The sequence below is a fragment of the Citrobacter sp. UYEF32 genome, assembly GCF_040546205.1.
GTDB classification, from domain to species: Bacteria; Pseudomonadota; Gammaproteobacteria; order Enterobacterales; family Enterobacteriaceae; genus Phytobacter; species Phytobacter diazotrophicus.
Genome location: NZ_JBEPNI010000004.1, coordinates 573244 through 629188, shown reverse-complemented (window position 1 = coordinate 629188; position 55945 = coordinate 573244). Strand labels below are relative to the sequence as shown.

At 53.6% G+C, this 55945-nt stretch carries 59 protein-coding genes (1 of these 59 cut by a window edge); 36 read left to right on the top strand and 23 right to left on the bottom strand.

The annotated features are described in order from the left end of the window. Positions 1 to 247, top strand: the end of a protein-coding gene (tldD, locus tag ABIB59_RS14375; protein ID WP_039077413.1) for a metalloprotease TldD. The gene continues 1199 nt to the left of window position 1, outside the view; 247 of the gene's 1446 nt are visible here — the last part of the coding sequence; its start codon lies off the left edge, out of view; its stop codon occupies positions 245 to 247. 48 nt (positions 248 to 295) lie between these two features. Here the strand turns inward: tldD and aaeR are convergent, their stop codons facing one another. Next, complete coding sequence (aaeR, locus tag ABIB59_RS14370; protein WP_079497039.1) at positions 296 to 1219, bottom strand: HTH-type transcriptional activator AaeR; 924 nt, start codon at positions 1217 to 1219, stop codon at positions 296 to 298. Between the two features lie 173 nt (positions 1220 to 1392). Between aaeR and aaeX the strand changes: the two genes are divergently transcribed. The 5 genes from aaeX to ABIB59_RS14345 all read left to right on the top strand — a co-directional run bounded on the left by aaeX (position 1393) and on the right by ABIB59_RS14345 (position 6359). Further along, entirely contained in the window at positions 1393 to 1596 is a 204-nt protein-coding gene (gene aaeX, locus ABIB59_RS14365) for a p-hydroxybenzoic acid efflux pump operon protein AaeX (RefSeq protein ID WP_039077415.1), read from the top strand. A 7-nt stretch (positions 1597 to 1603) separates the two neighbouring features. Next, on the top strand, positions 1604 to 2536 hold the full coding sequence (aaeA, locus tag ABIB59_RS14360; protein ID WP_039077416.1) for a p-hydroxybenzoic acid efflux pump subunit AaeA: 933 nt from the start codon (positions 1604 to 1606) through the stop codon (positions 2534 to 2536). A gap of 5 nt (positions 2537 to 2541) precedes the next feature. Further along, the gene (gene aaeB, locus ABIB59_RS14355; RefSeq protein WP_039077417.1) at positions 2542 to 4509 is read left to right on the top strand and encodes a p-hydroxybenzoic acid efflux pump subunit AaeB; all 1968 of its coding nucleotides are present in this window, start codon (positions 2542 to 2544) and stop codon (positions 4507 to 4509) included. An 83-nt stretch (positions 4510 to 4592) separates the two neighbouring features. Then, positions 4593 to 6047: an NAD-dependent succinate-semialdehyde dehydrogenase gene (locus ABIB59_RS14350; RefSeq protein ID WP_079497040.1), complete on the top strand. Its 1455-nt coding sequence runs from the start codon at positions 4593 to 4595 to the stop codon at positions 6045 to 6047. A 45-nt stretch (positions 6048 to 6092) separates the two neighbouring features. Next, positions 6093 to 6359, top strand: a complete 267-nt coding sequence (locus tag ABIB59_RS14345) for a barstar family protein (protein WP_079497041.1) — start codon at positions 6093 to 6095, stop codon at positions 6357 to 6359. Between the two features lie 60 nt (positions 6360 to 6419). On the opposite strand, the gene yhcN (ABIB59_RS14340) is transcribed toward ABIB59_RS14345, so the two are convergent. From yhcN (ABIB59_RS14340) to argR, 3 genes are all read right to left on the bottom strand, one after another. Then, positions 6420 to 6683 carry a peroxide/acid stress response protein YhcN gene (gene yhcN, locus ABIB59_RS14340; RefSeq protein ID WP_039077420.1) on the bottom strand — a complete coding sequence of 88 codons (264 nt, stop codon included), beginning with the start codon at positions 6681 to 6683 and terminating at the stop codon, positions 6420 to 6422. A 95-nt stretch (positions 6684 to 6778) separates the two neighbouring features. After that, positions 6779 to 7042: a peroxide/acid stress response protein YhcN gene (gene yhcN, locus ABIB59_RS14335; RefSeq protein WP_039077421.1), complete on the bottom strand. Its 264-nt coding sequence runs from the start codon at positions 7040 to 7042 to the stop codon at positions 6779 to 6781. A 361-nt stretch (positions 7043 to 7403) separates the two neighbouring features. Continuing rightward, the gene (gene argR, locus ABIB59_RS14330; protein ID WP_039077422.1) at positions 7404 to 7874 is read right to left on the bottom strand and encodes a transcriptional regulator ArgR; all 471 of its coding nucleotides are present in this window, start codon (positions 7872 to 7874) and stop codon (positions 7404 to 7406) included. Between the two features lie 404 nt (positions 7875 to 8278). Here argR and mdh point away from each other — a divergent pair, with 404 nt between their 5' ends. Beyond that, complete coding sequence (mdh, locus tag ABIB59_RS14325; RefSeq protein ID WP_039077423.1) at positions 8279 to 9217, top strand: malate dehydrogenase; 939 nt, start codon at positions 8279 to 8281, stop codon at positions 9215 to 9217. Between the two features lie 86 nt (positions 9218 to 9303). On the opposite strand, the gene degS is transcribed toward mdh, so the two are convergent. The 3 genes from degS to zapG form a co-directional block, all read right to left on the bottom strand. After that, the gene (degS, locus tag ABIB59_RS14320) at positions 9304 to 10371 is read right to left on the bottom strand and encodes an outer membrane-stress sensor serine endopeptidase DegS (RefSeq protein ID WP_107223896.1); all 1068 of its coding nucleotides are present in this window, start codon (positions 10369 to 10371) and stop codon (positions 9304 to 9306) included. A gap of 90 nt (positions 10372 to 10461) precedes the next feature. Next, positions 10462 to 11832: a serine endoprotease DegQ gene (gene degQ / locus ABIB59_RS14315; RefSeq protein ID WP_039077424.1), complete on the bottom strand. Its 1371-nt coding sequence runs from the start codon at positions 11830 to 11832 to the stop codon at positions 10462 to 10464. Between the two features lie 170 nt (positions 11833 to 12002). Further along, complete coding sequence (gene zapG / locus ABIB59_RS14310; RefSeq protein ID WP_039077425.1) at positions 12003 to 12401, bottom strand: Z-ring associated protein ZapG; 399 nt, start codon at positions 12399 to 12401, stop codon at positions 12003 to 12005. Between the two features lie 189 nt (positions 12402 to 12590). On the opposite strand from zapG, the gene zapE reads away from it, so the two are divergent. The 5 genes from zapE (at position 12591) to sspB (ending at position 16292) form a co-directional block, all read left to right on the top strand. After that, positions 12591 to 13715 (top strand): cell division protein ZapE, encoded by a 1125-nt coding sequence (gene zapE, locus ABIB59_RS14305; RefSeq protein WP_354035856.1) that lies wholly within the window; start codon positions 12591 to 12593, stop codon positions 13713 to 13715. A gap of 285 nt (positions 13716 to 14000) precedes the next feature. Continuing rightward, positions 14001 to 14429, top strand: coding sequence for a 50S ribosomal protein L13 (gene rplM, locus ABIB59_RS14300; protein ID WP_013364512.1), 429 nt, complete (start codon positions 14001 to 14003; stop codon positions 14427 to 14429). A 15-nt stretch (positions 14430 to 14444) separates the two neighbouring features. Beyond that, positions 14445 to 14837 carry a 30S ribosomal protein S9 gene (rpsI, locus tag ABIB59_RS14295; RefSeq protein ID WP_002437466.1) on the top strand — a complete coding sequence of 131 codons (393 nt, stop codon included), beginning with the start codon at positions 14445 to 14447 and terminating at the stop codon, positions 14835 to 14837. Positions 14838 to 15151: 314 nt separating this feature from the next. After that, positions 15152 to 15790 (top strand): stringent starvation protein SspA, encoded by a 639-nt coding sequence (gene sspA, locus ABIB59_RS14290; protein ID WP_039077427.1) that lies wholly within the window; start codon positions 15152 to 15154, stop codon positions 15788 to 15790. 4 nt (positions 15791 to 15794) lie between these two features. Next, positions 15795 to 16292: a ClpXP protease specificity-enhancing factor gene (gene sspB / locus ABIB59_RS14285; RefSeq protein WP_039077428.1), complete on the top strand. Its 498-nt coding sequence runs from the start codon at positions 15795 to 15797 to the stop codon at positions 16290 to 16292. A gap of 32 nt (positions 16293 to 16324) precedes the next feature. Here sspB and ABIB59_RS14280 read toward each other — a convergent pair whose 3' ends face one another. Next, complete coding sequence (locus ABIB59_RS14280) at positions 16325 to 16975, bottom strand: TetR/AcrR family transcriptional regulator (RefSeq protein WP_079497045.1); 651 nt, start codon at positions 16973 to 16975, stop codon at positions 16325 to 16327. A gap of 165 nt (positions 16976 to 17140) precedes the next feature. On the opposite strand from ABIB59_RS14280, the gene ABIB59_RS14275 reads away from it, so the two are divergent. From ABIB59_RS14275 to nanQ, 11 genes are all read left to right on the top strand, one after another. Then, positions 17141 to 17929 (top strand): 3-ketoacyl-ACP reductase, encoded by a 789-nt coding sequence (locus ABIB59_RS14275; protein WP_335254656.1) that lies wholly within the window; start codon positions 17141 to 17143, stop codon positions 17927 to 17929. Between the two features lie 15 nt (positions 17930 to 17944). Then, positions 17945 to 19096 carry a Gfo/Idh/MocA family protein gene (locus ABIB59_RS14270; RefSeq protein ID WP_039077430.1) on the top strand — a complete coding sequence of 384 codons (1152 nt, stop codon included), beginning with the start codon at positions 17945 to 17947 and terminating at the stop codon, positions 19094 to 19096. A gap of 9 nt (positions 19097 to 19105) precedes the next feature. Next, positions 19106 to 19939, top strand: a complete 834-nt coding sequence (locus tag ABIB59_RS14265; RefSeq protein WP_039077431.1) for a sugar phosphate isomerase/epimerase family protein — start codon at positions 19106 to 19108, stop codon at positions 19937 to 19939. A gap of 57 nt (positions 19940 to 19996) precedes the next feature. Further along, positions 19997 to 21220 carry an MFS transporter gene (locus tag ABIB59_RS14260; RefSeq protein ID WP_354035854.1) on the top strand — a complete coding sequence of 408 codons (1224 nt, stop codon included), beginning with the start codon at positions 19997 to 19999 and terminating at the stop codon, positions 21218 to 21220. Positions 21221 to 21231: 11 nt separating this feature from the next. Next, entirely contained in the window at positions 21232 to 23298 is a 2067-nt protein-coding gene (locus ABIB59_RS14255) for an FAD-binding protein (protein WP_354035852.1), read from the top strand. A 175-nt stretch (positions 23299 to 23473) separates the two neighbouring features. Further along, the gene (nanR, locus tag ABIB59_RS14250) at positions 23474 to 24256 is read left to right on the top strand and encodes a transcriptional regulator NanR (RefSeq protein WP_369944395.1); all 783 of its coding nucleotides are present in this window, start codon (positions 23474 to 23476) and stop codon (positions 24254 to 24256) included. 145 nt (positions 24257 to 24401) lie between these two features. Next, positions 24402 to 25304, top strand: coding sequence for an N-acetylneuraminate lyase (gene nanA, locus ABIB59_RS14245; RefSeq protein ID WP_354035920.1), 903 nt, complete (start codon positions 24402 to 24404; stop codon positions 25302 to 25304). A gap of 107 nt (positions 25305 to 25411) precedes the next feature. Then, complete coding sequence (locus ABIB59_RS14240; protein ID WP_039077436.1) at positions 25412 to 26902, top strand: MFS transporter; 1491 nt, start codon at positions 25412 to 25414, stop codon at positions 26900 to 26902. Positions 26903 to 26908: 6 nt separating this feature from the next. Next, positions 26909 to 27598, top strand: a complete 690-nt coding sequence (locus tag ABIB59_RS14235) for an N-acetylmannosamine-6-phosphate 2-epimerase (protein ID WP_039077437.1) — start codon at positions 26909 to 26911, stop codon at positions 27596 to 27598. Further along, entirely contained in the window at positions 27595 to 28470 is an 876-nt protein-coding gene (gene nanK / locus ABIB59_RS14230) for an N-acetylmannosamine kinase (protein ID WP_354035849.1), read from the top strand. Before ABIB59_RS14235 ends, nanK begins: the two co-directional genes overlap by 4 nt. Continuing rightward, positions 28467 to 28934, top strand: coding sequence for an N-acetylneuraminate anomerase (gene nanQ / locus ABIB59_RS14225; RefSeq protein WP_039077439.1), 468 nt, complete (start codon positions 28467 to 28469; stop codon positions 28932 to 28934). Before nanK ends, nanQ begins: the two co-directional genes overlap by 4 nt. 62 nt (positions 28935 to 28996) lie before the next feature. On the opposite strand, the gene gltD is transcribed toward nanQ, so the two are convergent. After that, positions 28997 to 30415: a glutamate synthase subunit GltD gene (gltD, locus tag ABIB59_RS14220; protein WP_079497052.1), complete on the bottom strand. Its 1419-nt coding sequence runs from the start codon at positions 30413 to 30415 to the stop codon at positions 28997 to 28999. A 9-nt stretch (positions 30416 to 30424) separates the two neighbouring features. After that, positions 30425 to 34885, bottom strand: a complete 4461-nt coding sequence (gene gltB / locus ABIB59_RS14215; RefSeq protein WP_354035847.1) for a glutamate synthase large subunit — start codon at positions 34883 to 34885, stop codon at positions 30425 to 30427. 679 nt (positions 34886 to 35564) lie between these two features. Between gltB and mnmL the strand changes: the two genes are divergently transcribed. From mnmL to mtgA, 4 genes are all read left to right on the top strand, one after another. Further along, a complete protein-coding gene (gene mnmL / locus ABIB59_RS14210; protein WP_039077442.1) occupies positions 35565 to 36488 on the top strand; it encodes a tRNA modification radical SAM protein MnmL/YtqA in 924 nt (307 codons plus the stop codon). Between the two features lie 89 nt (positions 36489 to 36577). Next, positions 36578 to 38917 (top strand): aerobic respiration two-component sensor histidine kinase ArcB, encoded by a 2340-nt coding sequence (gene arcB, locus ABIB59_RS14205; protein WP_039077443.1) that lies wholly within the window; start codon positions 36578 to 36580, stop codon positions 38915 to 38917. A gap of 231 nt (positions 38918 to 39148) precedes the next feature. Next, on the top strand, positions 39149 to 39802 hold the full coding sequence (gene elbB / locus ABIB59_RS14200) for an isoprenoid biosynthesis glyoxalase ElbB (RefSeq protein WP_039077444.1): 654 nt from the start codon (positions 39149 to 39151) through the stop codon (positions 39800 to 39802). Between the two features lie 20 nt (positions 39803 to 39822). Further along, on the top strand, positions 39823 to 40527 hold the full coding sequence (gene mtgA, locus ABIB59_RS14195; protein ID WP_354035844.1) for a monofunctional biosynthetic peptidoglycan transglycosylase: 705 nt from the start codon (positions 39823 to 39825) through the stop codon (positions 40525 to 40527). A 38-nt stretch (positions 40528 to 40565) separates the two neighbouring features. Here the strand turns inward: mtgA and npr are convergent, their stop codons facing one another. The 11 genes from npr to ABIB59_RS14140 form a co-directional block, all read right to left on the bottom strand. Continuing rightward, the gene (gene npr, locus ABIB59_RS14190; RefSeq protein WP_039077446.1) at positions 40566 to 40838 is read right to left on the bottom strand and encodes a PTS phosphocarrier protein NPr; all 273 of its coding nucleotides are present in this window, start codon (positions 40836 to 40838) and stop codon (positions 40566 to 40568) included. Next, positions 40835 to 41689: an RNase adapter RapZ gene (rapZ, locus tag ABIB59_RS14185; protein WP_039077447.1), complete on the bottom strand. Its 855-nt coding sequence runs from the start codon at positions 41687 to 41689 to the stop codon at positions 40835 to 40837. The genes npr and rapZ overlap by 4 nt, the downstream gene beginning before the upstream one ends. A gap of 45 nt (positions 41690 to 41734) precedes the next feature. Further along, positions 41735 to 42226, bottom strand: coding sequence for a PTS IIA-like nitrogen regulatory protein PtsN (gene ptsN / locus ABIB59_RS14180; protein WP_039077448.1), 492 nt, complete (start codon positions 42224 to 42226; stop codon positions 41735 to 41737). 80 nt (positions 42227 to 42306) lie between these two features. Continuing rightward, entirely contained in the window at positions 42307 to 42594 is a 288-nt protein-coding gene (hpf, locus tag ABIB59_RS14175) for a ribosome hibernation promoting factor (RefSeq protein ID WP_039077449.1), read from the bottom strand. A gap of 22 nt (positions 42595 to 42616) precedes the next feature. Further along, positions 42617 to 44050, bottom strand: a complete 1434-nt coding sequence (rpoN, locus tag ABIB59_RS14170) for an RNA polymerase factor sigma-54 (RefSeq protein WP_071194438.1) — start codon at positions 44048 to 44050, stop codon at positions 42617 to 42619. Positions 44051 to 44098: 48 nt separating this feature from the next. Beyond that, positions 44099 to 44824, bottom strand: a complete 726-nt coding sequence (lptB, locus tag ABIB59_RS14165; RefSeq protein ID WP_039077451.1) for an LPS export ABC transporter ATP-binding protein — start codon at positions 44822 to 44824, stop codon at positions 44099 to 44101. 6 nt (positions 44825 to 44830) lie between these two features. Then, positions 44831 to 45397 carry a lipopolysaccharide ABC transporter substrate-binding protein LptA gene (lptA, locus tag ABIB59_RS14160; RefSeq protein ID WP_071194439.1) on the bottom strand — a complete coding sequence of 189 codons (567 nt, stop codon included), beginning with the start codon at positions 45395 to 45397 and terminating at the stop codon, positions 44831 to 44833. Continuing rightward, positions 45366 to 45941 carry an LPS export ABC transporter periplasmic protein LptC gene (gene lptC, locus ABIB59_RS14155; RefSeq protein ID WP_039077453.1) on the bottom strand — a complete coding sequence of 192 codons (576 nt, stop codon included), beginning with the start codon at positions 45939 to 45941 and terminating at the stop codon, positions 45366 to 45368. Before lptC ends, lptA begins: the two co-directional genes overlap by 32 nt. Continuing rightward, positions 45938 to 46504 carry a 3-deoxy-manno-octulosonate-8-phosphatase KdsC gene (gene kdsC / locus ABIB59_RS14150; protein WP_039077454.1) on the bottom strand — a complete coding sequence of 189 codons (567 nt, stop codon included), beginning with the start codon at positions 46502 to 46504 and terminating at the stop codon, positions 45938 to 45940. The genes lptC and kdsC overlap by 4 nt, the downstream gene beginning before the upstream one ends. 14 nt (positions 46505 to 46518) lie before the next feature. Beyond that, complete coding sequence (gene kdsD / locus ABIB59_RS14145) at positions 46519 to 47505, bottom strand: arabinose-5-phosphate isomerase KdsD (protein WP_039077455.1); 987 nt, start codon at positions 47503 to 47505, stop codon at positions 46519 to 46521. Between the two features lie 14 nt (positions 47506 to 47519). Next, positions 47520 to 48497: a calcium/sodium antiporter gene (locus ABIB59_RS14140; protein ID WP_125123812.1), complete on the bottom strand. Its 978-nt coding sequence runs from the start codon at positions 48495 to 48497 to the stop codon at positions 47520 to 47522. 232 nt (positions 48498 to 48729) lie between these two features. Between ABIB59_RS14140 and mlaF the strand changes: the two genes are divergently transcribed. The 7 genes from mlaF (at position 48730) to murA (ending at position 53527) form a co-directional block, all read left to right on the top strand. Beyond that, positions 48730 to 49542, top strand: a complete 813-nt coding sequence (gene mlaF / locus ABIB59_RS14135; protein WP_335256953.1) for a phospholipid ABC transporter ATP-binding protein MlaF — start codon at positions 48730 to 48732, stop codon at positions 49540 to 49542. 7 nt (positions 49543 to 49549) lie between these two features. Further along, positions 49550 to 50332, top strand: a complete 783-nt coding sequence (gene mlaE, locus ABIB59_RS14130; protein WP_039077458.1) for a lipid asymmetry maintenance ABC transporter permease subunit MlaE — start codon at positions 49550 to 49552, stop codon at positions 50330 to 50332. 4 nt (positions 50333 to 50336) lie between these two features. Beyond that, positions 50337 to 50888: an outer membrane lipid asymmetry maintenance protein MlaD gene (gene mlaD / locus ABIB59_RS14125; protein WP_039077459.1), complete on the top strand. Its 552-nt coding sequence runs from the start codon at positions 50337 to 50339 to the stop codon at positions 50886 to 50888. 16 nt (positions 50889 to 50904) lie between these two features. After that, the gene (gene mlaC / locus ABIB59_RS14120; protein WP_039077460.1) at positions 50905 to 51540 is read left to right on the top strand and encodes a phospholipid-binding protein MlaC; all 636 of its coding nucleotides are present in this window, start codon (positions 50905 to 50907) and stop codon (positions 51538 to 51540) included. Beyond that, on the top strand, positions 51540 to 51833 hold the full coding sequence (gene mlaB, locus ABIB59_RS14115) for a lipid asymmetry maintenance protein MlaB (RefSeq protein WP_354035838.1): 294 nt from the start codon (positions 51540 to 51542) through the stop codon (positions 51831 to 51833). Before mlaC ends, mlaB begins: the two co-directional genes overlap by 1 nt. A 126-nt stretch (positions 51834 to 51959) precedes the next feature. Next, entirely contained in the window at positions 51960 to 52214 is a 255-nt protein-coding gene (gene ibaG / locus ABIB59_RS14110) for a BolA family iron metabolism protein IbaG (RefSeq protein WP_039077462.1), read from the top strand. A gap of 53 nt (positions 52215 to 52267) precedes the next feature. Continuing rightward, positions 52268 to 53527: a UDP-N-acetylglucosamine 1-carboxyvinyltransferase gene (gene murA / locus ABIB59_RS14105; RefSeq protein WP_039077463.1), complete on the top strand. Its 1260-nt coding sequence runs from the start codon at positions 52268 to 52270 to the stop codon at positions 53525 to 53527. Between the two features lie 52 nt (positions 53528 to 53579). Here the strand turns inward: murA and sfsB are convergent, their stop codons facing one another. Together sfsB and ispB are read right to left on the bottom strand one after the other, a co-directional pair. Beyond that, positions 53580 to 53852, bottom strand: coding sequence for a DNA-binding transcriptional regulator SfsB (sfsB, locus tag ABIB59_RS14100; RefSeq protein WP_039077464.1), 273 nt, complete (start codon positions 53850 to 53852; stop codon positions 53580 to 53582). 208 nt (positions 53853 to 54060) lie between these two features. Then, positions 54061 to 55032 carry an octaprenyl diphosphate synthase gene (gene ispB / locus ABIB59_RS14095; protein WP_039077465.1) on the bottom strand — a complete coding sequence of 324 codons (972 nt, stop codon included), beginning with the start codon at positions 55030 to 55032 and terminating at the stop codon, positions 54061 to 54063. 258 nt (positions 55033 to 55290) lie between these two features. Here ispB and rplU point away from each other — a divergent pair, with 258 nt between their 5' ends. Both rplU and rpmA read left to right on the top strand, forming a co-directional pair. Next, complete coding sequence (gene rplU / locus ABIB59_RS14090) at positions 55291 to 55602, top strand: 50S ribosomal protein L21 (RefSeq protein ID WP_003025032.1); 312 nt, start codon at positions 55291 to 55293, stop codon at positions 55600 to 55602. 20 nt (positions 55603 to 55622) lie between these two features. Then, positions 55623 to 55880, top strand: a complete 258-nt coding sequence (gene rpmA / locus ABIB59_RS14085) for a 50S ribosomal protein L27 (protein WP_003861831.1) — start codon at positions 55623 to 55625, stop codon at positions 55878 to 55880. The last annotated feature ends 65 nt before the right edge of the window (positions 55881 to 55945 follow it).

Below are 55945 nucleotides of genomic sequence, written 5' to 3'. Positions count from 1 at the left end.
CGGTAAGTTCGTGTTCTCTACCTCAGAGGCCTATCTGATTGAAAAAGGCAAGGTGACGAAGCCGGTGAAAGGGGCAACCCTGATTGGCTCGGGCATTGAAGCCATGCAGCAGATCTCCATGGTGGGTAATGACCTGAAATTGGATAACGGCGTCGGTGTCTGCGGCAAAGAAGGCCAGAGCCTGCCGGTGGGTGTCGGTCAGCCGACGCTGAAAGTGGACAACCTGACCGTCGGTGGGACGGCGTAAGTTCAGTTTATTCCCGGATGGCGCAGTGCCGTCATCCGGGATCGCATCCTACAATCTCCGCCCCTGTACGCCCTGATACAGCTTCGCGACCTCGTTAAAATAATCCGTCAAATAGTTAATACACACCTGCACCTTTAGCGGCAGTTTGTCTTTTTCCGTATACAGAGCCCATACCGGACGCGGATCGGACTGATAGCGGCTGAACAAGATCTCCAGCGTCCCGTTATTGATCTCGTTGATCGCCCACATCAACGGTACATAGGCGATCCCGGCCCCGGCGGTAAGCCAGCGTGTCATGGTCATCGGATCGTTGGTGACAAAGCGGCCCTGGGGGATCAGGCGAGTGGAAATGCCCTCTGGTGCGATCAGCTCAAATTCATTATCTGGTCTGACGCTGTATTCCAGCCATGAATGATTAACAAGATCCGTGGGTTTTTCCGGAACACCGTACTGGGTCAGATAACTTTTAGCCGCGCAGACGACCATCGGCATCGCGCCCAGACGACGTGAAAACAGGCTGGAATCCTGCAACGCGCCCACCCGGATGACGACATCCAACCCGTCGGCAATCAGATCCGGTGCGGGAATGCCCGTCACCAGATTCACCGATAAACCGGGGTACTCTTTCAGCATCGCGGCGGTCATCTGCGCCAGAACATTGTGCGCCATGGTTGAAGAACAACCAATGCGCAGCGTACCGATGGGCGTGTTATTGAAGGCGTAAAGCTGTTCATGGACATCCTGCACTTCATGCAGCATGCGTCGGCAACCCTGATAATAAATTTTCCCGGCTTCGGTGAGCCCAAGGCTGCGTGTACTGCGGTTTAACAGCTTAACCTGTAGCTCATCTTCCAGCTTCGCCACCGTTTGACTGATGGAAGATACGCTCATTTGCAACTGCCGGGCCGCGGCAGTAAACGAGCCTTGTTCCACCACTTTGGCGAATACCGACATGCGTTTAAGTCGTTCCATTATTCACTCTGGCTTAAAAGTGATTTAGATCACATAATATAGATAACAGCATAACAGTTACGTTAATATACTATTCGCTGAATAATTAACGTGCCGATCTCGCCTTGCTTCCTGCTCCGCTGCGGTGCGTATAAGAAATATTGTCGCCTGCATTCTCTCTAATCAAGGTCAACATGAGTCTGTTTCCCGTTATCGTGGTGTTCGGTCTGTCGTTCCCACCGATTTTTTTTGAATTGCTTTTGTCACTGGCGATCTTCTGGCTGGTGCGCCGCATGCTGATCCCAACCGGGATCTATGATTTTGTCTGGCATCCGGCGTTGTTCAATACTGCGCTCTACTGCTGCTTGTTTTACCTGCTGTCGCGTCTGTTTGTTTGAGGTAGAAGTGAAAACACTAACAAGAAATTTCTTTCGTACCGCCATCACCCTGGCGCTGGTTATCCTCGCTTTCATCGCTATTTTCCGCGCATGGGTGTACTACACAGAATCCCCCTGGACCCGCGATGCGCGCTTTAGCGCCGACGTGGTCGCTATCGCGCCTGACGTCGCCGGATTAATTACCGACGTCAGCGTTCACGATAACCAACTGGTTAAAAAAGACCAGGTGCTGTTCACCATCGATCAGCCGCGTTATCAGAAAGCGCTGGAAGAGGCAGAAGCGGATGTCGCTTACTACCAGGCGCTGGAAAGTGAAAAGCGCCGTGAAGCAGGCCGCCGTAACCAGCTTGGCGTTCAGGCGATGTCCCGTGAAGAAATCGATCAGGCCAACAACGTCCTGCAGACAGTATTACATCAACTGGCGAAAGCGCAGGCCACACGCGACCTGGCAAAACTGGATCTGGAACGCACGGTGATTCGCGCACCGGCAGACGGCTGGGTTACCAACCTCAATGTCTACGCCGGGGAGTTTATTACCCGTGGTTCAACGGCCGTCGCGCTGGTCAAGCAGAACTCCTTCTATGTTCAGGCTTATATGGAAGAGACCAAACTGGAGGGCGTTCATCCTGGCTTCCGGGCCGAAATCACCCCGCTGGGCAGTAACCGGGTTCTGAAAGGCACGGTAGAGAGCGTGGCCGCCGGGGTGACCAATGCCAGCAGCAGCAATGACAGCAAAGGGATGGCGACCATTGATTCGAATCTTGAGTGGGTACGTCTGGCGCAACGCGTGCCGGTACGTATTCGCCTGGATGAGCAGCAGGGGAATCTCTGGCCAGCAGGCACGACGGCAACGGTTGTGGTAACGGGGCAAACCGATCGCGATGAGAGCCACGACTCCTTTTTCCGTAAACTGGCTCATCGCCTGCGTGAATTTGGTTAATCCCTATGGCTATGTTTTCCATCGCCAGCTACCACGTTCGCTTCGCCCTCAAACTCGCATGCGCTATCGTACTGGCGCTGTTTGTCGGTTTTCATTTCCAACTGGAAACACCTCGCTGGGCAGTATTGACGGCGGCGATTGTGGCGGCAGGTCCGGCTTTTGCTGCCGGGGGGGAACCCTGGTCGGGTGCGATTCGTTATCGCGGTATGCTGCGTATTGTCGGTACTTTTATTGGCTCTATCGCCGGTCTGACCATCATCATCGCCATGATCCGCGCTCCATTCCTGATGCTGACGGTCTGCTGTATCTGGGCGGGGTTTTGTACCTGGGTTTCTTCGCTCGTCCGGGTGGAGAACTCTTATGCCTGGGGACTGGCAGGCTATACGGCGCTGATTATTGTTGTGACGATCCAGAGCGAACCGCTGCTGGCCCCTCAGTTTGCCGTTGAGCGTTGCAGTGAAATCGTTATCGGTATTGTCTGCGCCATTGCGGCAGATTTGCTGTTTTCTCCCCGTTCGATTAAACGCGAGATTGACCGCGAGCTGGACAGTTTGCTGGTGGCCCAATACCAGCTAATGCAGTTGTGCATTAAACATGGCGACCCTGAAGACGTGGATAAAGCCTGGGGAGCGCTGGTGCGGCGCACGACTGCCCTGGAAGGGATGCGCAGCAACCTGAAAATTGAATCTTCCCGCTGGGGGCGCGCCAACCGCCGTCTGACAGCGATCAATACGTTGTCGCTTACCCTGATTACCCAGGCCTGTGAAACGTATCTGATCCAAAATACGCGACCCGAATTGATTACCGACACGTTCCGCGAACTGTTCGATGAGCCCGTAGAAACCGTTCAGGATGTGCATAGACAAATGAAGCGGATGCGCCGGGTGATTGCCTGGACCGGTGAACGTGAAACACCAGTCACCATCTATAGCTGGGTGGGGGCGGCAACACGGTATTTGCTGCTCAAACGCGGCGTGGTGAGCAACACCAAAATCAGTGCGACGGAAGAAGAAGTCCTGCGCGGCGAAGTGGTTATCAAACCGGCATCGGCGGAACGCCATCATGCGATGGTCAACTTCTGGCGTACCACTCTATCTTGCGGATTAGGAACCTTATTCTGGTTGTGGAGCGGCTGGACTTCCGGCAGTGGAACCATGGTGATGATCGCGGTGGTGACGTCGTTGGCAATGCGTCTGCCAAATCCGAAAATGGTAGCCATTGATTTTCTGATAGGGACGTTGGTCGCCCTGCCGGTCGGTGCGCTCTATTTTCTGTTTATCATCCCTTCGACGCAGCAGAGCATGCTATTGCTCTGCATCAGCCTGGCTGTACTGGCTTTTTTTGCCGGTGTCGAGGTGCAGAAACGGCGGCTGGGTTCGCTGGGGGCGCTGGCAAGTACCATCAACATTATCGTGCTTGATAACCCGATGACGTTTAAGTTCAGCCAATTTCTTGATAGCGCGCTCGGGCAAATTATCGGCTGCGGGCTGGCGCTGATCGTTATTTTGCTGGTGCGGGATAATTCGCAGGCACGTACCGGACGGATGTTGCTCAATCAGTTTGTCTCGGCGGCCGTTTCGGCGATGACAACCAACAGCGCGCGACGTAAAGAGAACCATCTTCCTGCGCTCTATCAGCAGCTTTTTTTACTGTTGAATAAATTCCCTGGCGATGTGGCGAAATTCCGCCTGGCGCTGACATTGATCATTGCTCATCAGCGTTTACGTGATGCGCCTGTACCGGTGAATGATGAGCTTTCGGCGTTCCATCGACAGCTTCGCCGTACGGCTGACAGCGTCATCTCCGCCCGATCTGACAGCAGACGACGGCACTATTTCTCGCAGTTGCTGGAGGAGCTGGAAGTCTATCAGGCGAAATTGCAGCACTGGGATGCGCCGCCGCAGGTGACCGAGCCGGTAAAACGACTTACCGGAATGTTACACAAATATCAGCATGCGCTCACCAGCAGCTAGACCCAAAACCGACGCCAGAAGCGTCGGTTTTTTTATGGCTATACTTTACGGGAGCTTTTGTAAATCACAGATCAGGAGGACAAATGACAACGCAGGCATTGCAGGACAGCGAACTTTTCCAGACGGGCTATCTTGTCGATGGCGTCTGGAAATCGTTGGACACGACATTTGACGTACTGAACCCGGCGACCGGCGAGGTTGTCGCAAAGGTAGCAAAAGCCGGGAGAAAAGAGACGGAGGCCGCTATCGCCGCAGCCACCAGGGCTTTTCCCGCCTGGCGTGCGAAAACGGCAAAAGAGCGTTCCGCTATCCTTTATCGCTGGTACGAATTGATCATTGAAAACAAAAGCTGGCTGGGAAGGTTGATGACCACCGAACAGGGCAAGCCCTTAAAAGAAGCCGAAGGTGAGGTGGACTATGCTGCAAGCTTTATTCAATGGTTCGCCGAGCAAGCGAAGCGTGCTAATGGCGAAATTATCCCGCCGATAAAACCCGGATCGCGTATTTTTGCTACCCGCGAACCCATTGGCGTTGTGGCAGCGATAACCCCATGGAATTTCCCGATGGCGATGCTGACCCGTAAGCTGGGACCCGCGTTAGCCGCAGGGTGTACGGGCGTGATTAAACCCGCCAATAACACGCCGCTCAGTGCCTTTGCGCTGCTGGCGCTGGCGAAAAAAGCGGGCGTGCCGGACGGTGTGCTAAATGCAGTTGCCGGGAATACATCGGAAATTAGCGATGCGATCATGGCGAGCCATGATGTACGCAAAATTTCCTTTACTGGATCTACCGCCGTCGGTAAAACGCTGGTGCGTAACGCGGCTGAAACCATGAAGAAAGTCTCCATGGAACTCGGGGGCAACGCGCCTTACATCGTCTTTGAAGACGCAGATATTGATGCGGCGGTAAAAGGGGCGGTTGCCAATAAATTCCGTAATGCCGGGCAAGTATGCGTGAGTGTTAACCGTTTTTATATTCATGAGTCGGTGTATGACACCTTCACGCAGAAACTGGCAGAGGCGGTCAATGCCCTTAAAGTCGGGAATGGTCTTGACGACGGTGTGGTGGTCGGCCCGCTTATTGAATCTTCTGCGGTGGGTAAAGTGCGTGAACACGTGGAAGACGCCGTCGCAAAAGGGGCGAAAGTTTTGGCTGGGGGTAAAGCGCACGCGTTGGGGGGGAATTTCTGGCAGCCCACCGTCCTGGGGGATTGTAGCGATGGCATGAAGCTTGCGAACGAAGAGACGTTTGGCCCGGTCGCCGCCTGTTTTCGCTTTACGACCGAGGATGAAGTTATCCAGCGCGCTAACGCAACGCCGTTTGGTCTTGCAGCCTATTTCTACACCCAAAACTTATCCCGCGTATTTCGCGTCTCCCAGGCGATTGAAAGTGGGATGATTGGTATCAATGAATGCGCGGTATCCACTGAGCTGGGCCCCTTTGGCGGTGTAAAAGAGTCCGGCCTGGGGCGGGAAGGCTCCGTTCTGGGGCTGGAAGAGTTTATGGAAGTCAAAACCCTGCATCTCGGGGGATTATAGTGAAACGGGTGGCGTAAGCCGCCCGACAGGGCTGGATGGCGGACAATGAATACCTATACCTTCGATTTTGCTGAGATCGACACGCAAAGTAAGTTCTATCGCGAATTTTCCCGCCGGTTTGCTCTCAATGGGGCAAACATTACCGATCTGGATTCATTATGGATAGTGGTGACGGAAAAGTTGCCGTTGCCGGTTGAAATTGAGTTCATTCATCTTAGCGAAACACTGCGGCGGCGTTTCGGCGCGCTCATTCTGCTGTTTGATGAAGCGGAGGAAGAACTGGAAGGGCAGTTGCGTTTTAACGTGCGCTAATGCAGCACAAAAAAAGCCCCCGACAGGCGGGGGCAAGTCGTCGGAGTAGACGACGAGGGTTTATTTGTAGAGTTCCGCCGTTGCGTGCCAGGTATCACCTTCCTGGAGTTCGGTCACGTGGTAGGCTTTCGCGCCTGCCGCGTCCGCTTTAGCAGATAATTCGTCACGGATGCTCATTGGAGAACTTGCGGTCTGGGAAACAGAAATGGTCCCAATGGCCTGCATGTTTTGTGTTTGGTTATCGGACAGTTGGGTGGCTGCGCTGGCACCAAAAGAGATCAGTGAAGCTAAACCAAGGGCTGCGATGATTGCGTTACGTTTCATTGTCTTTCTCCTCAATACTCAACGGCGAGAAGGTTTATACCGCTATTTTTATGCCTGGTGCCGCTGAGTGATGATGACATAGGGTTGTCGGTTAATTATTTATACAGTTCAGCAGTGGCATGCCAGCTATCGCCGGTACGTGCTTCGATGATGCGATAAGAAGACGCACCCTGTTCTTCAGCTTTTTTGTTCAGTTCCGCACGCATATCCATCGGGGATGATGCAATGCCACCGACGGAGACGGTGCCTAATGATTGGCGATTTTGCGCCTGGCCAGCATCGATAGAGCTTGCTGCAAATGCGCCAAATGACAGAACAGAAAGGATGCTGAGTGTTGCTACAGTTGATTTGATTTTCATAATGCTTACCTCGTCGAATCTTAATTCCTGAGGGCTTTGTTTCGTGACCCTCATCACAAAATCAAGTATACACTAATAACGTGTAAAATTAATACTGAGCTAATTATTACTATTGTAAGTAAGTGGTAAAGAAACCTTTTTTTATAGTCAAAAAGGCATAAAAAACGGGTGATTTTGAGCGGGGTTTTATTTTTTAATATTTAAAATCAAGGGGATGTGTGATTTTGATTTTTTGTGCGAAAACATTCATTGCGTGAATGAAATGCGACAGAAATTCGCACATTGTGTTAAAGCAAAGGGGATCAGAAAGAGGTGTGACCCTAACAGAGGCACTTCCCCGGCACGAAACCGGGGGAAGGAATTAAAGCTCTTGTTCGAAGAGAACGAGGATGGCTTCGTAAAGTTCTTTGACCGTAAAGCCGCTTGCCGGGGTAGTGAAAATGGTATCGTCACCGGCAATAGTACCCAGAATACCTTCCGCTTTGCCCAGCGAGTCCAGTAAGCGCGCAATCAGTTGTGCAGCGCCTGGGCTGGTATGAATAACAACAACGGCGTCGTTGTAATCGATATCAAGCACCAGATTTTTGAGCGGGCTGGAGGTGGTTGGAACACCCATTTCGACAGGCAAACAGTACACCATCTCCATTTTGGCGTTGCGCGTACGCACCGCGCCGAATTTAGTCAACATGCGGGACACTTTAGACTGATTGATATTGTCAAAGCCCTGTTCTTGTAACGCCAGAACAATCTCTCCCTGAGAACTAAATTTCTCTTCTTTAAGTAGCGCTTTAAACGCTTTAACTAATTCTTCTTGTTTTGCCGAGCTTCGCATAAGTCACCCGTATTAAGGCCGTGAAAACTACATTATTATGCACATGGATGAATTTTTATGCAAATAATCTACTGTGGAAATAACTCAAATTTTCTTATAGTTCACGTAAATTTTATCAAATTACGTTATGGAACCTACTGTGTCATGTGTCGCAAATTCAAGCAAAAGTAAAATAAATGTTACTGAAATGATATTGTTTAGATGGATATCAGCGCTATATTGTAAACTCTCAATCTTAGTTGCTTGGTTTGCCGGTCCGACGGTCGTGAAAGCCCATTATAATATTTTAAAAGCGTGCCATGCCGCAGAATTTTGGCTGGTTCGTTGCCATAATTATCAGGGTGAATTAAGGTCGCCGCAATGGAGTAACAAAATATTTAGCTAACCATAATAAGGAGTTTATGATGAAAGTTGCAGTCCTCGGCGCAGCTGGTGGCATCGGCCAGGCGTTAGCTCTACTACTTAAAACACAACTGCCTTCAGGTTCAGAACTCTCGCTCTATGATATTGCTCCTGTAACCCCTGGGGTTGCTGTTGACCTCAGCCATATTCCTACCGCAGTGAAAATTAAAGGTTTTTCTGGAGAAGACGCAACGCCTGCCCTGCACGGTGCGGATGTGGTGCTGATTTCCGCGGGCGTCGCGCGTAAACCGGGTATGGATCGTTCCGATCTCTTCAATGTGAATGCCGGTATTGTGAAAAACCTGGTCGCGCAAATTGCCAAAACCTGCCCCAAAGCCTGTATTGGCGTGATCACTAACCCGGTTAACACTACGGTGGCGATTGCCGCAGAGGTGCTGAAAAAAGCCGGTGTGTATGACAAAAACAAACTGTTCGGCGTGACAACGCTGGATATCATTCGCTCCAATACCTTTGTGGCTGAGCTGAAAGGTAAGCAGCCGGGCGAGGTTGAAGTGCCGGTCGTGGGCGGACATTCAGGCGTCACCATTCTGCCGTTGCTGTCGCAAATTCCGGGTGTCAGCTTCTCTGAGCAGGAAATTGCCGATCTGACAAAACGTATTCAGAACGCGGGCACTGAGGTGGTCGAAGCAAAAGCGGGTGGCGGGTCTGCAACACTCTCTATGGGCCAGGCAGCCGCGCGCTTTGGCCTGTCGCTGGTGCGTGCGTTGCAGGGCGAAAAAGGTGTTGTTGAATGTGCCTATGTTGAAGGCGATGGCCAGTATGCCCGCTTCTTCTCTCAGCCGCTGCTGTTAGGTAAAAATGGTATTGAAGAACGCCAGTCGATTGGCAAATTAAGCGCCTTTGAACAGCAGGCGCTGGAAGGGATGCTGGAAACCCTGAAAAAAGATATTCAGCTCGGCGAAGATTTTGTTAATAAATAAATAGCTGCCGCCGTCTGGTACGCCGTTTGCCTCCAGAGACGCGCAAAAAAACCGGAGTTCATTGGGCTCCGGTTTTTTTATCGCTTTTAGTTGGTCGCTGGATATTCCTGGATCGTGACTTGTAGTTTCAGTTTCTTGTCATCACGCATCACTTCAACCGGTATTTCTGACCCGGGACGAATTTCCGCGACCTGATCCATGGTTTCCAGTGCCGAGATCGCAGGCTTACCATTCACGCTGACAATAACATCATTCACCTGAATGCCTGCCCGGGCTGCCGGACCATCTGGCGAGACTTCATTAACCACGATTCCCTGAATTTGATCGATACCGCCGTTCTGTGTATGCATAGGGGCGATTTCTCTTCCGCCGATACCGATATAGCCACGGATCACCCGACCATCGCGAATCAACTTATCCATGATTTTCGTTGCGAGCTGGAAGGGGATAGCGAAACCAATACCTTCCGGTGTCTCGCCATCATTGCTCTTGTCGAAAGAGAGAGTATTGATACCCATTAACTCACCCAGCGAGTTCACCAGCGCGCCGCCGGAGTTGCCGTGGTTGATGGAGGCATCCGTTTGCAGGAAATTCTGGCGACCGGTTGGGTTCAGGCCGATACGCCCGGTGGCACTGATGATCCCCTGAGTAATGGTTTGCCCCAGGTTATAGGGGTTACCAATCGCCAATACCACATCACCAATGTGCGGTACACGACGCGGATTGATCGGAATCACCGGCAGGCCGCCAGTGGCGTTAATTTTCAGTACCGCCAGGTCGGTAAGGGAGTCTGACCCCACCAGAAGCGCCTCAAAAACGCGGCCATCCTGCAAGGCAACGATGATCTGGTCTGCATCGTTGATAACATGTTTATTCGTAACGATATAGCCACGCTGATCCATAATCACACCGGAACCCAGGGTACGAATTTCCAGACGATTATGGGATGACGTATTCATACTACGGTTATAGACATAGACTACCGCGGGCGCGGCGCGGCGAACCGCCGGGTTGTAGCTGGCGGGCGTTTCATCGGTACTGTCAAATTGCGTTGCGGTTAGCGGGTTATGCTGGCGTAGCGAAGGCAGGGCGGCGAGGATAATGCCACCAACCATTAAACCAATTGCAACCGAGCGTAAGAGCTTCAAAAACATGATGCAGGCGTCGTCATTAGGGAGTCGCAGCAGCATAGCACGAGTTTTCCGGACATCACATGCAGCGGTGATGTCCGGGATCGTATTTGCTTAACGTAGCAATAAATAGAGTGTTTCATTGCCGCGGATGATTTGCAGAGCAATTACCGACGGTTTGGTTTCAAGAACCTTACGCAGCTCGGCAATGGACTGCACCTGCGTACGGTTAATGCCAATAATGACATCGTCTTTATGCAGGCCTGCCTGAGCAGCCGCACTGCCTTTTTCTACGTTCTCAATATTGATACCTTTCGTACCGTCTTTGAGTTGACCATCACTCAACGAGGCGCCCTGCAGCGCCGGGGAGATCAGTTCAGCGCTGGCGGAAGACGAAGTGCTCTTATCCAGTGTGACTTCAATATCCTGCGGTTTGCCATCACGCAGGATGCCTAACTTCACTTTTGCGCCTGGTTCCGTCGTTGCAATGCGTGAACGCAGTTCGGCAAAGCTGTTCAGCGGCTTGTCATTAAGGCTGACAATCACGTCGCCAGATTTAATGCCCGCTTTCGCTGAGCCGGAGTTCGGCAACACTTCGCTGACAAAGGCGCCACGCTGCACATTCAGGTTAAAGGCTTTGGCGATATCAGCACTCATCTCGGTCCCTTTAATACCCAGCAGGCCGCGTTTGATTTCGCCGAACTGAATCAACTGGCGAGACAGTGTCTGTGCCATATTACTGGGAATCGCAAAACCGATACCGACGCTGCCGCCGCTCGGCGCAAGGATTGCTGTGTTGATGCCAATAAGCTCACCGTTCAGGTTCAGCAATGCGCCGCCGGAGTTACCGCGGTTAATCGAGGCATCGGTCTGGATAAAGTTTTCCAGTCCTTCGAGATTAAGTCCGCTTCGGCCCAGAGCAGAAACAATCCCGGATGTCGCTGTTTGCCCCAGCCCGAACGGGTTCCCCACGGCAACGACAAAGTCACCCACTCTTAACTTATCGGAATCGGCGATCGCGATTTGCGTGAGGTTGCTGGGGTTTTGTAGCTGCAACAGCGCAATGTCGCTTTGATCATCGCCGCCAATCAATTTGGCCTCGAACTCGCGACCATCGTTGAGCTGGACATTGATTTTTTGCGCCTGGTTAATGACGTGGTTGTTCGTCAACACGTAGCCTTTTGCTGCATCAATGATGACCCCGGAACCCAACCCTTCAAAAGGCTGAGCCTGCTGCTGTTCGGGCAACTCGTCGCCAAAATATTTTTTCAGTTCATCAGGGACTTTCTGTCCTTGTACCGCCGTTCCTTCCACCTGCACGCTCACCACGGCAGGTAAAACTTTCTCCAGCACTGGCGCGAGGCTGGGAAGCGCTCCCTGGCCTGGAACCTGCGATGGCATCGCTGCCATAGTCTGGATGGGTGCCGAGAGAGATAACCCGACACTTAACGCTAACGCACTCAACAGCTGGGTTTGTTTCTTCATTGATGCTGGCTCTCGTAACCTGAAGTGAAAGGGAAAACGATGCAAAACAGTTTGATGTTATTGAAATTTCAATCGGGTAACAATGAGGTTAATGACTAAATGATAGCTGTGATTATAAAGACAAGACGGGCGCAACCTGTGCGCCCGTTAAAAATGCGGTAATAAAGTGATTATTTGCGGTTTGCGTTGCCGCGCAGCAAGCCGGAGGCACCTTCGGAATAGTCGCGAGGAATCTGTACCGGTGCCTGATCGTTGCCCGCTTCGGACTCCGCCAGACGGTTACGGAATGGGTTTTCCTCAGCAGACATTTCCGGCAGTAAGCTGCTGGAACTTTTTGCCATGTGCTGATAAAGCTGGCGGTAATCATGCGCCATATTGTCGAGGAGTTCTGCGCTGCGAGCGAAGTGATTGACCAGCTCTTCACGGTACTCTTCAAGTTCTGCTTTATTTTTTTCCAGCTCGTACTGCATTGCCTGTTGCTGGCGTAATTTCCGGTTTCCAAAACGCATGGCCACAGCACCAATGATGACGCCGACGACTAACCCAATTAGCGCGTATTCCCAGGTCATGTACTTCTCCCATTGTCTTATGGTTCCGTAGGGTAATAGCTGCAAGCTCCTTGCCTGCGCCTGATTATGCCACTATAACCGCTATTCGCGCAGAAGTGGAATCCCGACGCGGCATCGCGTAGGGTAGAACGACCTTTTTTTCGCCAACCCTGTGGGCAGGATCGATTTTCAAGGAATAACGATAACACCATGCAGAGCCTTACCCCGACATCGCGTTACCTCAATGCCCTCAACGAGGGTAGCCATCAGCCGGATGATGTGCAAAAAGAAGCTGTTAGCCGTCTTGATCTCATTTACCAGCAAATTGTGACCAAAGAACAATCCGCCCCGCAAAGCGGTGGCTTGATGGCGAAATTTGGCAAATTGTTAGGTAAGCGTGAGCCCACGACGCTTACCCCCGTACGCGGCCTTTATATGTGGGGCGGCGTCGGGCGCGGTAAAACCTGGTTAATGGACCTCTTTTATCAAAGCCTGCCTGGGGAACGGAAACAGCGTCTGCATTTCCACCGTTTTATGCTGCATGTGCATGAGGAATTAACGCAACTACAGGGGCATAGCGATCCGCTGGAGATTGTCGCCGACCATTTCAAAGCCGAAACCGATGTGCTCTGTTTTGATGAGTTTTTCGTATCGGATATCACCGACGCCATGTTGCTCGGCGGGCTAATGAAGGCACTCTTCGCCAGAGGGATTACGCTGGTCGCCACTTCGAATATTCCGCCGGACGAACTTTATCGTAACGGGTTGCAACGGGCGCGTTTTTTACCGGCCATTGATGCCATCAAACAGTACTGCGATGTGATGAATGTCGATGCGGGTGTGGATTATCGTCTGCGTACATTGACCCAAGCCCATCTGTGGCTTTCGCCATTAAATGAAGAGACGCAGCAGCAGATGGATAAACTCTGGCAAGCGCTGGCAGGGGCAAAACGGACTCATTCTCCAGTATTAGAGGTCAATCACCGTCCGCTGGCGACGCTGGGGGTGGAAAATCAGACGCTGGCGGTATCGTTCGCCACGCTGTGTGTGGATGCCCGCAGTCAGCACGACTATATTGCCCTCTCTCGTCTGTATCACACCGTCATGCTATTTGATGTCCCCGTCATGACACCGTTAATGGAGAGTGAGGCGCGGCGTTTTATCGCACTGGTGGATGAATTCTACGAACGGCATGTGAAGCTGGTGGTGAGCGCGGCGGTTCCGCTGTACGAGATTTATCAGGGCGAGCGACTGAAATTCGAGTTCCAGCGCTGTCTGTCTCGTCTGCAGGAGATGCAGAGCGAGGAGTACCTCAAGCGGCAACATATGCCATAACTGCCCGGTTCTCTGTGGGAGAGGGGCTGGGGGGAGGGCATCAGACCGCACAGCCCCAACACCGAAAAAGCCTCTTCAAATCACAAATAGGGGTCGATCTTTGACCCCGACTTCTCTATAATCCTGCGACCCCACGTTACAAGAAGGTTTTTTTCCCAAAACTTTCTCTGCGCCGGCATAGGCTATTCGAAGGGGTAGGTTTGCTGGACAATGTCGTGTGAACCTCAACTGACTAAACGTTTGGGTGTTCACCAACGTGTAACTTATTATTTGGGTAAGCTTTTAATGAAAACTTTTACAGCTAAACCAGAAACCGTACAACGCGACTGGTATGTTGTTGACGCGACAGGTAAAACTCTGGGCCGTCTGGCTACTGAACTGGCACGTCGCCTGCGCGGTAAGCATAAAGCGGAATACACTCCGCACGTTGATACTGGTGACTACATCATCGTTCTGAACGCAGAAAAAGTTGCTGTAACCGGCAACAAGCGTGAAGACAAAATGTACTACCACCACACTGGCCACATCGGTGGTATCAAAGAAGCGACCTTTGAAGAGATGATTGCCCGCCGTCCTGAGCGTGTGATTGAAATCGCGGTTAAAGGCATGCTGCCAAAAGGCCCGCTGGGTCGTGCTATGTACCGTAAACTGAAAGTTTACGCTGGCAACGAGCACAACCACGCGGCACAGCAACCGCAAGTTCTTGACATCTAATCGGGATTATAGGCAATGGCTGAAAATCAATACTACGGCACTGGTCGCCGCAAAAGCTCTGCTGCTCGCGTGTTCATCAAACCGGGCAACGGTAAAATCGTAATCAACCAGCGTTCTCTGGAACAGTACTTCGGTCGTGAAACTGCCCGCATGGTAGTTCGTCAGCCGCTGGAACTGGTCGACATGGTTGAGAAACTCGATCTGTACATCACTGTTAAAGGTGGTGGTATCTCTGGTCAGGCTGGTGCGATCCGTCACGGTATCACCCGCGCTCTGATGGAGTACGACGAGTCCCTGCGTTCTGAACTGCGTAAAGCTGGCTTCGTCACTCGTGACGCTCGTCAGGTTGAACGTAAGAAAGTCGGCCTGCGTAAAGCACGTCGCCGTCCGCAGTACTCCAAACGTTAATTGCTTTCTGCGAAAGCAGAACGATTGGCGAAAAAACCCGGTTTCTACCGGGTTTTTTTATGGATAAAAATCACGTTATCCACAGTAATGAGTTGATTCTCTCTTCTTTTTCAGCATTTCCAGAATCCCCTCACCACAAAGCCCGCAAAATCTGGTAAACTATCATCCAATTTTCTGCCCAAATGCCTGGGATTGTTCATTTTTTGTTTGATGTTTAAACGAGAGTGACTGTGCGCGTGGGTGGGTTACCAACATCTCGCCGGTCAAAGTAAGACTGGTAGCAGTAAAAATACTGAATATACCTGGAGGTTTTCATGGCTGTCGCTGCCAACAAACGTTCGGTAATGACGCTGTTTTCTGGTCCTGTTGACATCTATAGCCATCAGGTCCGTATCGTGCTGGCAGAAAAAGGTGTCAGCTTCGAAATTGAGCACGTGGAAAAGGATAATCCTCCTCAGGATCTGATTGACCTCAACCCGAATCAAAGCGTACCGACTCTTGTCGATCGTGAACTCACTCTGTGGGAATCACGCATTATCATGGAATACCTGGATGAGCGTTTCCCTCATCCGCCGCTGATGCCGGTTTATCCGGTTGCGCGTGGTGAAAGCCGTCTTTACATGCATCGCATTGAGAAAGACTGGTACTCGCTGATGGAAGTGATCATGTCCAGCAGTGGCGCGCAGGCCGATAACGCCCGCCGTCAATTGCGTGAAGAACTGATGCAGATTGCTCCGGTGTTCGGCCAGAAGCCGTATTTCCTGAGTGATGAATTCAGCCTGGTGGATTGCTACCTGGCGCCGTTGTTGTGGCGTTTGCCGATTCTGGGTATTGAACTCAGCGGCGCAGGCTCTAAAGAGCTGAAAGGCTACATGACACGTGTTTTCGAACGCGATTCATTCCTCGCGTCTCTGACAGAAGCCGAGCGCGAAATGCGCCTGGGCCGGGGTTAATCGAATGGACTTGTCGCAACTGACACCGCGCCGTCCTTACCTGTTGCGGGCTTTTTATGAGTGGTTGCTCGATAACCAGCTCACCCCGCATCTGGTCGTCGACGTAACGTTGCCGGGTGTGCGCGTGCCCATGGAGTATGCGCGCGACGGGCAGATCGTGTTGAACATTGCGCCGCGAGCCGTGGGTAATCTTGAACTGGCGAATGATGAAGTGCGTTTTAATGCGCGCTTTGGTGGCGTCCCGCGTCAGGTTGCTGTGCCGCTGGCCGCTGTTCTTGCTATCTACGCACGTGAAAACGGCGCGGGAACGATGTTCGAACCTGAAACGGCATACGATGAAGACGTGGTCACGGTGAACGACGACGACGAAACCTCTCTGCCGGATGGCGAGACGGTGATGTCGGTGATCGATGGCGACAAACCCGATCATGCGGACGATAACGATCCGGATGATGATCCCCCACCACGCGGCGGGCGTCCATCGCTGCGTGTCGTGAAGTAACACAAAGGCAGGGTCAATCGACCCTGCTTTTTTTACGGCAGCAACCCCGGCGCCAGCCAACACGCGATCGTTTCGCGCATTACCTTCCGCCTTGTTGCCAGCGCTTCCGGACGCTTAAGATCCTGCTGATAGATGATCGACAGCGTCGACTGGTTAATCAGATAGAAAAATCCCAAAGCCGACATTGTGATGTTTAGCTGCATCGCATCAATACCTGGGCGGATCGTCCCATCCTGCTGACCGCGTTCAAGAATGCGCTGAGTTATCGAAAGCCAGCTACTGTTGATGGGGACAATCGTATCCACTTCCTTAAGATGGCGCGCCTTAAGCTGGTTTTCACTGTTGAGCAACTGGATAAATTCCGGGTTCTCAAGGTAGTAGTGCCAGGTAAAATCCATCAGTTCAAGTACCGCGTCGCGGGCAGGCAGATGATCGAGTTCCAGTGCGGCCTCTTTGGTACGGATATCCTGGTACGCGGCCTGCAAAACATGGGTAAACAGCGTATCTTTGTTATCGAAGTAATAGTAAATCAGCTGCTTGTTCACGTTCGCCGTCGCGGCGATCTGATCAATCCTCGCCCCGTCAAAACCCTTTTCAGCGAACTCCTTTTTGGCTGCATCAAGGATCAGGCTTTTTGTGAGATCTGGATCATGCCTGCGCTTTGTTCTGGCTTCCCCTTTCATAGATCCTCCATTCAATTTCTTGTTTTAATTGTAGTTTTAAATAAATCAACCAGTTGGTTGATTTTGAGAAGTCGATCATGAATTTAATTTTTCTCTCTTTCTATACTGCTTTTACAGTTTCAACTGTTTAGTTGAAATGTTTGGCACTCATCAGGGAGTATGCTCATGATCCATTCGCAACGTCCGGTAGCATTAGTGACAGGCTCGACACGGGGAATTGGTAAAGCGTGCGCGTTGGCGCTTGCCAGAGCCGGGTTTCACGTCGCAATCAACGGACGCGATAACGAAGATGGTCGCGCCCGACAACAAGCCATGGTAGCGGAATTAGAACAATTTGGCATCGAAGCTCTGGCGTTACCGGGTGATGTTTCAGATTTAATTCTCCAGCAAGGGATGCTGGACACCGTTTTGCAACGCTGGGGGCGACTGGACTGCCTTGTCAACAACGCCGGGACGGCGGCAAAGCAGCGTGGCGATCTGCTTGAGGTCACGCCGGATAATTACCAGTACTGTCAGGACGTCAACACCAGGGCAATGTTCTTCTTTTGCCAAAAAGCGGCGCGCGCCATGCTTTCGCAGGGTGAGCTTAATAATCAGCACCGCTCTATTATCAACATCACTTCCTGTAGCGCCCACAGCTTATCGATTTCTCGCGGGGAATATTGCGTATCGAAAGCAGCCGCCAGCATGGTGACGCAACTTTTTGCGCTGCGCCTGGCGGAAGAAGGCATCGGTGTTTATGAAATTCGCCCTGGTATCATCGAAACTGACATGACCAGCGGTGTGAAACCGAAGTATGACCAGTTGATCGGCGGCGGTCTGGTGCCGATGAAACGCTGGGGCCAGCCGACGGACATTGCCGTGGTCGTCGATGCGCTGGCAAACGGCAACTTACCTTTCACTGTCGGCCAAATTATTGATGTCGACGGCGGCCTGAACAAATCCCACTTTTAATTGCGAGGCACAGCAATGGCGACAATTTCCGTTGGCATCATCATGCATGGCGTAACCGGGCGGATGGGCAAAAATCAGCATCTGATCCGCTCCATCGTGGCAATTCGTGAACAGGGCGGCGTTGAGCTGGCAAACGGCGACAGGCTCATGCCGGACCCGATCCTGATTGGTCGTAATGAAGAAAAAATTGCCGCACTGGCGAAACAAACCGGTATCAGTCGTTGGGGCACGGATTTGGATGCGGCGCTGGCCAACCCAAACGATACGATCTTCTTTGATGCCGCCACGACGCAGGCGCGCCCCGGTTTACTGAAAAAAGCCATTGCCGCCGGTAAACATATTTACTGCGAAAAACCGGTAGCGGTCAGCCTGTCAGAAGCCGTCGAGTTATATCACTATGCAGAGCAGCAGGGCGTTTGCCACGGCGTGGTACAGGACAAACTGTGGCTGCCGGGGCTGCGTAAACTGCAAATGCTCAATCAGGCGGGCTTCTTCGGTAAAGTGCTGTCGGTTCGCGGCGAGTTTGGTTACTGGGTGTTTGAAGGTGATTTGCAGCCGACCCAGCGCCCGTCATGGAACTACCGTCAGGAAGATGGCGGCGGCATCATCCTCGATATGATCTGCCACTGGCGTTATGTCGTCGACAACCTGTTTGGCGAAATCAAAAGCATCAGTTGCCTGGGCGCGACTCATATTCCGGAACGTTTTGATGAGCAGGGGAACGCCTACAAAGCCACCGCTGATGACGCCGCCTACGCCACATTTGAACTGCACAATGGCACTATCGTGCAGATCAACAGCTCCTGGTGTGTCCGGGTGCGCCGCGATGACCTGGTGACTTTCCAGGTGGATGGCGTGAACGGTTCTGCGGTCGCGGGGCTGACTGATTGTCTGACGCAATCACGTGTGAACACCCCGAAACCTGTCTGGAACCCGGATGTTCGCCAGACACATGACTTCTTCGAAGACTGGGCGCCAGTACCTGATACCACCACCTATGACAACGCCTTCAAAGTGCAATGGGAACTCTTTCTGCGCCATGTTCATGGTGAAATCGACTTCCGCTGGAACCTGCTGGAAGGGGCAAAAGGGGTGCAATTGGTTGAACTGGCGCTGCAAAGCTGGAAAGAACGCCGCTGGGTCGATGTTCCGTCACTGGTGCGCTAAGGAGGCCGTATGCAACAGCCCGATCCACGTCGTTTATCGATGAATACCGCCACCGTCCGTAAGCAGTGGACGCTGGATAAGATCATCGACGGCTGCGCCCGTCATGAAATTCGCGGCATCTCGCCGTGGCGCGATCAGGTTCAGGCGCTGGGGTTAGAACGTACCGCGCAGATGATCCGCAGTAACGAACTGACCGTCAGCGGCTATTGCCGCGGCGGGATGTTTCCCGGCATCGATGAGGCGGCACGCCGTGCGGCGGATGACGATAACCGCCGGGCGGTAGATGAAGCACTGGCAGTGAATGCCGCCTGTCTGGTGCTGGTGGTGGGCGGCCTGCCGGGTGATTCGAAAGATATTGCTGGCGCACGTAGCCAGGTGCGGGATGGTCTGGGTCGCCTGCTGGAGTATTCGCGCAAGGTGGGAATGCCGCTGGCGATTGAGCCGCTACACCCGATGTATGCCGCGGACCGCGCCTGCATAAACACCCTTGAGCAGGCCAACGATCTGTGTGATGAGCTCGGTGATGATGGGTTAGGAATGGCCGTCGATCTCTATCACACCTGGTGGGATCCAAAGTTTTTCCAGCAGATCGAACGCGCCGGACGGAAACGTATCCTGGGTTTTCACATCTGCGACTGGCTGGTGCCGACACAGCATCTGCTGCTCGATCGCGGCATGATGGGCGATGGGGTGATCGACATTCGCGCGGCCCGTCAGGCGGTGGAGGCGCTGGGGTATCAGGGGGCGCATGAAGTGGAGATTTTCTCCGAACACGACTGGTGGCAACGTGACCCGGATACGGTGCTCGCTACCTGCAAAGCGCGTCATTTAACGCATTGTTAATCAGATTTTGGCTGTATCTGATGTCTCGTCAGTCTTACCAGGTTAGTCGAGGGAATTATGAATACAGATACAAAAAAGATGATACTGGTGTCGGTGCTGTGTGGCCTTGGCTACATGATGTACTCCGTCGACCGTATGACTGTCTCCTCCGCCATTGGATTTATCGCGACGGATTTTGGGCTCGGTAGAGCCCAGTCCGGGATCCTGATGAGTTCATTCTTCTATGGCTTTATTGGTTTCTTATTTATCTCCGGAATTATCGCCGACAAACTCAGCGGCAAACCGGTGCTCATTCTTGGTTTAGTGATGTTCTCGCTCGCGACGATCCTGACGGGGGTGGCGGGCAGTCTGACATCGCTGATCTTTTACCGTGTGATGACCGGTATCGGCGAGGGGGTCTTCTGGCCCGCCGCATCGCTGGAAGTGGCCAACGTTACCACCGAGAAACAGCGCACGACGGTGATGTCCCTTTACTGGATGGGTTATCCGATTGGCGGCTTCTTCGGTACCTGGCTCGGTGCAATGCTCGGCCCGGTGTACGGCTGGCGCGTTGTGTTCTATGTCGCCGGGGCGCTGGGTCTGCTGGTAGCGCTGGCGTACGCCTTCATGGTGAAAAACGAGCCGAAAAAAGTGGTTGTCGCCACGACAAAAGAAAAAGTGCCGTTAAAACAACTGTTTCGTAACCAGTCCGTCATGCTGATGGCGTTCTATTACTTCCTGCTGCTGAGCGGCTGGTGGATTGTGTTGCTGTGGGCGCCGACCTTCCTGATGAATGTAAAACAACTGCCAATCAGTACCGCAGGAACCATTGCCAGCCTGCTGGGGCTGACCGGCGCGCTGGGGGGCTTCCTGCTTGGGCGTTTATGTGACCGTGGCGACTTCTCGCGTAAGCGTGCGGTGTTGATAGGCATCACGCTCGCCAGCAGTCTGCTGATGGCCGCGATGGTACTGCAACTGCCGGTCTTCGCCGTGGTGATTCTGGTGTTGTTCCTCGGGCTGCTCGGTTATCCCATCACACCGCTGGTCCTCTCCTTTACCGCCGAACTGGTACCGCCACAGCTTCGCGGCTCCGCCATTGGCTTTGTGATGAATGTCGGCATGACGGCCGGTGGGATTTCACCCGTCCTGGCGGGCTATTTCGCGGATAAATATTCCATGTCTGCCGTCTGGTTTGTCGCGGCCTGCGTGATGGTCGTCAGTTCGGTACTACTGCTGGGGGTGCGTAAAGCGCCCAGGCCAGTGAAAGAGATGGAAATATCCGGGCTGTCATCACGCGTTTAACGAGGTAAAACATGACCACAGCGATCCCGCAATCGATCCTGGAAGCGCTTACGAATGTCTCCATGCCGCGCCATGTCACGATGGCGCAGCCGCAACAGACGCTGGACGTGGCGGGATACCGCATTCCGCTCTACCACAGCGAGGCGTTAGTGATTGGCAGCGGCGCCGCCGGGCTGCGCGCGGCGGTGGAGTTGCGTCGCCGCAAAGTGGATGTTCTGGTGGCGACCCAAACCTTGTTTTGGGGAACATCGGCCTGCTCCGGATCGGATAAACAGACCCTGCATACCGCCTCGACCAGTTTTCGTGGCGATAATTTTACAGCCCTCGCCAGTGCAATTGGCGCGGGTGGGGCGATGGATGCCGACACGGCATATGTTGAAGCGGTCGGCTCGGTAGAGGCTTTTATCGGCCTGAAAAGCATGGGGCTTCCCTTGCCAGAGGACCGCTACGGCGCTGTATTGCGCTACCAGACCGATCACGATGAAGTGGGCCGCGCAACCAGTTGTGGGCCACGTACTTCCCGCCTGATGGTCAAAGTGCTGGCGGAAGAGGCGGTACTGCTGGGTGTGCCGTTTGTCGATCACGCGACAGCCGTACGTCTGCTCACCGAAGGGGAAGGGGAGCAGCGCCGGGTCGCCGGAGTGCTGGCCATTGTGAAAGGCGCACGGCAAGAGGATAACCCGTGGGGGCTATGTCTGATGCGTAGCGCGACTGTAGTCCTGGCGGCCGGTGGACCGGGTGAACTGTTCCGCGACAGCGTCTACCCGAAGCGCTGTTTTGGTTCGCTGGGGCTGGCACTGGAGGCGGGGGTTGCGACGGTCAACCTGACGGAACATCAGTTTGGTATCGGTACGCGGCGCGATGAGTTCCCCTGGAACCTCTCCGGCACCTACGTGCAGAGCATGCCTTATATCTACTCGATAGATGCGCAGGGCCAGGAGCATAACTTTCTTGCCCGCTACTATCGCACCACGCGGGAGCTGGCCTCGAATATCTTCCGTAAGGGATATCAGTGGCCGATTCACGCCACGCGAATGCTGGATTTTGGCTCCAGCCTGGTGGATTTGGCTATCTATAATGAGTCGCAGGCCGGGCGCACGATCTATATGGATTTTAACCGCAATCCGCTGCCAGTACCGGGCGATGAACCCTTTGCCCTTGGCAATCTGGACGAGGATGTTTACCGCTATCTGTGCAATAACGATGCCTGTCTGGAGCTACCGATTGCGCGCCTGCAGCGGATGAACCCGCTGGCCATTGAGCTTTATAAACATCATGGTCATGACCTGACAACACAGCCGCTGCCGTTTAACGTCAATCACCAGCATATGAATGGCGGGATTGCGGTAGATACATGGGGCCATTCGTCGTTAAGTGGCTGCTATGCGATTGGCGAAGCGGCGGGCACGCACGGAGTAACGCGCCCCGGCGGTGCGGCGCTCAATGCCGGACAGGTCTTTGGGCTGCGCTGCGCGAAGCATATCGCGGCGACGCCACGGGCTGCATCGGAATCTCTTTTTGCCCGTGAAACGGCTGAGCTTTTGCAGCAGATCCAGCGTGACAGCAGCCATCCTCAGGCGTTGCGGATTGACGATATTCGCGACGAAATCCAGCAGCGCATGAGTGAGCGTGCCGGGTTTGTCTGTGATGCCGGGCAGGTACCTGGCGCTGTTCAGGCGGCCCGTCGACTCAATCAGCGTATTGCGCAAAATGGGGTGGCAATAACCCATCCAAACCAGACGGCGTTTAGCCTCCAGTGGCGTCAGATGGCGCTGGCATCGGAAGCGTTACTGGTGGCGCTGGAAAGCTATATTGCCCGTGGCGGCGGTAGCCGTGGCGCACGGATGTTGTGCTCTACACAGGGAGACGTCGCACCGCAAACACGTGAAGGGGTATTGTCTGAGTTTCGTTTCATCTCTGAAAAGGCGGAGCACCGGCAGGAGCAAATACAGGTGACATGGCGCAACGGCGAGTTTGTTGTCGAGCAACGGCCATTACGTACGCTTGATGACCTCTCGACGATCTTCTTTGAAAAGAACTGGCCAGATTATCTGACGGAGGAGATCTACCGACGTTAGTACTTTACCCAGGCTACGCTAGTACGAATAGCCTGGGTAAGCGAAGCGCCACCCGGGAATATTCCCACTCATCACTCGCCAACTTCCCCCTCTGGTGCTAACTTCGCCAGCCAGATATTCCTGTGATATGATGAAGTTGCTATCACATTTGTCACACTCCACTGTCATGAGCGCTATGAAATCATCAGATTCGCACGCTGAAAACACTGCTGAAAATATCGGGCGCACGCTGCGTCGCCGTCCGTTGGCGCGCAAAAAATTATCCGAGATGGTGGAAGAAGAGCTCGAACAGATGATCCGCCGCCGGGAGTTTGCCGAAGGCGATGTGCTGCCCTCCGAGCGTGAGCTGATGGCGTTTTTCAATGTGGGCCGCCCCTCGGTACGCGAAGCGCTGGCGGCGCTCAAGCGTAAAGGATTAGTACAAATCAGCAACGGTGAACGCGCCCGCGTTTCCCGCCCATCTGCCGATACCATCATTGGCGAGCTTTCCGGCATGGCGAAAGATTTTCTCTCCCGTCCCGGTGGTATTGCCCATTTTGAGCAGCTACGCCTGTTTTTCGAATCCAGCCTGGTGCGCCATGCGGCGGAACATGCCACGGATGAGCAAATTGAACGTCTCGGTAAGGCACTGGAGCTGAACAGTCAGTCGCTGGACGACAACGCGCTATTTATTCGCTCCGATGTTGAATTCCATCGCGTACTGGCTGAAATCCCCGGTAATCCTATCTTTCTGACGATCCATGTTGCCCTACTGGACTGGCTGATTGCCGCTCGCCCCACAGTGCCGGAAAAAGAGCTGCATCAGCACAATAACCTCAGCTATCAGCAGCATATTGAGATCGTCAATGCCATTCGCCAGCACGATCCCGATGCCGCCGATCGCGCGTTGCATGTTCACCTCAACAGCGTTTTCGCCACCTGGCACGCGTTCGATAAACAGCAAAAATCCAGCAACTGATTGACCGATCCCTTTTGCGCGCTAGCGATCGTTTAGTGCGTTAGATCCCATTTAGCGTTTTCTCACCCCGATGGCGAACATTTGTACTGGTATAATAGGTATAAAGGTATATAGTCAAAACGCACTCATGCAACAGGAGAAGATGATGACTGCTCAGTTAAGAGGGGTGATGGCCGCGCTGTTGACCCCGTTTGATGCCAGCGAAAAGCTGGATACCGAGAGCCTGCGCCGTCTGGTGCGTTTTAACATCAATCAGGGGATCGATGGGCTGTACGTGGGGGGATCCACCGGGGAAGCGTTCGTGCAAAGCATTGCTGAGCGTGAACAGGTACTGGAGGTCGTCGCCGAAGAGGCGAAAGGCAAACTGACGCTGATTGCCCATGTCGGCACCGTCAGCACCCACGAAACCCGGCAGCTTGCGCAGGCGGCCAGCCGCTATGGTTTTGACGCCGTCTCTGCCGTTACTCCGTTCTACTATCCGTTCAGCTTTGAAGAGCACTGCGACCACTATCGTGCAGTGATCGACGCCGCTAATGGCCTGCCGATGGTGGTTTACAACATTCCGGCGCTGAGTGGGGTGAAACTCACGCTGGATCAAATCGACATGCTGGTTACCCTGCCGGGCGTGGGCGCGCTGAAACAAACATCGGGCGATCTCTTCCAGATGGAGCAGATCCGCCGGGCGAATCCGGATCTGGTGCTCTATAACGGTTATGACGAGATCTTTGCATCCGGGCTGATGGCGGGCGCGGATGGTGGTATCGGCAGTACTTACAACATCATGGGTTGGCGCTATCTGGGTATCGTTCGCGCGCTGCAAACGGGCGACATTGCCACCGCGCAGCGCCTGCAGGCGCAATGCAATGAGGTTATCGATCTACTGATCAAAGTCGGTGTTTTCCGCGGCCTGAAAACGGTGCTGCACTACATGGATGTCCTGGCGGTACCGCTGTGTCGTAAGCCGTTCGCGCCGGTGGCGGAAAAATATTTGCCAGAACTTAAAGCGCTGGCGGCAGCACTGCAACAAGAGAAAGAACAACAACAGTGATCCGGAGCTGTCTGTCCGGAGGCGCTGCGCTGGCCGGACAGACGGAGCCGCTCTTAACTCTGTCGGTCTACATAAGCGATGGGCAATGCCCATCGCGGGAGTATCACATGAGTACTGCTATGCAAAATATCCCGTGGTATCGCCATCTTGATCGGGCGCAATGGCGGGCTTTCTGCGCCGCCTGGCTGGGCTATCTGCTCGACGGTTTTGATTTTGTCCTTATCGCGTTGGTGTTAACGGAAATTCAGAGCGAATTTGGTCTGACGACGGTACAGGCGGCAAGCCTCATCTCCGCAGCCTTTATCTCCCGTTGGTTTGGAGGGCTGATGTTAGGCGCAATGGGTGACCGCTACGGCCGACGGTTGGCGATGGTCACCAGTATCCTTCTGTTCTCATGCGGTACGCTGGCCTGCGGGTTGGCCCCCGGCTTCACCACCATGTTTATCGCCCGGCTGGTGATCGGTATGGGGATGGCCGGAGAGTATGGCTCCAGCGCGACGTATGTGATTGAAAGCTGGCCCCGACAGTTGCGAAACAAAGCGAGCGGCTTTTTGATTTCCGGCTTCTCCGTCGGGGCCGTTATCGCGGCGCAGGTCTACAGCCTGGTGGTACCCGTCTGGGGCTGGCGCGCGCTGTTTTTCATCGGCATTTTGCCCATCGTCTTTGCCCTGTGGCTGAGGAAAAACATTCCGGAAGCGGAAGACTGGAAAGAGAGACATGCGGGTAAAGCGCCGGTACGCACGATGGTGGATATTCTGTATCGCGGCAAACATCGCGTGATTAACGTGGCGATGACACTCATTGCCGCGACCTCACTGTGGTACTGCTTTGCCGGTGAAATGAAGAATGCCGCGCTGGTGGCGATTCTTGGTCTGGTGTGCGCGTTTATCTTTATCAGCTTTATGGTGCAAAGCAGCGGAAAACGCTGGCCAACCGGCGTAATGCTGATGGTGGTAGTGCTCTTTGCGTTTCTCTACTCGTGGCCCATCCAGTCGCTGTTGCCGACTTACCTCAAAACCGAACTTGCCTATTCGCCTGCGACGGTAGCTAAGGTGCTGTTCTTTAGCGGCTTTGGCGCTGCGGTGGGCTGTTGTGTTGGCGGTTTTCTGGGCGACTGGTTGGGGACGCGCAAAGCCTACGTCTATAGCCTGCTCGCCTCACAAATTCTGATCATCCCGGTGTTTGCCATTGGTGGCACCAGCGTATGGGTTCTCGGTTTTCTGCTCTTCTTCCAGCAAATGCTGGGGCAGGGGATCTCAGGCATTCTGCCTAAACTGATCGGCGGCTACTTCGATACCGACCAGCGTGCGGCAGGTTTGGGATTTACCTACAACGTTGGGGCCCTGGGCGGCGCACTGGCACCAATCCTGGGGGCGCTGATCGCTCAGCGTCTGGATCTGGGTACCGCACTGGGATCGCTCTCCTTTAGCCTGACATTTGTGGTGATCCTGTTGATTGGGCTGGATATGCCGTCGCGCGTACAGCGTTGGCTACGCCCCGAAGCGCTGCGTACCCATGATGCGATCGATGGTAAGCCATTCAGCGGCGCGGTCAGCCACAGCGATGGTAAGAACGGGTTATTAAAAACGAAAGGATAACCAGACATGTCTCTGATAGCGAAAATGGATGCACAAATTGGCCGCCAGGGTGGGCTGGTGGTCTCCTGCCAGCCTGTTCCGGATAGCCCGCTGGATAAGCCGGACATCGTGGCGGCGATGGCACTGGCCGCCCAGCAGGCCGGGGCGGTGGCGGTACGTATTGAAGGCATTAACAACCTGCGTGCCGTCCGTCAGGCTGTAACACTACCCATCATCGGCATCATTAAACGCGACTTAACGGACTCCCCGGTGCGCATTACCCCTTACGCTGAGGATGTCGATGCGCTGGCACAGGCGGGGGCAGATATTATCGCCATTGATGGTACCGATCGTATTCGCCCGGTTGCGGTGCGTGACCTGCTGGCGCGTATTCATCACCACGGGCTTATCGCGATGGCCGATTGTTCCTGCGAGCAGGATGGTTTGTATTGCCAGCAAGCAGGAGCGGAGTTGATTGGCACCACGCTGTCTGGCTACACCAGCGCACATACCCCCGCAGAACCGGACCTGGCGCTGGTCACCACGCTCAGTCAGGCCGGATGCCGGGTGATGGCGGAAGGGCGCTATAACTCGCCCGAACTGGCGGCGCAGGCGAAGCGCCATGGAGCATGGGCGGTGACCGTCGGCTCAGCCATTACGCGGCTGGAGTACATTTGCCAGTGGTATTGCGATGCACTCCAGGAGGCAGCGACATGACCACGCTGGCGATTGATATCGGTGGCACCAAGCTTGCTGCCGCGCTGGTGGACGGTGACCTGCAGATTCACCAACGCCGTGAGTTGCCCACGCCCGCCAGTAAAACCCCGGATGCCCTGCGGGCGGCACTCCTGGCGTTGGTCGCCCCACTTGCCTCTCAGGCCCGGCAGGTGGCGGTTGCCTCAACCGGAATTATTCGTGAAGGTACCTTGCAGGCGATCAATCCACAAAATCTGGGTGGTCTGCTGCATTTCCCGTTGGTTTCGACCCTGACGGAGATAACGGGCTTGCCTGCGCTGGCGGTGAATGATGCGCAGGCCGCTGCCTGGGCGGAGTACCACGCATTGGGCGAGAGCATCGACGATATGGTGTTTATCACGGTTTCCACTGGCGTAGGCGGCGGTGTGGTGAGCGATGGTGTGCTGCGTATGGGCCATGAGGGGCTGGCAGGCCATTTGGGCCATACGCTTGCCGATCCTGGCGGTCCGCGCTGCGGCTGTGGGCGAGTGGGATGCGTTGAAGCGATCGCTTCCGGGCGCGGTATCGCGGCAGCGGCGCAGGGTGATCTGGCAGGCTGCGATGCGAAAGCCATTTTTGCCCATGCGGCGAATGGGCATGCGCAGGCGCGCGAACTGATTCAGCGCTCGGCGCAGACGCTGGCGCGCCTCGTTGCCGATGTGAAGGCGACCACGGACTGCCAACGTGTGGTGGTGGGCGGCAGTATTGGCCTTGCACCGGGGTATCTGGCGCTAGTGCGTGCGTGTCTGGCCCTGGAGCCATCAGTCTATCGGGTGGTGTTAAGTGAGGCGCACTATCGCCATGACGCAGGATTACTGGGTGCCGCGCTGCTGGCGCAAGGAGTGAAAAAATGATGACAGGTGAAGTGTCGTCGCTCGCTCACTCGGGGTTGCATCCGGTGCTGCTGAATGCCCTGACGCTGGCACTGGATGCGCGCGTGCAGGAAAAGCCGCCGGGCAGTTACCCGCTACAGGGTGACGCTATCTTTATGAACATCATGCAATTTTCCACACAACCCGCGGAACAGAAGAAGGCCGAGCTGCATGCGCATTACATAGATATCCAGCTATTGCTGGCGGGTGAAGAGCGCATTTTGTATGGCATTCCAGGGTCTGCACGACAGTGCGATGACTGGCATGTTGAGGACGATTATCAGCTTTGCGCCGCGATTTGTGCCGGGCAGGTTGTCACACTAACGCCTGGCATGTTCGCGATTTTTATGCCAGGTGAGCCACATAAGCCGGGGTGTATGGTGGGTACTGCGCAAGAGATTAAAAAGGTGGTAATTAAGGTCTGTGCCAGCCTGCTTACGGCATAAAAAAAGCCGGATGGTGTACCATCCGGCTTTTTCTTGCCTGCCCTGGATTTCCGGGAAAACTCTTATACTTCAAGCCAGTTGAGGATGCCGTCTGCCGCTTTACGGCCTTCGGCGATGGCGGTGACCACCAGATCGGAGCCGCGAACGATATCGCCACCGGCAAAGATTTTCGGGTTGCTGGTCTGAAACGCGTTCTCGCTGCCTTCCGGGGCGATGATGCGGCCCTGAGAGTCCAGCTCGACGCTGTGTTTCGCCAGCCATTCCATGCTGTGTGGGCGGAAACCAAACGCCATCACGACCGCATCAGCCGGTACCACATGTTCGGAACCCGCAACGATCTCCGCACGACGACGGCCTTTGGCATCTGGCGCACCCATTTCGGTACGCGCCATTTTCACGCCGCAGACTTTACCGTTGGCATTCACTTCGACACCCAGCGGCTGCACGTTGAACTGGAATTCCACACCCTCTTCGCGCGCGTTTTTCACTTCGCGTTTTGAACCCGGCATATTTTCTTCATCACGGCGGTAAGCACAAATCACATTGGTGGCACCCTGACGAACAGAAGTACGCACGCAGTCCATTGCGGTGTCGCCACCACCCAGAACAACAACGCGTTTGCCTTCCATGCTGATGAAGGGTTCGTCAGTCGATTCACCAAAGCCCATCAGTTGTTTGGTATTCGCGATGAGGAATGGCAGCGCGTCGAATACGCCATCGGCATCTTCGTTTTCCAGACCGCCACGCATCGACTGATAGGTGCCGACGCCAAGGAATACCGCGTCATAATCTTTCAGCAAGTCATCAAGCTGTACGTCGCGACCGACTTCGGTATTCAGCTTGAATTCAATCCCCATGCCAGTGAAGATTTCGCGACGGCGGGTCATCACCTCTTTTTCCAACTTGAATGCCGGGATGCCGAAGGTGAGCAGACCACCGATTTCCGGATGGCGGTCAAACACCACTGCTTTGACGCCATTACGGGTCAGCACATCGGCGCATGCCAGACCTGCCGGACCTGCACCGATAATCGCCACGCGTTTGTCCGTCTGCTTCACGCCGGTCATATCCGGGCGCCAGCCCATCTCGAACGCTTTATCATTGATGTAGCGTTCGATGTTACCGATGGTGACCGCGCCGAATTCATCATTCAGCGTACAGGAACCTTCACACAGGCGGTCCTGCGGGCAAACGCGCCCGCAGACTTCCGGCAAGGTGTTAGTCTGATGAGACAGTTCAGCGGCCTCAAAAATACGCCCTTCGTTGGCCAGTTTCAGCCAGTTCGGGATGTAGTTATGGACCGGACATTTCCATTCGCAGTACGGGTTACCACAGGAGAGGCAGCGATCTGCCTGCGCCTTGGCCTGGCCTTCCGAAAATGGCTCGTAGATTTCAATAAATTCAATCTTACGGATCTTCAGCGGTTTCTTTGGCGGATCCACGCGCTGTAAGTCGATAAACTGGTATACGTTCTGACTCATTGCTGCCCCTTACTGCGCCTGCACACGCAGCTCTGCTGCGCTACGACTACGATGACCCAACAGTGCTTTCACATCACTGGACTTCGGTTTAACCAGTGCAAATTTCTCCGCGAAGGCTGGCCAGTTAGCCAGAATCTCTTCGCCGCGAGATGAACCGGTATGGTGCACATGCTCGGTAATCAGACCGCGCAGATGCTCTTCGTGGATGGCGAGGTCATCGACGCTCAACACTTCCACCAGTTCCGGGTTCACACGTTTGCGGAACTCGCCGTCTTCATCCAGGACATAGGCGAAGCCGCCGGTCATCCCTGCGCCAAAGTTCACGCCTGTTTTACCGAGGATACAGACGATACCGCCGGTCATGTATTCACAACCGTTATCGCCGATGCCTTCCACGACAGTAATCGCGCCGGAGTTACGCACGCCGAAACGTTCACCCGCGCGGCCTGCGGCATACAGACGACCACCGGTTGCGCCATACAGGCAGGTGTTACCGATAATGCTGGCCTCGTGGCTACGATAAGCAGAACCTACCGGCGGACGTACCGCGACTAAACCGCCTGCCATGCCCTTGCCTACGTAGTCGTTGGCATCGCCAGTCAGATACAGCTCAACGCCACCGGCGTTCCAGACGCCAAAGCTCTGGCCTGCGGTACCGCTAAAGTGCACGGTAATCGGATCCGCCGCCAGCCCCTGATCGCCATGCGTTTGCGCGATGTAGCCAGACAAAGACGCACCGACAGAACGGTCCGTGTTGCGGATATCAAACCAGAACGTTTTGCTCTGACGTTCGTCGACAAACGGTTTGGCCTGCTGCAGCAACTGCGCGTTCAACACGCCGTTGTCGAACGGCGGGTTGTTTTCGGTGCAGTAGAGCGCTTTGCCTGGATGCGGCTCGGCGGTTTCCAGCAGTTTCGACAAATCCAGCTTCTGTTGTTTGGCGGTGAAACCGTCCAGCTCTTTGAGCAGATCGGTGCGACCAATCAAATCCACCAGGCGTTTCACGCCGAGCTGCGCCATTAACTCACGCACTTCACGGGCGATAAATTCAAAGTAATTGGTCACTTTGAACGGCAGACCGTGGTAGTGGTTTTTACGCAGTTTTTCATCCTGAGTTGCTACGCCGGTTGCGCAGTTGTTCAGGTGGCAAATACGCAGGTATTTACAGCCCAGCGCCACCATCGGGCCGGTACCAAAGCCGAAGCTTTCCGCACCAAGGATTGCCGCTTTGATGATGTCCTGGCCGGTTTTCAGACCGCCATCTGTCTGTAAACGAATTTTGTGGCGCAGACCGTTGGCCACCAGTGCCTGTTGGGTTTCCACCAGGCCCAGTTCCCACGGACAGCCCGCATATTTCACCGATGACAGCGGGCTCGCACCGGTACCGCCATCGTAACCGGCGATGGTGATGAGATCCGCATAGGCTTTCGCCACGCCGGTCGCGATGGTGCCGACGCCCGGTTCGGAAACCAGCTTCACGGAGATCATCGCTTTCGGGTTGACCTGTTTCAGGTCGAAAATCAGTTGCGCCAGATCCTCGATAGAGTAGATATCGTGGTGCGGCGGCGGAGAAATCAGCGTCACGCCCGGTACGGAATAGCGCAGTTTAGCGATGTACGGGGTCACTTTATCGCCCGGTAACTGACCGCCTTCACCCGGTTTCGCACCCTGAGCGACTTTAATCTGAATCACGTCAGCATTGACCAGATACGCCGGGGTGACGCCGAAGCGACCGGAAGCGACCTGTTTAATGCGTGAAACTTTGTTGGTGCCATAGCGCGCCGGGTCTTCGCCGCCTTCACCGGAGTTGGAGAAGCCGCCGAGGCTGTTCATGGCTTCTGCCAGCGCTTCATGCGCTTCCGGGCTCAATGCGCCGATGGACATTGCCGCGGTATCAAAGCGTTTGAACAGTTCGCTTGCCGGTTCAACGTCGTTGATGCTGACGGTTTCGCCGTTCGGCGTGATAGCCAGCAGGTCGCGCAGGGTCGCTGCCGGACGCTCATTCACCAGTTTGGCGTACTGCTGATAGTCGCTGTACTCGCCACTCTGGACGGCTTGCTGCAGGGTGCGCACCACATCCGGGTTATAGGCGTGGTATTCACCGCCGTGAACGTATTTCAGCAGACCGCCCGCTTCGAGCGGTTTACGTGCCAGCCAGGCGCGTTTGGAGAGGTTCAGCAGATCCTGCTGGAAGTCAGCAAAACCTGCGCCGCTGATACGGCTGACCACGCCCTGGAAGCAGAGTTCGGAAACCTCTTCGTGCAGACCAACGGCTTCGAACAGTTTTGAGCAACGGTAAGAGGCAATCGTCGAGATGCCCATTTTGGACATGATCTTGTACAGCCCTTTGTTGATGCCGTTGCGGTAGTTCAGCATCACCGTGCGGTAACTCTTCTCAATGGCTTTGGTATCGACCAGTTTTGCCAGCGTTTCGTACGCCAGGTACGGATAAATCGCGGTGGCGCCGAAGCCCAGCAGCACTGCAAAATGGTGCGGGTCACGGGCACTGGCGGTTTCTACGATGATGTTGGCATCGCAGCGCAGGCTTTTCTCAACCAGACGGGTCTGCACCGCGCCAACCGCCATCGGGGCCGGTACTGGCAGACGGTTTTTAGCGATGTTACGGTCAGACAGCACCAGCAGCACGGTGCCGTTACGCACCATCTGTTCTGCTTTATCGCACAGCGCTCTCACCGTCTCTTCCAGCGAGGTTTCGGTCACATCGAAAGTGATGTCCAGCACATCTGCGCGGTAGTGCTCCTCTTTCATGGTGGTGAGCTGCGTGAAATCGGAGTACAGCAGGATCGGCGATTTGAAGCTCAGACGGTGTGCCTGGCCTTCTGCTTCACAGAAGACATTCATCTCACGACCGATACTGGTGGCCAGCGACATCACATGGGCTTCACGCAGCGGGTCAATCGGTGGGTTCGTCACCTGTGCGAACTGCTGGCGGAAGTAGTCGTAAATGATACGCGGCTGGCTGGAGAGCACAGCAAACGGGGTATCGTCACCCATTGAGCCGACCGCTTCCTGGCCGTTTTCACCGAGTACGCGGATAACAGAATCGAGCTCTTCGAAGCTGTAGTTAAACTGCTTCTGATAGCTTGTCAGCAGGTCGTCATCCATTTCGCGGATGCCAACCTGGTCATCGGCCAGATCTTCAAACGGCACCAGACGGCGAACGTTTTTCTCCATCCATTCTTTATAAGGATGGCGGCTTTTCAGATCGTCATCGGTCTCTGCGGAGTGCAGAATGCGACCGCCACGGGTATCGATAACCATCAGCTCGCCCGGACCGACGCGGCCTTTTTCGACCACTTCGTCAGGCTGATAATCCCAGATGCCCACTTCGGAGGCACAGGTGATCAGCTTATCTTTGGTGATGACATAGCGTGCCGGACGCAGGCCGTTACGGTCCAGGTTACAGGCCGCGAAACGGCCATCGGACATGACGATGCCCGCCGGGCCATCCCACGGTTCCATATGCATGGAGTTAAAATCGAAGAAGGCGCGCAGGTCCGGGTCCATATCCGGGTTGTTCTGCCAGGCTGGTGGTACCAGCAGGCGCATGGCGCGCACGATATCCATCCCGCCGGCCAGCAGCAGTTCGAGCATGTTATCCATGGAGCTGGAGTCAGAGCCGGTTTCGTTGACGAACGGCGCGGCATCATGCAGATCCGGGATCAGCGGGGTCTGGAATTTGTAGGTACGCGCGCGTGCCCACTGACGGTTACCGGTGATGGTGTTGATTTCACCGTTATGCGCCAGATAGCGGAACGGCTGTGCCAGCGGCCAGCGCGGTACGGTGTTGGTGGAGAAGCGCTGGTGGAACAGGCAAATGGCCGATTCCAGACGCAGATCCGCCAGGTCCAGATAGAAGCGCGGCAGGTCAGCCGGCATACACAGACCTTTATAGATGTTCACCAGATTAGAGAGGCTACAAACGTAGAACTCTTTATCTTCCTGCAGACGCTTTTCAATGCGACGGCGGGCAATAAACAGACGGCGCTCCATATCACGCGGGCGCCAGCCAGCCGGGGCGTTAACAAAAATTTGCTCAATACGAGGCAGCGAGGAGAGGGCGATTTCACCGAGTACCCCTTCGTTGGTTGGCACATCGCGCCAGCCGACAATAGACAGGGTCTCACGTTGAAGTTCTTCTTCTACAATACGGCGAGATGTGCTGGCTTTTTCTGGATCCTTATTCAGGAACAGCATACCAACAGCATAGTTTTTGGCTAAACGCCAGCCGCGCTCTTCCGCAACGATACGGAAGAAACGATCGGGTTTTTGCAGCAGCAGACCGCAACCGTCGCCGGTTTTACCATCAGCGAGGATTGCGCCACGGTGCTGCATGCGGGCCAGTGCGTGAATAGCGGTACGCACTACCTTGTGGCTAGGTTCGCCTTCTATGTGGGCGATCAGGCCGAAACCACAGTTATCCCTCTCAAGGGATTTATCGTACAACATATCAGTGAACCTCCCCAGGCTCTGCGGGACTCCCATCCGATACCGATTGCGCGCGGGCACAGCAAGAGCATGGCGACGGGGCTAAATAAAGCCTCGCATGTCGCCCTCTTTAATTTCCTTTTCGCATCGGTACACAAGTGTTGAGGACTTGCTTAAGAGGGAATCTCAATAACTGCATAAATATGATGAGCAGACCACTCATCCAGAAAGCTTCCAGCGGATTCCCAACTTATCGGGAATCCGTACACAGGTCAAATGCCAGGCTTATTTATCTAATAATGTGCTAAAGGATGTTTAATTAATTGATATGTAAATGAATTTAACCTTATTTACAATCAATAAGCCCAGCGCGGAGCGGCAGAGTAATGTGATCTGACTCACTATCGGGAAGCGTTGTTAATGCGTTACCCTACTAAGGGAAATGTGGATTTCAGAATATTATTCTGAGAATGTTCTTATGAGCACATGAACGCACTGTTTTTCACTTGTGACACTATTTCTGCAAAATATCGTCTGAACATAAGGAAAAGTAATTGCCCGAGGAGTGCATGAAATTGCGGCAATCTTGACTGGTTATGCAATGAATAAAAGCCTTGCCGGGCGATTGATCCACATCATCGCCGTCGAAAGCTAAAAATGGCAGGCTTGGCCTCTTTTCAAAGGCACGGCCTGTCAGATTATGCAGTTACAAAAATTAGTCAATATGTTTGGTGGGGATCTTGCCCGTCGTCATGGACAAAAGGTTCATAAATTGACGCTTCACGGCGGTTTTAGCTGCCCGAATCGGGATGGCACCATCGGCCGGGGCGGCTGTACGTTTTGCAATGTCGCTTCTTTTGCCGATGAAGAGCAGCAGCATCGTTCGATTGCCGAACAACTGGCGCATCAGGCGAACCTGGTGAATCGCGCTAAACGCTACCTCGCCTATTTCCAGGCTTACACCAGCACCTGGGCCGAAGTACAGGTGCTGCGTTCCATGTATCAACAGGCAATAAGCCAGGCCAGCATTGTTGGCCTGTGTGTCGGTACACGCCCGGACTGCGTACCCGAGGCGGTGCTGGATTTACTAAGCGAATACAAAGATCAGGGGTATGAAGTCTGGCTGGAGCTGGGTCTGCAAACCGCGCACGATAAAACGCTGCACCGTATTAACCGTGGGCATGATTTCGCCTGTTACCAGCGAACCACCCGTCTGGCCCGCGAGCGCGGGCTGAAAGTCTGTAGCCACCTTATTGTCGGTTTGCCGGGGGAAGGGCAGTCGGAATGCCTGCAAACGCTCCATCGCGTGGTAGAGACTGGCGTAGACGGTATCAAGCTGCATCCCCTGCATATTGTGAAGGGCAGCATTATGGCGAAAGCCTGGGAGGCGGGCCGTCTGCAGGGTATTGAACTGGAAGACTACACTGTCACCGCCGGGGAGATGATTCGCGCCACGCCAGCGGAGGTGATTTACCATCGCGTCTCTGCCAGCGCCCGTCGCCCGACGCTTCTGGCGCCGTTGTGGTGCGAAAATCGCTGGACGGGAATGGTTGAGCTGGATCGCTATCTTACTGAACATGGTGTGCAAGGTTCCGCAGTGGGTCGCCCCTGGATCCAACCGTGACGGTTGCCTGGCTCCGCATTTTTCGCACAACCTTCAACGTGTTGCTCAGAATTGGGTATTATTGAACGGAATTGTTTAAGGAAATCGCTATGAAGCAAATCCGTTTACTGGCGCAATATTACGTCGACCTGATGATGAAGCTCGGGTTGGTTCGTTTTTCCCTGTTACTTGCCCTGGCGCTGGTGGTACTGGCTATCGTCGTACAAATGGCGGTGACGATGGTCTTACAGGGGCAGGTGGCGAGCATCGACGTCATTCGCTCTATCTTTTTTGGCTTGTTAATTACCCCCTGGGCGGTCTATTTCTTATCGGTTGTCGTTGAGCAGCTTGAAGAGTCACGTCAGCGCCTGTCGCGGCTGGTGGACAAGCTGGAAGAGATGCGCGACCGCGACCTCAAACTGAATATCCAGCTTAAAGACAACATCACCCGGCTCAACCAGGAGATGGCGGATCGCGAGAAAGCCGAAGCTGAACGTCAGGCGACATTTGAGCAGCTTAAAGTGGAGATGCAGGAGCGCGAGCAGACGCAGATTCAGCTTGAACAGCAATCCACCTTTTTACGCTCTTTCCTTGATGCCTCCCCGGACCTGGTTTTCTATCGCAACGAAGACAAAGAATTTTCCGGCTGTAACCGGGCAATGGAACTGCTGACGGGCAAAAGCGAGAAGCAACTGATTAACCTTAAACCACAGGATGTCTACGCGCCGGAAGCGGCGGAGAAGGTCATTGAGACCGATGAGAAGGTGTTTCGCCACAATGTTTCGCTGACCTATGAGCAGTGGCTGGATTATCCGGATGGACGCAAAGCCTGTTTTGAAATTCGCAAGGTGCCCTATTATGACCGCGTAGGTAAGCGCCACGGCTTGATGGGCTTCGGGCGTGATATCACCGAGCGTAAGCGCTATCAGGACGCCCTGGAGCGTGCCAGCCGCGATAAAACCACCTTTATCTCTACTATCAGCCACGAACTGCGCACGCCGCTTAATGGCATCGTCGGGCTGAGCCGTATTCTGCTGGATACCGATTTAACGGCCGAGCAGGAAAAATACCTGAAAACCATCCATGTCTCTGCCGTCACTCTGGGCAATATCTTCAACGATATTATTGATATGGATAAAATGGAGCGTCGTAAAGTCCAGCTCGATAACCAGCCGGTGGATTTCACCAGCTTCCTCGCCGACCTGGAAAACCTTTCCGGCCTGCAGGCGCACCAGAAAGGTCTGCGCTTTGTCATGGAGCCTGCCCTGCCGTTACCGCATAAGGTGGTCACTGACGGCACGCGGTTGCGGCAGATCCTGTGGAACCTTATCAGCAACGCCGTCAAATTTACCCGTGAGGGGCAAGTCACCGTCCGTGTGCGCTATGACGAAGGCGATATGCTGCACTTCGAGGTCGAAGATTCCGGGATTGGTATTCCTCGCGAAGAGTTGGATAAAATTTTCGCCATGTATTATCAGGTGAAAGATAGCCATGGCGGCAAGCCTGCTACCGGTACCGGGATTGGTCTTGCGGTATCGCGTCGCCTGGCGAAAAACATGGGCGGTGACATTGTTGTTACCAGCCAGCCGGGCAAAGGTTCGATCTTCACCCTGACCGTTCACGCGCCTGCGGTGGCAGAGGAAGTGGAAGATGCGTTTGAAGACGATGATATGCCGCTGCCAGCGCTGCATGTGCTGTTGGTGGAAGACATTGAGCTTAACGTGATCGTTGCCCGTTCCGTACTGGAAAAGCTGGGCAACAGTGTGGATGTGGCGATGACCGGTAAGGCCGCACTGGAGATGTTCAAACCTGGAGAATATGACCTGGTACTGCTGGATATTCAGTTGCCGGATATGACCGGGCTGGACATTTCGCGCATCCTCACCAGCCAGTTTGCCCGCGACGATTTACCGCCGCTGGTGGCGCTTACCGCCAACGTACTGAAAGATAAAAAAGAGTATCTGGATGCAGGGATGGACGACGTCTTAAGCAAGCCGCTGGCGGTCCCGGCATTAACTGCCATGATTAAGAAATTCTGGGATGCGGGCGAAGAAGAGGAGAAAGACGCAATGTCTGTTACCGAGGGTCAAAAATCACAAAACCTGCTGGATATCCCGATGCTTGAACAGTATATCGAGCTGGTCGGTCCGAAGCTGATCACCGATGGGCTGGCGGTATTCGAGAAAATGATGCCGGGCTATCTGAGTGTACTGGAGTCTAACCTTACCGCGCGGGATCAAAAAGGGATCGTCGAAGAGGGGCATAAGATCAAAGGTGCCGCGGGATCGGTCGGTCTTCGCCACCTGCAACAACTGGGTCAACAAATTCAGTCACCCGACCTGCCTGCCTGGTGGGATAACGTCGGTGAATGGGTTGAAGAGATGAAGCAGGAATGGCAGCACGATGTTGACGTCTTGAAAGCGTGGGTGGCAAACGCTGGAAAAAAATGACCCCGGATTAACCGGGGTGCGCGAATACTGCGCCAACACCAGGGAAATCGTGGCTGCGCCGTAAAGTTATCTATTTTTTATCAAGGGCGCAGTCGGGAAAATTTGAACTGCACGCACATAAGATAGCAAATCTTAAAGTATTTGTTACATGAATCAGCGAAATGTGTGAAGCGTAGCGCCCTTATCAAAATTTTTAATTATCCCGAGTACGTTGCATAAAGGATGAGCAAAATGAAAAAAATCGGTGTTGTTCTCAGCGGATCAGGCGTTTATGACGGATCGGAGATCCATGAAGCGGTCATCACCCTACTGGCGATCGCTCGCGAAGGCGCTGAGGCTGTATGTTTTGCACCGGACAAGCCCCAGACCGATGTCATTAATCATCTTACGGGTGAACCGATGGGGGAAAGCAGGAACGTGCTGATCGAAGCGGCCCGAATTGCTCGCGGTGCGATCCTTCCTATCGCGCAGGCATCAATAAACGATCTGGATGCGCTGATCGTTCCTGGCGGATTTGGCGCAGCGAAAAACCTGAGCAGCTTTGCCAGTCTCGGTAGTGAAAGCGTGGTCGATCCGGATCTGAAACGACTGGCTCTGGAGATGCACCAGGCGGGGAAACCGCTCGGCTTTATGTGCATTGCACCTGCGATGCTGCCAAAAATCTTTGCTTTCCCGCTGCGTCTGACGATTGGCACGGATATCGATACCGCTGAAGTACTGGAAGATATGGGGGCTGAACACGTGCCTTGCCCTGTCGACGACATTGTGGTCGATGAGGACAACAAAGTGGTGACCACGCCGGCGTATATGCTGGCGCAGAATATTGCGGAGGCGGCCGCCGGGATCGAAAAACTGGTCTCTCGCGTTCTGGTGCTCACTGAATGAGAGGGGCGCGTGGCCCGCTAATGGCGAAAATCAAAAAGCTATTACTCCGGGTGGTGCTGGCGCTGGGCATTTTCTGGGGCGGCGGTATTCTTCTGTTCAGTTTTTTGCCGGTGCCGTTTTCAGCCGTGATGGTCGAACGGCAGTTTGGGGCGTGGCTTACCGGGGATTTCGGCTATGTCGCTCACTCGGACTGGGTCGGCATGGATGAGATCTCACCCTGGGCGGCGCTGGCGGTGATTGCCGCCGAAGATCAGCATTTCCCGGACCATTGGGGGCTGGATTTTGGCGCGATTGAAAAAGCCTTATCGCACAATGAACAGCATGAAAATCGTATTCGTGGTGCGTCAACCATTTCCCAGCAGACCATTAAAAACCTGCTGCTCTGGGACGGTAAAAGCTGGGTGCGTAAAGGCTTTGAAGCGGGATTAACGCTGGTCACGGAGGCTGTCTGGACCAAGCGGCGTATTCTGACGGTCTATCTGAATATTGCTGAATTTGGCGATGGCATCTTTGGTGTGGAAGCCGCTTCGCAGCGTTACTTTCATAAACCCGCCAGCAAGTTGACGATGGCTGAGGCGGCATTGCTGGCGGCGGTATTGCCAAACCCGGTACGTTTTCGCGCGGATGCGCCCTCAGGGTATGTGCGCAGCCGTCAGGCGTGGATTATGCGCCAGATGCGTCAGCTTGGCGGAGAAGAGTTCCTGGAACGCAATAAACTGCATTGACGATACCCTCTCCATTGGGAGAGGGAAAACGCGAGCAGTCAGTCTTCATCAAACCCGGCAATAAAAAGCGCAATGACGGCCGCCAGCGCTTCTTCTTCCTGGGGGCCTGTCGCTTCTATCTCTATCTGCCGGCCCTTGGCGGAGTCCAGCATGAGTAGCGCAATCACGCTATTGGCCTCGGCTTCGGTTCCTTCGTCGTTACGCAGCAGCACCTCAGCATCAAAGCCCTGAACCAGTTCAAACAGTTTCATCGCCGGGCGGGCGTGCATACCCAGCTTATTGGTGATTTCCACAGTTTGTTTTACGGTCATGTTTTCCGTTTTTCCAGCGTACGATGACGAGACTGAACGTTTTTACCGCGCGAGCGGAAATAGTCCGCAAGCTGTTCAGCCACATAGACGGAACGGTGTTTACCGCCGGTACACCCAATCGCCACCGTTAAATAGCTGCGATTATTGGTTTCCAGCATTGGTAACCACAGTTCGAGATAACTGCGGGTCTGGTAGATAAAATTGTGCACTTCCGTATGTCTGTCAAGGAAGGCGGCAACCGGTTTATCCAGCCCGGTCATTGGGCGTAATTTCGGGTCCCAGTGCGGGTTAGGCAAGAAGCGTACGTCAAACACATAGTCGGCATCGATAGGGATACCGTGCTTAAAGCCAAAGGACTCGAACACCATCGTCAGCTCGCGCTCGCGTTTACCCAACAGGCGGGTGCGGAGCATCTCGGCGAGCTCATGAACAGACATTTCCGATGTATCGACGATGAGATCCGCGCGTGAGCGCAGTGGCTCCAGCAGATTGCTCTCTTCATCGATGGCGCTTTCCAGAGACAGGTTTTTGCTGGAAAGAGGGTGCAGACGACGCGTGTCGCTGTAGCGGCGGATCAAGGTGTTACGATCGGCATCCAGGAACAGCAGTTGCGGTGAGAAGTAGTCCGGCAGGCTGCTCATCGCCTGCTCAAAAATTTCCGGGGATTCCGGCATATTACGCACATCGATGCTGACGGCGGCTGACGTCTGGCGGTCAGCCAGCGTTCTTGCCAGCTCTGGCAACAGGACGACCGGCAGGTTATCGACGCAGTAAAATCCCATGTCTTCCAGGGCGCGCAGGGCCACTGACTTACCAGAGCCCGAACGACCACTAACGATCATCAGGACCATGAGCCAATTCTCCTCAGAACCAATGACAGAAAGGCGGCTGTTGCGTTACGCATCGTCATTTTCGCCTTCTGTCAGCGTGATGATCTGATACAACTCCTCATCGCTTTGCGCTGAGCGCAGGCGGCGGCAGATGGTTTTGTCCGCCAGACGCTTGGCCACCAACGAAAGCGTATGCAGGTGGGTTTTGGTCTGATCGGCGGGAACCAGAAGCGCGAAGAGCAGATCGACTGGCTGGTTATCAATGGCATCGAAGGCGATAGGTGTTTCCAGTTGTACAAAAACACCAACGGCACGAAGAGTATCTTCTTCGAGTTTTCCGTGAGGGATGGCGATACCGTTACCAATGCCGGTACTGCCCATTTTCTCACGCGTCAGGATCGCTTCGAAGACCACTTGTGGTGGCAGACTCAACTGCTTTGCAGCCAGTTCACTGATAATTTCCAGGGCACGTTTCTTGCTCTGGCAGTGAACGCCACTACGGGTACATTCCTGGTTAAGGACATTGCTCAATTGAAGAGCGGAATCGTTGTTCATCATAATTTCACCTAAGCGTCGCCAGTGCAGACACCCTGCCGGGTTGCGGCAGGGTGATACGCGCCAGACGAGTGCCCGGACAATTAGTGTTGTTTCAGTTTATCTTTATGTTTCGTGAGCTGCCGCGCCAGTTTATCAATTAAACCGTCGATAGCAGCATACATGTCTTGTCCTTCCGCACTTGCATGAATCTCCCCCCCGTTTACGTGCAGGGTCGCGTCCGAGATATGAGTCACTTTCTCCACTTTCAACACAACATAGACCTGATTGATCCTTTCGAAATATTGTTCGAGTTTGGCAAATTTCGCGGTGACGAATTCGCGCAGGGCCTCGGTTATCTCGACGTTATGTCCAGTGATATTAAGCTGCATAGTGTCTTCCTTATCGGTTAGGTCACACCAGCTGTTTGCGCTGATTAGACGGCGGAATGGATAAAGACTCTCGATACTTCGCAACGGTTCGCCGCGCTACCATAATACCCTGATCTGAGAGCATGGTAGTCAGCTTACTGTCACTCAACGGCTTCGCAGGATTCTCTGCGGCAATTAATTTCTTCACCAGTGCACGGATAGCCGTTGACGAGGCTTCGCCGCCACCTTCGGTATTCACATGACTGGAGAAGAAATATTTAAGCTCAAAGATGCCACGCGGACTGTGCAGATATTTTTGGGTCGTGACACGGGAAATCGTTGATTCATGCATCTCGACGGCCTGAGCGATATCGGCCAGAACCATCGGTTTCATAAATTCTTCGCCTTGCTCGAAAAACGCCTGCTGCTGTTCAACAATGCAGCGGCTCACCCTTAACAGGGTGTCGTTCCGGCTCTCAAGGCTTTTGATCAGCCATTTCGCTTCCTGCAGATTGCTGCGGATAAACTGGCTGTCGGCATCGTTACGCGCCCCACCGCACATAGCGGCGTAGTGCTGGTTGATTTGCAAACGTGGAATGCTGTCGGAGTTCAGCTCGACCGTCCAGCGCCCATTGTGCTTGCGCACCAGCACGTCAGGAATGACATATTCGGGCTCGCCGGTCTGGATTGACTGGCCAGGGCGTGGATCAAGAGACTGGATTAAATTGACCGCCTCTTTTAGCACATCTTCTTTCAGACGTGTGACGCGCATCAGCGTTCGGAAGTCATGGTTAGCGAGCAGATCCAGGTGATCGCTGATGATTAAACGCGCTTCATCGCACCAGGGGGTCTCTTTGGCAAATTGAGAGAGTTGGATCAACAGGCAATCGCGCAGATCCCTGGCCGCAACACCGACCGGATCGAAACGCTGAATACGTTTCAGTACCGCTTCGACTTCATCCAGACCGATCTCTTCATCACCCATGCTTTCCAGGATGTCTTCCAGGGGAACGGTGAGATACCCCGTGTCATCAACAGCGTCGACAATGGAGGTCGCAATGGCGCGATCGGTATCCGAGAAGGGGGTGAGTTCCACCTGCCACATCAGGTAATCCTGTAGCGACTGGGTGGTCTCTCCCTGGTAAATAGGCAGTTCATCGTCAAGGTAATCGGTGCTGCTACCGGAAGGGGTGCCAGCGGTATAGATTTCGTCCCAACTGGCATCCAGGGGCAACTCTTCGGGCATCTCTTTTTGCTCAAGAGCGTCAACCGTGTCCAGCCCTTCGTTGTCCTGGGATTGTTGTGCATCCACTTCTTCGTGAAGATCGGTTTGCTCAAGCAATGGATTACTTTCCAGAGCTTGCTGGAGTTCTTGCTGAAGTTCCAACGTGGACAGTTGCAGCAGGCGAATAGCCTGTTGCAACTGTGGCGTCATGGCTAGCTGTTGGCTGAGCCTTAATTGCAAACCTTGCTTCATATTCAGAGCAGTACTCTCCGACTAAACACGTCAATAAACCCTACCCTATCAGAGTCTGAAGTCTTCCCCAAGATATACGCGCTTAACATGTTCGTCTTCAAGGATTTGCTGAGGCGTACCGTGCGCGATCAAATGCCCCTGGCTGACAATATAAGCCCGCTCACACACCGCCAACGTTTCGCGAACGTTGTGGTCGGTAATCAACACGCCAAGCCCGCTATCACGCAGATGCTCAATAATGCGTTTGATATCAATAACCGATATCGGATCAACGCCAGCAAACGGTTCATCCAGCAGGATAAATTTCGGGTTTGCGGCCAGCGCGCGAGCAATTTCGACACGACGACGTTCACCACCAGAAAGCGCCTGCCCCATATTGTCGCGCAGATGTTCAATATGAAACTCTTCCATCAGCTCGTTCGCCCGATCCACACGCTGTTCGGATGTGAGATCGTCGCGAATTTGCAGTACCGCCATGAGATTGTCAAATACGCTCAGGCGCCGGAAAATAGAGGCTTCCTGCGGCAAATAGCCGATACCGCGACGTGCCCGGGCATGTAGCGGCAGCAGACTGATATCTTCATCATCAATGATGATATTGCCCGCATCACGCGACACGATACCAACGACCATGTAGAACGTCGTGGTTTTACCTGCACCGTTAGGACCGAGCAGCCCGACAATTTCGCCTGAATTGACTGTCAGACTGACATCTTCCACCACACGACGACCTTTGTAGGCCTTGGCGAGATTCTTTGCAGTTAATGTTGCCATAACGAATTAGTTACTCTTTTTTTGCGCCGGAGCCGGAGCCGGGGTTTTATTGTTGCTCTTATCCTGCAACTGCGACGGCACCAGAACCGTCGTCACGCGTTTGCCTTTATCGCTGAAAGCCTGCATTTTCTGCTCTTTCACCAGATAGGTAATTTTGTCGCCCGTGATGTTGCTATCAAGCTGTTCAAGGTAGGCATTGCCTGTCAGGACCACGAAATCTTTTTCCAGCTCATAGTGCATCTGGGAGGCGTGGCCTTTCACAGGTTTGCCGTTATCCTGCATCTGATAAAAGGTGGCAGGATTACCGTAACCATCAATGATTTCTTTACCTTGCTGTCCGCCAGGGCGTGTTACCACAACCTTGTCGGCATTGATTTTGATGGTGCCCTGGGTCACGACAACATTACCGGTGAAGGTCACCACATTCCCCTGCATATCCAGCGCCTGCTGATCGGAGTCGATATGGATCGGTTGCTCGGTATCGCCGGTCACCGCAAGCGCCGGAAGACTGGCGGCAAAAAGGACACTGGCCAGGGCAAAATTAAGGCTGAGTTTGTTTGTTCTGAATTTCATAGGAGCTTCTAACCTTTTCAATAAGCTCGGCGTTTTTGCTGCGTAAATTGCCGCGCATTTTCAGGCCGGTGGAATTAAATGTTGTTCCGTATAACGTAACTTGATCATCAGAGGCGACATCCTGCGTGATCAGGTTTATCTGTGCATTATCCGTCGTAATTTTTCGCAGTTGAGCATCCGCGGTCAGGGCGTTGACCTCAACATGTCCGTAAAGGTAAAGCATCCGGTCATTGGTCAGCTTCGCTTTATCCGCCTTAATGGACCACTCGGGAATTTTATCTTTGTCGAAAGTTGTTAGCACCGGCTGGGTAAACCAGGTGATTGCATCAGCGGAATAATATTCAACATGCTGTGCTATCAGCCGATAGTTCAAGGCACCTTCCGGACTGTAGACTACCGTATCGGTATGCTCGCTTTTATACGTTGGGTCAGTATTGTTAACGGTCACTTGTTCTGGCTGTTCGCGATCGGCCAGATTCACCCCAATCAGTATCAGTGCGACCAGTGACAGCACAATGATGACCCAACGTCTGGTTTTACTCATATTGATTGCCCTTTGGCCTCATCAAGCTTGCCTTGCGCCAGCAATAACAAATCACACACTTCACGAACCGCACCACGCCCGCCTGCTGTACGGGTGACATAATTCGCCCGAGGAATGAGCAACGGATGCGCATCCGCCACCGCCACGCTTAAACCGATTTCAGCCATCACAGGCCAGTCGATGAGGTCGTCTCCCACATACGCAACGTGTTCCGGCGTCAGCGAAAGTTTGCTCAATAACTCGCGATAAGCCAACAACTTATCTGATTGCCCTTGATAGAGGTGCGTAATGCCCAGCGTTTCGCAGCGGTCTTCCATCAGTTTAGCTTTTCGGCCAGTAATAATGGCAACCTCAATGTCGGACGTTAATGCACAACGGATACCGTAACCATCGCGGACGTTGAACGCTTTCAACTCTTCTCCATTATTACCCATGTAGATAGATCCATCAGATAAAACACCATCTACATCAAGAATTAACAGCTTAATTTTTTCTGCCTTCGCCATTACCTGCGTACTGACGGGTCCGTAGCATGTCGCAAGCGACGCTCCAACCTTACTCATTCTTCGATCCTTTTTCACACCACGCCCGCGCGCAGCAAATCATGCATATGTAACACACCCAGCAATTGGTCGCCATCGGCAACCAAAACAGAGGTGATATGGCGGGACTGCATCAAATTGAGCGCGTCCACCGCCAGTGTGCCAGGACGTACGCGAATACCGCCTGGCGTCATGACCTCAGCAATGCCTAAATTTCGCACATCCACGCCCATATCAAATACACGGCGCAAATCACCATCAGTAAAAATGCCTTCGATTTTCATCAGATCGTCGCAAATAACCGTCAGGCCTAAATTCTTGCGCGTGATTTCGAGCAGGGCGTCACGCAGCGTGGCCTCTTTACTCACATGCGGAATTTCATCCCCGGTATGCATGATGTCATTGACCCGCAGCAGGAGCTTACGCCCAAGCGCACCGCCAGGGTGGGAAAGCGCAAAATCCTCTGCTGTAAAACCCCGGGCTTTCAACAGCGCGACGGCCAGGGCATCTCCCATGACCAGTGCGGCGGTAGTACTGGATGTCGGTGCCAGCCCTAATGGACAGGCTTCTTGCGGCACCTTCACGCACAGATGAATGTCAGCCGCGCGGCCCATACTGCTGTCCGGACGGCTTGTCATACAGATCAGAAAGACTTTGAGTCGTTTGAGCACCGGGATCAACGCCAGGATCTCATTCGACTCACCGGAGTTCGACAGCGCGATCACCACATCCTGCGAACCGACCATACCCAGATCGCCATGCGCCGCTTCTCCCGGATGAACAAAGAAAGAAGAGGTCCCGGTACTGGCGAATGTTGCGGCCATTTTGCGGCCGATGTGACCGGATTTTCCCATTCCCATTACGACGACTTTGCCGCTGCAATAGAAAATTTTCTCGCAGGCCTGTGCAAAATCCTGATTGATGTATTGATCAAGCTGAGCCAGGCCTTCACGTTCAATTTGCAAAACGTCCCGGCCAGCCTGCTGAAAGTCGAAGCCCGGTTGCAGATCGATATGCGACATAAATGTGTGTCCAGTTATCCTGTCAAACGCGGCGTAACCCAGTACAGTAGTGCCAACCAGGTGATAAAACCGCCTAATAATAATGCGCCAGTTCCTTTGCCTGTCTGCTGCTTACGCCGCCAGCAGGTGAGGGCAAAAATGACGCTCACCAGTAACATCACGCCGTAATCTCGCGTAAAAGCCAGGCTGTTAAAATAACCCGGCGCTATCAGTGCGGGTAAACCCAGCACCAGCGTGATGTTGAAAATATTCGAGCCGATGATATTACCGATCGCAATATCGTCTTCTCCTTTACGTGCCCCGGCAATAGCTGTCGCCAGTTCCGGCAGCCCGGTCACAATGGCAATCACCGTCAGGCCGATGGTTAATTCGCTCATCGCGAAATAGTTTGCGACCACCGTGGCATTGTCTACGACCATACGCGTTGACATCGGCATAATGATGAGTGCAACGCCAAGCCACAAGAATGCCACTGACAGGCTGCCGCCACGGGGCAACTCTGCAACTTGTTCACGTGTTAGCGTATCGCTACCTTGCAGTTCAGCCAGGCGGGCGATTTTAACAATGTATACCAGCCATAGCACGGCCAGCAGAAGTAAAAACAGGCCGTCCAGCCGGGTAAGTTGCCCGTCAAACAGGACGAACCCTGCCAGCATGCTGGTTATTAACATTAGCGGCAATTCACGGCGCAGGATATCGGAATGGACGGTAAATGGATGCAGAAGCGCAGCGAGCCCAAGAATCAACAGAATATTGGTGATATTAGAGCCGAGGGCCGTACCCAGCGCCAGATCAAGCTGACCATGCATGGCGGCAGCAACGGAGACAATCATCTCCGGAAGAGAGGTGCCGATACTCACCACTGTCATCCCAATGAGTAACGGTGGAACGCCCAGACTGCGGCATAAAATCGAGGCGGCGAATACCAATCGGTCAGCGCTGTATACCACTAACAGTAAACCAATAATTAACAGCGCCGTCGCTAAAAGCATCTAAAGTCCTTTCTTGAGGTATAATCTGCCGGTCCGCAGGCTGCGATTGCCGGGGAAAACCGGGAATTTTAAGCGGCGTAGAGAATTCTTAATTTTGACTTTATGCGGCTCAAAAGTAAAACAAATGCCAGCTTTCGCTAACTCATACGGGTAATATTCTGTAAAAATGGTGGGTTCTTGCTGTTATCCGGCATCATGCTTAGACCCAATCAAGGCTTATAAGGAAGAAAGAATGAGCCAGACTGTGGCGAATCTGGTCGATATCCGTGGCGTGAGTTTCTCCCGTGGAAGTCGGCGTATTTTCGACAATATCTCGCTGACGGTGCCGCGCGGTAAAATCACCGCCATCATGGGTCCGTCCGGGATTGGTAAAACAACGTTGCTTCGTCTTATTGGTGGACAGATACCGCCAGACGCGGGTGAGATCCTCTTTGACGGCGAGAATATCCCCGAGATGAGTCGCTCCCGGCTGTTTACCGTGCGTAAACGGATGAGCATGTTGTTCCAGTCCGGCGCATTATTTACCGATATGACCGTGTTCGATAATGTCGCCTATCCGCTGCGCGAACATACGAACTTACCGACTGCGTTGCTGAAAAGTACGGTCATGATGAAACTGGAGGCGGTAGGGCTGCGCGGTGCGGCAAAACTCATGCCTTCTGAACTTTCTGGCGGGATGGCGCGTCGTGCGGCGCTGGCAAGGGCTATCGCGCTGGAACCTGATTTAATCATGTTCGACGAACCTTTTGTCGGCCAGGATCCTATTACCATGGGTGTGCTGGTGAAGCTTATCTCCGAACTGAATAGCGCGCTGGGCGTAACCTGTGTTGTCGTCTCCCATGACGTGCCGGAAGTGCTGAGCATCGCCGACTATGCGTATATAGTTGCAGACCGGAAAATTGTGGCGCAGGGCAGCGCGCAAGGCTTGCAAGAAAACGCCGACCCTCGTGTCCGTCAGTTCCTCGACGGCATTGCTGACGGCCCCGTGCCGTTCCGCTATCCCGCAGGTCAATATCAATCCGATTTATTTGAGACAGGGAGTTAAGCCACTCATGTTGTTACATGCACTGGCGTCGCTTGGACATCGCGGGATTAAGACGATCGCGACGTTTGGCCGCGCTGGTTTAATGCTCTTCAACGCGCTGGTCGGTAAGCCGGAATTTGGCAAACACGCGCCGTTGCTGGTGCGCCAACTCTATAATGTGGGTGTCCTGTCGATGCTCATTATTATCGTGTCCGGCGTCTTTATCGGCATGGTGCTTGGCTTGCAGGGTTATCTGGTGCTGACGACCTACAGCGCGGAAACCAGTCTGGGAATGCTGGTGGCACTCTCCTTGTTGCGTGAGCTGGGGCCCGTTGTCGCTGCGCTGCTATATGCAGGGCGTGCGGGGTCTGCACTGACTGCGGAAATTGGCCTGATGCGCGCGACTGAGCAACTTTCAAGCCTTGAAATGATGGCTGTTGACCCACTGCGGCGCGTGATTTCCCCTCGCTTTTGGGCGGGTGTTATCTCCTTGCCATTGCTGACGATTATCTTCGTTGCAGTTGGTATCTGGGGCGGCTCGCTGGTGGGTGTGAACTGGAAAGGAATCGACTCAGGGTTCTTCTGGTCGGCGATGCAAAATGCCGTCGACTGGCGACTGGATCTGGTGAACTGTCTGATTAAGAGCGTCGTCTTTGCTATCACTGTAACCTGGATTGCTTTATTTAATGGTTACGACGCGATCCCGACTTCTGCTGGGATCAGTCGGGCAACGACGCGTACCGTTGTGCACTCTTCACTGGCCGTTCTTGGTCTGGATTTTGTGCTCACCGCATTGATGTTTGGGAATTGAGTTCATGCAAACGAAAAAAAGTGAAATTTGGGTAGGCATTTTTCTGTTACTGGCGCTGCTGGCGGGGCTGTTTATCTGCCTGAAAGCGGCCGATGTCGCCTCTATGCGCACCGAACCGACGTATCGCGTGTACGCAACCTTCGACAACATTGGCGGTCTGAAAGCACGCTCGCCGGTCCGTATTGGTGGCGTAGTGGTTGGCCGTGTTGCGGATATTGAACTTGATCCGAAAACCTATCTGCCGCGCGTCGCGATGGATATCGAAGAACGTTATAACCAGATTCCGGATACAAGTTCGCTGGCTATTCGCACGTCAGGTTTGCTGGGTGAGCAATATTTGGCTTTGAACATAGGTTTTGAGGATCCTGAGCTGGGAACTTCTATGCTTAAAGAAGGCAGCACAATCCAGGATACGAAATCCGCCATGGTGCTTGAGGACCTGATCGGACAATTCCTTTACAACAGTAAAGGCAGTGACAATAAGAATTCTGGCGATGCGCAGTCAAAACCGCAGGATGATACTTCCAGCGCACCGTCTGCTGGTAAGACGAATTAACGAGGAGAGTTGACGCATGTTTAAACGTCTATTAATGGTTGCCATGCTGGTTATCGCGCCACTTGGGCTCGCCAACGCGGCGGAGCAAGCTAATCCGTACAAAGCAATGCAGGAAGCGGCAAAGAAAACATTTGATCGCCTCAAAAATGAGCAGCCGAAGATTCGCGCGAATCCTGATTATTTACGTGATGTGGTTGACCAGGAATTACTGCCATACGTCCAGATTAAATATGCCGGTGCTCTGGTACTGGGGCGTTACTATAAAGACGCAACCCCTGCGCAGCGCGAAGCCTACTTCGCTGCTTTCCGTGAATATCTGAAACAGGCCTATGGCCAGGCGCTGGCAATGTACCACGGTCAGACATACGAGATTGCCCCGGAGCAACCGCTGGGTGATGCCACGATCGTGCCGATCCGTGTGACTATTATCGATCCTAACGGTCGTCCGCCAGTGCGTCTGGACTTTCAATGGCGCAAAAACACGCAGTCCGGTAACTGGCAGGCGTATGACATGATTGCCGAAGGGGTGAGTATGATCACCACCAAGCAAAATGAATGGAGCGACCTGTTGCGCACCAAAGGTATCGATGGTCTGACCGCGCAGTTGCAGTCCATTTCTCACCAGAAAATTACTCTGGACCAGAAGAAATAATGACGCCGCAATTAAGCTGGGTGCGTGAAGGTGAACGGCTGGTGTTGCAGGGCGAGCTCGATCAGGATGTGCTGAATCCTCTGTGGAATGCTCGTCAGGAGGCAATGAAAGGGACAACCTGCATCGATCTTCACGCCGTATCGCGCGTTGATACTGCTGGTGTGGCGCTATTAATTCACCTGATTGCTCAGGGGAACATTCAGGGTCACCAGGTTTCACTCGAAGGGATCAGCGAGAATTTGCAGACGCTTGCAGCATTATATAATTTGCCTGCGGACGTATTGCCTCGCTAATTTTTTCAGTACGTTACTCTTTAAAGCCTCGTTTGGTATACCAACGGGGCTTTTTGCTTATTTAAGACCGCCTCACTTTCCTCTAAGATGTGGGGCTGTTTTCACTATCAGATGAAATTAACGCCCATGGAAAATCATGAAATTCAGACAGTGCTGATGAACGCACTCTCTCTCCAGGAAGCCCACGTCACTGGCGACGGCAGTCACTTTCAGGTTATTGCTGTGGGTGAGATTTTTGACGGCATGAGCCGGGTCAAAAAACAGCAGGCCGTGTATGGCCCATTAGCGGAATATATAGCGGACAACCGCATTCACGCACTCTCGATCAAAGCGTATACCCCGCAAGAGTGGGCACGCGATCGCAAACTAAACGGTTTTTGAGCTACGGGTATTACGCCCGCAGCGCGTGTGAATTCTTAACAGAGATCAGATGAATGGATAAGTTTCGTGTACAGGGGCCAACCCGGCTCCAGGGCGAAGTCACAATTTCAGGTGCTAAAAACGCCGCGTTACCGATCCTTTTTGCCGCACTGCTGGCAGAAGAACCGGTAGAGATCCGCAACGTTCCGAAACTGAAAGACATTGATACCACCATGAAGCTGCTGAGCCAGCTGGGTACCAAAGTTGAACGCAACGGTTCAGTCTGGATCGATGCAAGCAAGGTTAACGTATTCTGCGCACCTTACGATCTGGTCAAAACCATGCGTGCCTCTATCTGGGCGCTGGGACCACTGGTCGCGCGTTTTGGTCAGGGACAGGTTTCCTTACCGGGGGGCTGTGCCATTGGCGCGCGTCCGGTAGATCTGCATATCACGGGTCTGGAACAGCTTGGTGCAGAAATTAAGCTGGAAGAAGGTTATGTCAAAGCGAGCGTTAATGGTCGCCTGAAAGGCGCGCATATCGTCATGGATAAGGTCAGCGTCGGCGCGACCGTCACCATCATGACGGCGGCAACCCTGGCTGAGGGGACAACTATCATCGAAAACGCCGCGCGTGAGCCGGAAATCGTTGATACTGCAAACTTCCTCAATGCGCTGGGGGCGAAAATAAGCGGTCAGGGTACCGACCGTGTCACCATTGAAGGCGTTGAGCGTCTGGGCGGCGGTGTCTATCGTGTGCTGCCGGACCGTATTGAAACAGGTACCTTCCTGGTGGCTGCCGCAATCTCTGGCGGCAAAATCGTCTGCCGTAACGCGAAACCCGATACCCTTGACGCCGTGCTGGCTAAGCTGCGCGAAGCCGGTGCGGAAATCGAAGTGGGCGACGACTGGGTAAGCCTGGATATGCATGGTAAGCGTCCGAAGGCCGTCAACGTGCGCACTGCGCCGCACCCGGCGTTCCCGACAGACATGCAGGCACAGTTCACATTGCTGAACCTGGTTGCGGAAGGCACGGGTGTGATCACCGAGACGATCTTCGAAAACCGTTTTATGCACATCCCGGAACTGATTCGTATGGGCGCGCATGCGGAAATCGAAAGCAACACCGCGATTTGTCACGGCGTTGAAAAACTCTCCGGCGCGCAAGTGATGGCGACCGACCTGCGCGCGTCTGCAAGCCTCGTGCTGGCGGGTTGTATTGCGGAAGGGACGACAATCGTGGATCGTATTTACCATATCGATCGCGGTTACGAACGCATTGAAGACAAGCTGAGTGCGCTGGGCGCCCATATTGAGCGCGTAAAAGGCGAATAATCTCTCTTTGCACTAAAACCCCCAACCCGTTTCGGGAAGGGGGTTATCCTGTTTATTTTGGCTTCCTTTGCCGCATCATGCTGGTTCTGTCGATAAATTCATGGGTTACGGGATCGTGATAGCGCGATGGCCATATCACCCAGGGATCGGTATCCAGCGCGCGGGCAATGATGAGCTCTCCTTTTGGCCAGGAGCGTGTTAGCGCGTTCGCCAATGTCGATGAACTCAAACCACACTTGCGTGATTCTGCGGCCAGTGATGTCCCTTTTTTGTGCAGTCCGGCAATGATATCCGCCGGGTGCCAGTCAATGAATTTACTTTCCATTTTCTCTCCCTGGTGAAAGCCATTAAAACGCTATGGCAATATTCTATTGCTTAACATGCCTATATAAGAGCTTTTGCTCTAAAAAGTTCAAGTAAGAGTAATAGCTTTAAGAATCCATCAAGGCTGCAAAACGTGGATTTTTGAATCTAAGTTGATTTTTATAGGAACTTATTGGCGCTTTCCCGTTGCCAGCGGGAAAGCGAGGTGATCAGTGATCGCGTTGGACCGCGATATGGGCCAGGCCAATGAGGGCTTCACGCCATGGGGAGTCCGGAAGAATCTGTAGAGCAGCGATAGCTTTATCCGCCTCTTCCTCCGCGCGACGACGCGTCCATTCCAGCGAACCACAGGCTGCCATAGCTTCCAGAACAGGTTCCAGAAGATGTCGTCCGTTGCCCTGCTCAATGGCTTCACGAATCATTTGTGCCTGCTCTGCAGTGCCATTGTGCATCGCATGCAGCAAGGGGAGAGTCGGTTTACCTTCGTTGAGGTCATCGCCGGTGTTTTTACCCAGCGTTTCACCATCTGCACTGTAGTCCAGCAAATCATCGATGAGCTGGAAGGCAGTACCAAGATAGCGGCCATAATCCTGCAACGCTTTTTCTTGTGCGTCACTGCAACCCGCCAGTAAACCAGAACACTGGGCTGCCGCTTCAAACAGACGCGCGGTCTTGCTGTAAATTACGCGCATGTAGTTCTCTTCGGTGATGTTCGGGTCATTGACATTCATCAACTGCAGAACTTCACCTTCGGCTATTACATTCACCGCTTCGGACATGACTTCCAGTACTTTTAGCGAGCCAAGGCTGGTCATCATCTGAAAGGCGCGGGTGTAAATAAAATCACCGACCAGTACGCTGGCCGCGTTACCAAACGCAGCGTTAGCGGTAGCTTTGCCGCGGCGCATATCTGATTCATCCACAACATCGTCGTGAAGCAGCGTCGCCGTGTGGATAAATTCGATTAACGCGGCGATGGTCACATGCGCGTTGCCTTCGTAGCCAACGGCACGCGCTGCCAGTACGGCAATCATTGGACGGATACGTTTACCGCCGCCGCTAACAATGTAATAACCCAACTGGTTGATTAGCTGAACATCAGAGTTGAGCTGTTGCAGGATTGTCGCATTAACACCCGCCATATCTTGCGCGGTTAACTCATTGATTTTTTCTAAATTCATCGCAAAAGCCGGGCTTTCAGTCCTGTTTACCACATATCAAAATGGGATAACGAAGGGTTACGGGTTAGAATAGTATTGTTGATTGTACTGAAAAAACGCGCCAGATAAACGTTACCCTACGCATTGTGTTTTTTTTCTGCATGGATTGACGATCGCTCTTGTCAAAGGCTCGCGTTTTGCGTAATATTCGCGCCCTATTGTGAATATTTATAGCGCACTCTGAATCACACGATGATGTGCGCGGAAGCGGAGTTTTTTATGTACGCGGTTTTCCAAAGTGGTGGTAAACAACACCGAGTAAGCGAAGGTCAGACCGTTCGCCTGGAAAAGCTGGACATCGCAACTGGCGAATCTGTTGAATTCGCTGAAGTTCTGATGATCGCAAACGGTGAAGAAGTCAAAATCGGCGTTCCTTTCGTTGATGGCGGCGTAATCAAAGCTGAAGTTGTTGCTCACGGTCGTGGCGAGAAAGTTAAAATCGTTAAGTTTCGTCGTCGTAAACACTATCGTAAGCAACAGGGCCATCGTCAGTGGTTCACTGATGTGAAAATCACTGGCATCAGCGCCTAAGACCTGAGGAGTAGATTTAAATGGCACATAAAAAGGCTGGCGGCTCAACTCGTAACGGTCGCGATTCAGAAGCTAAACGCCTCGGCGTTAAGCGTTTCGGTGGCGAATCCGTTCTGGCGGGTAGCATCATCGTTCGTCAACGTGGCACCAAATTCCACGCTGGTACTAACGTAGGTTGCGGTCGTGACCACACTCTGTTTGCTAAAGCAGACGGTAAAGTGAAATTTGAAGTTAAAGGCCCGAACAACCGTAAATACATCAGCATCGTTGCTGAGTAAGTTTTTCGTGGTCCGGTAACGGATGAAAGCCCCGCAACACGTTGCGGGGCTTTTTACATTAGAAG

Bases quoted from the DNA above. Each gene is read 5' to 3' on its own strand.
- yhcN (WP_039077420.1), bottom strand. From the start codon at position 6,683: ATGAAACGTAACGCAATCATCGCAGCCCTTGGTTTAGCTTCACTGATC.
- ispB (WP_039077465.1), bottom strand. From the start codon at position 55,032: ATGAATTTAGAAAAAATCAATGAGTTAACCGCGCAAGATATGGCGGGT.
- ABIB59_RS14270 (WP_039077430.1), top strand. From the start codon at position 17,945: ATGGCGACAATTTCCGTTGGCATCATCATGCATGGCGTAACCGGGCGG.
- lptC (WP_039077453.1), bottom strand. From the start codon at position 45,941: ATGAGTAAAACCAGACGTTGGGTCATCATTGTGCTGTCACTGGTCGCA.
- aaeX (WP_039077415.1), top strand. From the start codon at position 1,393: ATGAGTCTGTTTCCCGTTATCGTGGTGTTCGGTCTGTCGTTCCCACCG.
- murA (WP_039077463.1), top strand. From the start codon at position 52,268: ATGGATAAGTTTCGTGTACAGGGGCCAACCCGGCTCCAGGGCGAAGTC.
- mtgA (WP_354035844.1), top strand. From the start codon at position 39,823: ATGGCGAAAATCAAAAAGCTATTACTCCGGGTGGTGCTGGCGCTGGGC.
- aaeR (WP_079497039.1), bottom strand. From the start codon at position 1,219: ATGGAACGACTTAAACGCATGTCGGTATTCGCCAAAGTGGTGGAACAA.
- zapE (WP_354035856.1), top strand. From the start codon at position 12,591: ATGCAGAGCCTTACCCCGACATCGCGTTACCTCAATGCCCTCAACGAG.
- aaeB (WP_039077417.1), top strand. From the start codon at position 2,542: ATGGCTATGTTTTCCATCGCCAGCTACCACGTTCGCTTCGCCCTCAAA.
- nanA (WP_354035920.1), top strand. From the start codon at position 24,402: ATGACTGCTCAGTTAAGAGGGGTGATGGCCGCGCTGTTGACCCCGTTT.
- mlaC (WP_039077460.1), top strand. From the start codon at position 50,905: ATGTTTAAACGTCTATTAATGGTTGCCATGCTGGTTATCGCGCCACTT.
- mlaF (WP_335256953.1), top strand. From the start codon at position 48,730: ATGAGCCAGACTGTGGCGAATCTGGTCGATATCCGTGGCGTGAGTTTC.
- gltB (WP_354035847.1), bottom strand. From the start codon at position 34,885: ATGTTGTACGATAAATCCCTTGAGAGGGATAACTGTGGTTTCGGCCTG.
- elbB (WP_039077444.1), top strand. From the start codon at position 39,149: ATGAAAAAAATCGGTGTTGTTCTCAGCGGATCAGGCGTTTATGACGGA.
- kdsD (WP_039077455.1), bottom strand. From the start codon at position 47,505: ATGTCGCATATCGATCTGCAACCGGGCTTCGACTTTCAGCAGGCTGGC.
- rpoN (WP_071194438.1), bottom strand. From the start codon at position 44,050: ATGAAGCAAGGTTTGCAATTAAGGCTCAGCCAACAGCTAGCCATGACG.
- mlaE (WP_039077458.1), top strand. From the start codon at position 49,550: ATGTTGTTACATGCACTGGCGTCGCTTGGACATCGCGGGATTAAGACG.
- ABIB59_RS14280 (WP_079497045.1), bottom strand. From the start codon at position 16,975: ATGAAAGGGGAAGCCAGAACAAAGCGCAGGCATGATCCAGATCTCACA.
- zapG (WP_039077425.1), bottom strand. From the start codon at position 12,401: ATGACCTGGGAATACGCGCTAATTGGGTTAGTCGTCGGCGTCATCATT.
- ABIB59_RS14350 (WP_079497040.1), top strand. From the start codon at position 4,593: ATGACAACGCAGGCATTGCAGGACAGCGAACTTTTCCAGACGGGCTAT.
- degQ (WP_039077424.1), bottom strand. From the start codon at position 11,832: ATGAAGAAACAAACCCAGCTGTTGAGTGCGTTAGCGTTAAGTGTCGGG.
- mlaD (WP_039077459.1), top strand. From the start codon at position 50,337: ATGCAAACGAAAAAAAGTGAAATTTGGGTAGGCATTTTTCTGTTACTG.
- nanR (WP_369944395.1), top strand. From the start codon at position 23,474: ATGAAATCATCAGATTCGCACGCTGAAAACACTGCTGAAAATATCGGG.
- ABIB59_RS14345 (WP_079497041.1), top strand. From the start codon at position 6,093: ATGAATACCTATACCTTCGATTTTGCTGAGATCGACACGCAAAGTAAG.
- kdsC (WP_039077454.1), bottom strand. From the start codon at position 46,504: ATGAGTAAGGTTGGAGCGTCGCTTGCGACATGCTACGGACCCGTCAGT.
- nanQ (WP_039077439.1), top strand. From the start codon at position 28,467: ATGATGACAGGTGAAGTGTCGTCGCTCGCTCACTCGGGGTTGCATCCG.
- sspB (WP_039077428.1), top strand. From the start codon at position 15,795: ATGGACTTGTCGCAACTGACACCGCGCCGTCCTTACCTGTTGCGGGCT.
- ABIB59_RS14235 (WP_039077437.1), top strand. From the start codon at position 26,909: ATGTCTCTGATAGCGAAAATGGATGCACAAATTGGCCGCCAGGGTGGG.
- lptA (WP_071194439.1), bottom strand. From the start codon at position 45,397: ATGAAATTCAGAACAAACAAACTCAGCCTTAATTTTGCCCTGGCCAGT.
- degS (WP_107223896.1), bottom strand. From the start codon at position 10,371: ATGTTTTTGAAGCTCTTACGCTCGGTTGCAATTGGTTTAATGGTTGGT.
- ABIB59_RS14140 (WP_125123812.1), bottom strand. From the start codon at position 48,497: ATGCTTTTAGCGACGGCGCTGTTAATTATTGGTTTACTGTTAGTGGTA.
- ptsN (WP_039077448.1), bottom strand. From the start codon at position 42,226: ATGATGAACAACGATTCCGCTCTTCAATTGAGCAATGTCCTTAACCAG.
- hpf (WP_039077449.1), bottom strand. From the start codon at position 42,594: ATGCAGCTTAATATCACTGGACATAACGTCGAGATAACCGAGGCCCTG.
- nanK (WP_354035849.1), top strand. From the start codon at position 27,595: ATGACCACGCTGGCGATTGATATCGGTGGCACCAAGCTTGCTGCCGCG.
- sfsB (WP_039077464.1), bottom strand. From the start codon at position 53,852: ATGGAAAGTAAATTCATTGACTGGCACCCGGCGGATATCATTGCCGGA.
- arcB (WP_039077443.1), top strand. From the start codon at position 36,578: ATGAAGCAAATCCGTTTACTGGCGCAATATTACGTCGACCTGATGATG.
- mdh (WP_039077423.1), top strand. From the start codon at position 8,279: ATGAAAGTTGCAGTCCTCGGCGCAGCTGGTGGCATCGGCCAGGCGTTA.
- ABIB59_RS14265 (WP_039077431.1), top strand. From the start codon at position 19,106: ATGCAACAGCCCGATCCACGTCGTTTATCGATGAATACCGCCACCGTC.
- sspA (WP_039077427.1), top strand. From the start codon at position 15,152: ATGGCTGTCGCTGCCAACAAACGTTCGGTAATGACGCTGTTTTCTGGT.
- rpmA (WP_003861831.1), top strand. From the start codon at position 55,623: ATGGCACATAAAAAGGCTGGCGGCTCAACTCGTAACGGTCGCGATTCA.
- rplM (WP_013364512.1), top strand. From the start codon at position 14,001: ATGAAAACTTTTACAGCTAAACCAGAAACCGTACAACGCGACTGGTAT.
- npr (WP_039077446.1), bottom strand. From the start codon at position 40,838: ATGACCGTAAAACAAACTGTGGAAATCACCAATAAGCTGGGTATGCAC.
- rapZ (WP_039077447.1), bottom strand. From the start codon at position 41,689: ATGGTCCTGATGATCGTTAGTGGTCGTTCGGGCTCTGGTAAGTCAGTG.
- ABIB59_RS14275 (WP_335254656.1), top strand. From the start codon at position 17,141: ATGATCCATTCGCAACGTCCGGTAGCATTAGTGACAGGCTCGACACGG.
- ABIB59_RS14240 (WP_039077436.1), top strand. From the start codon at position 25,412: ATGAGTACTGCTATGCAAAATATCCCGTGGTATCGCCATCTTGATCGG.
- gltD (WP_079497052.1), bottom strand. From the start codon at position 30,415: ATGAGTCAGAACGTATACCAGTTTATCGACTTACAGCGCGTGGATCCG.
- ABIB59_RS14255 (WP_354035852.1), top strand. From the start codon at position 21,232: ATGACCACAGCGATCCCGCAATCGATCCTGGAAGCGCTTACGAATGTC.
- mlaB (WP_354035838.1), top strand. From the start codon at position 51,540: ATGACGCCGCAATTAAGCTGGGTGCGTGAAGGTGAACGGCTGGTGTTG.
- rplU (WP_003025032.1), top strand. From the start codon at position 55,291: ATGTACGCGGTTTTCCAAAGTGGTGGTAAACAACACCGAGTAAGCGAA.
- ibaG (WP_039077462.1), top strand. From the start codon at position 51,960: ATGGAAAATCATGAAATTCAGACAGTGCTGATGAACGCACTCTCTCTC.
- yhcN (WP_039077421.1), bottom strand. From the start codon at position 7,042: ATGAAAATCAAATCAACTGTAGCAACACTCAGCATCCTTTCTGTTCTG.
- rpsI (WP_002437466.1), top strand. From the start codon at position 14,445: ATGGCTGAAAATCAATACTACGGCACTGGTCGCCGCAAAAGCTCTGCT.
- ABIB59_RS14260 (WP_354035854.1), top strand. From the start codon at position 19,997: ATGAATACAGATACAAAAAAGATGATACTGGTGTCGGTGCTGTGTGGC.
- argR (WP_039077422.1), bottom strand. From the start codon at position 7,874: ATGCGAAGCTCGGCAAAACAAGAAGAATTAGTTAAAGCGTTTAAAGCG.
- mnmL (WP_039077442.1), top strand. From the start codon at position 35,565: ATGCAGTTACAAAAATTAGTCAATATGTTTGGTGGGGATCTTGCCCGT.
- lptB (WP_039077451.1), bottom strand. From the start codon at position 44,824: ATGGCAACATTAACTGCAAAGAATCTCGCCAAGGCCTACAAAGGTCGT.